This window comes from Synechococcus sp. CS-1326, assembly GCF_025128115.1.
In the GTDB taxonomy this organism is placed as follows: Bacteria; Cyanobacteriota; Cyanobacteriia; order PCC-6307; family Cyanobiaceae; genus Regnicoccus.
The window spans coordinates 1-54,240 of sequence record NZ_JAHLYV010000022.1; the positions used below are offsets into that span (position 1 = coordinate 1).

Sequence of the window (54,240 nt, forward strand, 5' to 3'; positions counted from 1 at the left end):
ACCTCACCCAATCTGAATGACCTTCCAGGGTGTGGGTGCAGCGGCCGCTGGTCGAATCCCACATCCGGATCGTCTTGTCCTCGCTGCCAGAAGCAAGCCAGCTTCCATCCGGCGACCAGGCAATCGAGCTCACCCCTCTTGAATGACCTTCCAGGATGTGGGTGCAGCGGCCGCTGGTCGAATCCCACATCCGGATCGTCTCGTCATCGCTGCCAGAAGCAAGCCAGCTTCCATCCGGCGACCAGGCAATCGAGCTCACCCCTCTTGAATGACCTTCCAGAATGTGGGTGCAGCGGCCGCTGGTCGAATCCCACATCCGGATCGTCTTGTCCTCGCTGCCAGAAGCAAGCCAGCTTCCATCCGGCGACCAGGCAATCGAGCTCACCCCTCTTGAATGGCCTTCCAGGGTGTGGGTGCAGCGGCCGCTGGTCGAATCCCACATCCGGATCGTCTCGTCATCGCTGCCAGAAGCAAGCCAGCTTTCATCCGGCGACCAGGCAATCGAGCTCACCCCTCTTGAATGACCTTCCAGGATGTGGTTGGAGCGATCAGGGAGCAGAAACGGTAAATTCTCTTTTATTTGCAACTCCTGCACCAGTTGCATCAGTTGCATCAGTTTTGGTTCAGACTCCTTGAAAGACACCTGTTGTGGGGTGTCAGCTGGGAGTGCTCGCAATAGACAAAGGCTATGCAGCGGAGGGGCTTGCAAGGCCCACTGCCACAACGCCTCGCTGTCTCCAGCGCGTTTAAGTAACGCCACCGTGGTATCCCAGTCTTCTTCTGTGAAGGTGTCAAGGGGTTTGGTATCCTGCATAGCGCGCAGCCACTCAGGCCTGCCAGCCCTCGCCGCTACTTCCGCCAAGCGTTTACGAAGCGGCGGACTTGCAGCAACGTGGGCCTGGGCTAGCAGTGTGCCATCCAGATCCAGTTCCTCGTAGCGCTGTAGTTGGCCGCTCAATATCCAAAACAAAGCTCGATCTGATGGATCAGAGGGTGCATGACTAGCGCTCAGCAGCAAATTGATCAGTTCGTCTCCATCAGCCCCAAACATCATCCAGTGATTGCAAAAAGAATCTATCCACGATGGTCTTTGGAGCAGAAACTGAAGGGTTCTGCATGCCATCTCACACGATGAGTGATCAGACCACGCATCGAGTAAGGCAGGCACAACCTCCGGTCCATCATCGACCAGCCGCTCCGGCGTGTTACAGGCCATAGCCACAGCAATCCGCAATTCTACTGGCAAACGAGAGTACAAGTCGGCTGCCATTAGAATGGAAAACAGTTGCTTAGATCCTGACTTTTGTTGGTACTTGACAGCTGTTTCAGCAATCATCCTCAGCTGCATAACCTCCCGAAAAGCACCTAACGAATCGATCAGGGCTTGGTATGCAATTCCATCACATAGGGACTCCTGAACTGCAGCAAAAGCCAAAGCCTTAACGGCTGCAGTTGAACCATCCGCTGCTAGCTTTCGGATGGCTCTCTGCTGCTGCCATCGTCTTGACAGGCCTGGCCATAAGCGAAATCCCAGCAAACGAGATCCATACTTCTGAATCTGTAGAGAGGAAAGGGCGGAAGTCATCAGTGCAACGGATTACACAAGCTTATGGACCTAAACCTAAATCGACTTAAATGTTGCACAGATACGAGACAAGAGCTAATTGCAATGGTACTTAAAGTTCCAAGAATAATGTGGTTCATATCAATGAACTTGCTCAGAAGAAGCTATAGAAATAGCTCGGATTGACCTGTGGACAGAATTGTAAATCATTTTGGCGCTTTTAGCGCTGCTGTGGTTTGTGGAAAATTCCTACCGCCAAAGGTTGTGAGGCAGGGCATCGATGGTGAATGGCTTGGCGGTTCTACTGGCTCTCCCACCACGACTGCGACCACAGAAACCAGCTTGAAGCGGGGGGCCTGCAGCTGCCATTGAGCCCAGATCCCTGAGCACCAAACCGGCATCGGTTCCTGACCCTGATCGCAGCAATCAACGCGGTCCCGGAAGCACTCCTGCTTCCAGCTTCGCCACTCATGGCCTGAGCCACGATGCACCCTGCCACCATGCATTCCAATGGCCTTTAAGGGGCCATCCCTTCAGGGATTCAACTTGGATTTTTGCTCGGCTCCTCTTGAACGAGAGACGGCCAGCTGCGGCGTGGGATTCGTATCCCCGCCTGGTATCTGCTGCTGGTGGCCGTGCTGGGCTCCTACTGCTTCGCAGAAGGCTGCGCCTAGAGCGGCTGCAAAAGCTTGAGGGATCTGGAACGGTTCGCGCGGCGACACCATGCAGTACTTGGTGAGCAGTTGGGGCTCGAACTGCGGCGGCCGCCATCGGATTCAGCGTTTCGCTACTTCTTCCTCCAGGTGGACGTGGTGGCCCTCTGCGCTGCTATCCGTGATTGGACGATCGCCCAGATCCCCGGTGGTGCAGCGGATCTCGACCAGCTGGTGTGTGACGGTAAGACCATGCGGGGTTCGATCGAGCCCACACCTGGCGGTGGCTCAGCGTTCATTGCTCATGTGACGCTCTACTCAGCCGCTTTGGGAGTGGAGAGGAGATCAGCCAGGCCTGCTACGCCACCGGTGAGAACCACGAGCGGGCGGTGCTGAAACGGCTGCTGGGCGAGCTTGACCTGGAGGGGGTGCTGATCCAGGCGGATGCCCTGCACACGCAGCACCCGTTTTTCGACAGCTCCAGGAGCAGGGAGCCGACTTCCTCCTGACCGTTAAGGGGAACCAAAAGACATTGCATCGCCAGATCCGATGCCAGTTCCAGGGAAAGTGCCACATCCCTGTTGAGGCAAGTGTTTTCGAGGATGGTGATGGTCGTGCCATCACCTGGACACTCCGCGCCAAACAGGCACCGAAGCACATCCGCCAGGCCTGGAGCGACACCAGCTGGATCGTGGAAGTGATCTCCGTCGGCACTCGCGATGCCAAGACCTTCAGGCAGACCCATTTCTTCCTCACCAGCTTGCGCTCCACCCCAGAAGCCCTGCTGCAACTGGTGCGGGATCGCTAGAGCATTGAGAGCTGGCACTGGATCCGTGACACCCAGCTCAATGAAGACGCCCACCGTTATCGGGGCAAAGGCGCCGGAGCAAGGGCGACGCTGCGCACTGCAGCCCTCACCCTTCTCCGACTGGCTGGATTTCAGTCGATCCGGGAAGGCATCCAGGCGGTGATGCATGACATCAAGTCACGGCTGTCGATGGCACTACGACAACCAAGCCCGGAACCGAATTGATACTTTGAATCTGCCCTGGCTCCGGCCCGGTGCCAAGGGCCGCCACTGCCAACGATGGGTCGACGAAATGACGCTTCGGGGGCTTTGCGCAGCCGCGCCCTGGAACGCAGATGTGGAGTCCAGGAGGTTTGATCCTCGATCACCATCAGCCGTTCCAGCGCCTGCAGGTAGTCGTCCACGGTGCGTTCATCGAGAGCGCCATCGGCACCCGCCGCATCGACCGCCAGGTTGACCATCCGCACCTCCGTGGCCGTATGGCGGCCGAGAGCGCGCAGCACAGCCCCGACCCGGGCCGGATCCCGGCGGCGATTGCCTACCCGGCTGATGTCCACCCGGCGCACCTGTTCGAGATAATCCCGCGCGGCCCGCGCCGCCTCCTTCACCGGCCTGCCCTGCTGCGCCGGCCAGACGCCGATGGTGATCAGCTCACTGAGGTCCTGCACCGTGAGCCCCGGATCAGCCGTTCGCAGCGCTTCTCCAGCGAACAATCGCCGCAACGACACCACGCCACTGGACGCCCCGGTTTCAAGGAGAGTCATCGGGCGCATTCGTAGAAACGAGCACCGACCGGCGCGGTATGGCGGCCCGCGTCGTCAGCCGGCACCGACGAGCCAGTGAGGAGGAACTGACCAGCCTGATCCGCCGCATCCACGGCCCGGCTGACCTGATTCCACAGCCCCGGTTCAACCTGCCATTCATCCAGAAGGCCTGGGCGGGCACCAGAGAGAACCAACGCCGGATCGACGGCCAGGGCCTGCCGGGCACCGACATCAATGTCGAGCAGCACCTTGGAAGCGGCCTGCTGACTGGCCGTCATCGTCTTGCCGCAGACTTTGGGGCCTTCGATCACCACCGCGTCAGCCGCCACGAGCTGATCCCGCAGCTCGCCATCCACAATGCGAGGACGGTAGGCGGGCATCTGCAGGCTCCAATGCGTTAAGTGCCGTGATTTTATTGCTGCTTTTGCCGTGACCTGAATGCTCTTTTTGCAGACTTCTCGATGGGGCGTAAGCCGATCTCTGCCCGGTTCAGCAACGCAGACACCCTGATGTCGAGTGCTTCGAGGAAGGCACCGATCGAGCCCTTGAGCAACCTCCAGCCGCCGAACCCGATGGGCTCGAGGCCGTGGGCGAACAGGCTGGCGTTACGCAGCGTGAGCTGAACCATCAGGTCGTAGCGCTGCTCTCGGGTAAACCTCGGCGATGAGTGTTCCATGCCCCATCCCGCCATCCCCCCTGCTGCCACTGATCGCCGAACAGCTCGATGAGCTGCGTGGCCTTTGCCGAACCTTCGGTGTGGTGCGGCTTGAGCTGTTTGGCTCAGCCTCCAAAGGCCGCTTCGATCCGGCCAGCAGCGATCTGGACTTCATCGTGCGCATGACGGAACAGGAGAAGCATGGCTATTCCAGGCGTTTCTACGACTTCGCGGAGGCCTTGGAGGGGCTTTACGGGCGTCCAGTGGATTTACTCACCGATGGCTGAAGCACAACTGGCTGGTGGATCGGCCAAGCCAGCTTCCAGGAGCTGCGGGCTTAAAATCGGTTATGCCGCCAGTCATCAAAGCCCCCATCACGCCGCCACCAGCCAACACGATGGGCCCGCAATCGGAGCTGGGGCGGAGAGCCAGGGCTGTTCTGGATGGGGCGCGCTATGGCCTGTCGTTCGCGATCGGTCGCTATCTGGCCAGCGCACCCGAGCCGCTCGATCCCGCCTTCACCTGGGGGTTTCTCACCGGCCGGCCGCCCGCCTGGCAGCGGATCCTGATCGAGGGCTATCCGTTCCGTTTTCAGCGCCGCTGGATCCTGGCGAAGGCCTTCGCCGGCAGCCACGCCGCCGGCATCGAGGAGCACTACGACGTCTCCAACGCCTTCTACAGGCTGTTCCTCGATCGCGAGCTGATGCTCTACACCTGCGCCGACTTCGAAAGCGACAGCGACACGCTCGAAACCGCCCAGCGCCGCAAGGCCGATGATCTGCTCGCTCTGATCCGGCCGGCCGCCGGGGAGAGGATCCTCGATCTCGGCTGCGGCTGGGGCGGTATGATGCGCCATCTCCACGCCGCCACCGGCGAGCAAGGCGGGCTGCGGGGCATGACCCTCTCCAGGGAACAGGCCCGCCATGTCGGCGAAACGCTCGGCTACGACGTCGTCCTGGACGACTTCATCACGGCGTCCTTCCAGCCGGATTCCTACGACAGGATCTATGGCATCGGTTCGATCGAGCATGTCCGGCCGGCGGAACTGCGGCCACTGCTGCAACGGCTGCACCGGGCCCTGGCCCCGGACGGCCGCCTGGTGCTGCAGTTCTTCGCCCTCAACAGCGACCCCCTGCCGACCAGCCAGATCACCGGCCAGCTGTTCTTCCCGGGCTCAGCCCTCTCTCTCTATTCCGAATTCCTGCTGGCGGCAGGCAACGCCGGCTTCGAGATCGTCCACGATTCCAGCCGCGACTACCGGCCCACCCTGCGGGCCTGGTTCGAGCGGCTGGTCGAGAATCGGGAGGAGGCCATCAGCCTGGCCGGCCTTGAAACCTACAACCGCTATCTGGTTTTCTTCGCGGTGTCCTGGGCCTTCTTCGACCAGAACCAGGCGACGCTGCACCGGCTGGCGCTGGAGAAAACGCCAGCCACCAGATCGATCAACGCCTGAACCGATTCAGCGGGAGGCCGCCGCTCCGGCTGCCACCTTCCCCACCCCCAGCGAACGCAGTTCCTGAATCAGGCCCTGCAGCACCTGCTTGGCATCACCGAACACCATCGAAGTCTGCGGCAGCTCGAACAGATCGTTGCGGATGCCGGCATAGCCCGAACCCAGGCTGCGCTTCACCACGAACACCGAGCGGGCCTGGTCCACCTCCAGCACGGGCATGCCGTAGAGGGGGCTGGCCGGATCGCTCTTGGCGCGCGGGTTCACCACGTCGTTCGCCCCCAGCACGATCACCACATCGGTGCGGGGAAAATCGGGATTGATCATCTCCATCTCGATCAGCTGGTCGTAGGGCACATCGGCCTCAGCCAGCAGCACGTTCATGTGACCTGGCATCCGCCCCGCCACCGGATGGATCGCGTAGCTCACCGCAATGCCGTGGGCTTCGAGCAACCGGGCCAGCTCCTTGAGGCTGTGCTGGGCCTGGGCCACCGCCAGTCCGTAGCCAGGCACGAACACCACCCGCTCGGCGGCCTCGAGGGTGAGGGCGCATTCCTCCGGGCTGCAGGAGGTGACGTTCTTGTAGCCCTCGTCCTTGGCGGCTTCTCCGCCCTCTGACGAGGCCCCGGCCCCGCCGAGGGCGCCGCCGAACAGCACCGAGGTGAGCGAACGGTTCATCGCCGTGCACATCACCTGGGTGAGGATCAGACCGGCTGCTCCCACCATCGCTCCCGCCACGATCAGCAGCTCACTGCCCACCACGAAGCCGGCCGCGGCCGCCGCCACCCCGGAATAGGAGTTGAGCAACGAAATCACCACCGGCATGTCGGCGCCGCCCACCGGCAGGGTGAGGCCCACACCCAGCAGCAACGACAGGATGGTGAGCGGAAGCAGGGCCAGGGCGAAGCCCTTGAGCACCAGCACACAGCAGGCCAGGCAGGCCAGCGCCGTGGCGATGTTGACCGCATGGCGCTGGGGCCGCAGCGTCCAGGCGGGGGTGCCGAGCCACTCCTGCAGTTTCCCCATCGCCACGATCGAGCCGCTAAAGGTGATCGCACCGACCACAACAGAAGCCAGCACCGAGATCTGGCCGATCAGGCTCAGGGGCGTAGGCAGCTGCACCGCACCGATCGCCACCAGCAGAGAAGACATGCCGCCGCAGCCGTTGAACAACGCCACGGTTTCCGGCATGGCGGTCATCGCCACCCGGTAGGCCAGCAGCGCCCCGACCCCACCGCCGGCAGCCAGGCCGAGCAGCATCCACGGCCAGCCGTCCAGGCCCTGCTGGAGCAGCAGCCCCGCCACCGCCAGCACCAGGGCCAGTGCGGCCAGGCCATTGGCGGTGCGGGCGGTGCGGATCTTGGCCAGGCCCTTGAGGCCGAGGGCCAGCAGCAGCACGGCCCCGAGATCGAGCGTCAGTTCACCCATCAGTTCGATTCCTTGCGTTTGAACATGGCCAGCATTCGATCGGTCACCAGAAAACCGCCCACCACGTTGAAGAGGGCGAAGCCGAGCGCCGCGGCCCCCAGCAGGCGCAGGCCCGGGCTCGGTGCCGCGCCGATCAGCGCCAGGGCGGCCAGCAGGGTGACCCCGCTGATCGCGTTGGCGCCGGACATCAGCGGTGTGTGCAGGGTGGGCGGCACCTTGCCGATCAGCTCAAGCCCCAGCAGGCTGCCGAGCAGCAGCACCCAGAGCGCCTCCGCGGCGCCGAGATCGGTGCTCATGCCAGCACCTCCTCGAGCGCTGGCCAGAGATCGGAGCGGCGGCAACAGCCTTGATGGGTGATCAGACAGGGGTCGAGCAAGGCATCCTCAGGGTCGAAACGAAGTTCTCCCGCCTCGATCAGCTGCTCCATCAGCGCGGCGAGATTGCGGGCATAGAGAGCGCTGGCGTGCTGGGGCACGGAAGCGGGCAGGTTGGAGGCTCCCAGGATGCGGACACCACCGACGTCAACGGTCTGATCGAGGCGGCTGCCGGCGACGTTGCCGCCCTGGGCCACCGCCAGATCCACCACCACGGCGCCAGGCCGCAGCTGGGCGAGCAACTCCTCGGTGATCAGCAGGGGGGCTGGCTTGCCGGGCACCTGGGCGGTGGTGATCACCACGTCGGCCTCCTGCAGATGCAGCGCCAACTGCTGGCGCTGGGCCTCCAGGAAGGCCACCCCGGCCTGGCGCGCATAGCCACCGGTTTCACCGGGGGCATCCAGGCTGGGCGGGTCGATGAAGCGGGCGCCCAGCGATTCCACCTGCTCCTTGGCGGCGGGGCGCACATCGCTCACCTTCACCACGGCACCGAGCCGCCGGGCGGTGGCGACCGCCTGCAGGCCGGCCACGCCGGCGCCGAGCACGAGAACCTTGGCGGGTTGCACGGTGCCGGCGGCGGTCATCAGCATCGGGAAGAAACGGTCGAGCTCGGCCGCCGCCAGCAGCACGGCTTTGTAGCCGGCGATGTTGGCCTGGGAGGAAAGGGCGTCCATGGTCTGGGCCCGGCTGATCCGCGGCAGCAGCTCCAGCGCCAGCGTCGACACCCCGGCGCTGTTGAGCCGATCGAACAGGGGGCGATTGGCGTAGGGGTCGAGCAGGCCGATCAGCAGGCTGCCCGAGCGCAACAGGCCATAGCCGCCAGCCTCGGCGGCGGTTTCCAGCGGCGGGGCCTGAACGGTGAGCACCACGTCGGCCTGCTGCCAGGGATCGGCGGCATCGAACGCGGTGATCTCCGCACCGGCCTCGGCGAACAGGCCATCGTCAAAGCCCGCCGAGCGGCCGGCACCGGCCTCAAGGCCGACCTGGCACCCCCAGCCGGTGAGTCGTCGCACGGTTTCGGGGGTGGCGGCCACCCGCTGCTCCCCGGCCCGACGTTCCCTGGGCACAAACACCCTGATCACAGGATTCCCCGCACAGCGGCACTCTCTATGGAGCTTTTCGGCGCACAACGCAAGCCGTTCCTGAGCGTTGTGTTCGTGCCCCCACAGAACCAGGGGAACCGCTGCGCCGCTGGAGAACCAACAAACCAAGACATTCTTGTGTGCTGATCGATACAAGCAAGCTGGCAAAGGGTTCCTAGATCGGCGCGGAAGAATTCAGACCAGCAATTCGTCATGGCCAGCTTCACCATCACGCTCAACGACGGCAAATCGTTCAGCTGCCCCGATGACCAGTACGTGCTCGATGCCGCCGAAGAGCAGGGCATCGACCTCCCGTACTCCTGCCGGGCGGGCGCCTGCAGCACCTGTGCCGGCAAGATCCTCTCCGGCAGCGTTGATCAGTCGGATCAGAGCTTCCTCGACGATGACCAGATCGCCCAGGGCTATGCCCTGCTCTGCGTCAGCTACCCGATGAGCGATTGCAGCGTTCAGACCGGGGTGGAAGACGACCTCTGAGCCGCTGCTGCCCCTGAGCCGCCCGATCAGACGGCCTCCACGGCGCCGTACACCGGTTCCCAGCTGGCCTGATCGAGGCGCTCGATCGCTTCGGCCGGGGTGGCCGCCAGACGGGCCAGCCCCTCGTTCACGGCAGCTTTGGCCACCGCTTCCGCCACCGCCCTGGCCACAGAACCCACCTCAGCCAGCGTCGGCATCAGCGGCGCGGTGGGGTCGGAGCTGCCGGGGATCCGCTCCGCCAGGGCCTCCAGAGCCGCGTCCACCATCGCTTCGCTCACCTCACGGGCTCCCACCGCCACGGCGGCAAAACCGAGCCCTGGATAGAGGAAGCAGTTGTTGCACTGGCCGATCCGCCGCTCCAGCCCATCCACCAGCACCGGAGCGAAGGGGCTGCCCGTCGCCACCAGCGCCCGTCCCCCCGTCCAGGCCAGCAGATCGGCCGGGGTGGCCTCCGCCAGCTGGGTGGGGTTCGAGAGGGGCAGGATGATCGGCTTCTCCACAGTCGCCGCCATCCTCTCCACCACGGCCCGGCTGAACGCCCCGGCCACCGTTGAGGTGCCGATCAGCACCGTGGGACGCACCTGGCTCACCACCTCCAGCAAGCCGATCCGGCCGTCGGCATCCCGCTCAAAACCGCTCACCTCCTCGGTCGATCGGGCGAATCGGGCCGCCAGGGGCGAAGCGATCGTCTGGCCCTCCAGCAACAGCCCCTCCCGGTCGATCAGCCACAACCGCCCGCGCGCATGCTGCTCGCTCAGTCCGCTGCGTTGCAGCAGGCGCACCAGGCCCTCGGCAATGCCGCAACCGGCGGTGCCGGCCCCGAACACCACGATGCGATGGTCTTCCACCGGGACGCCGGCGCCGCGGGAGGCGGCCAGTACAACGGCACAGGCCACCCCCCGGGTGCCCTGGATGTCGTCGTTGAAGCTGGGCAGCTGGTGGCGGTAGGTGGCGAGGTTGCGGTGGGCGTTGGCCACGCCGAAATCCTCCCAGTGCAGCAGGGCGCCCGGGAACACGGCCTGAACCGCCGCCACGAACGCGGCGATGAAGGCGTCGTAGGCAGACCCCTGCAGGCGCGGCTGACGGCAGCCGGGATAGAGGGGATCGTCGATCAGGCTCTGGCGGTTCGTGCCGACATCCAGCACCACCGGCAGCAGCCGCTGGGGATCGAAGCCGGCGCAGAGCGTGTAGACAGCGAGCTTGCCCAGGCAGATTTCGATGCCGCCGATCCCCTGGTCGCCGATGCCCAGGATGCCCTCGGCGTCCGTCACCAGGATCAGATCAACCGCCCCCCCGGCGGCCGCCTGGCGCAGCACCCCCTCCAGCCGCGGCTGATCGCCGCAGGCCAGATAAACCCCTCCGGAAGGGCTCTGGTGGTCGAGGCTGAAGCGCTGGATCGCCGCTCCCACCGTCGGCGTGTAGACGATCGGCAGCAGATCGTCGATGTGATCCGCCAGGAAGCGGTGGAAGAGGGTGGCATTGGTACGGCGCAGGGCCTGGGCGAAGCGGAACTTCTCCAGATCACTGCCCAGGCCGCCGAAGCAGGCCCACGCCCTGGCCACCTGGGTTTCCAGCGTTTCAACCGCTTCTGGCAGCAACCCCTCCAGGCCGAGTTCCCGGCGCTCCCGGGGGCTGAAGGCCGTGCCTTTGTTGAGCGCCGGGTCGGCGAGCAGCTGACGCCCCCGCAGCCGGGTCTGCCGGGTGGGCATCGAGACCTCGCCGATTCGGTGATTTCGAACCGGCAGCGTACGTGGCGGCAGGGTTCAGGCGTCGTTCAGGGCCTGACAGGCAAACACCTGCAGATCGCCGCGACGCAGCAGAAAGGTGGGCTCGGCGGGCTCGTTCAGACCCCACAGCCACTTGCCGTCGGTGTAGGTGGGCGGGCCGGCATCGTTGGTGCGCGGCAACTGCAGCGTGAGCTCCCGCCAGCGCAGCACGACAAAGGCGCCGGGGAAGGTTCCCGCCAGCACATTGCCCACCAGCGGATCATCGACGGCACCGTTGTCGTAGCGAGCGGCCAGCGGATCCCCATCACAGCGATAGGCGCGCTCCACCGGGCTGGCCATAGCCGGAGCCGCCAGCGCGGCCCAGAGGGCGAACCCCAGCAGCAGCGGCAGCAGGCTGCTCCAGAAACCCCTCCGGCGGATGCTCTGAACAGACACCATCGTGGCGGCGCGGCGTGGCGGCAGTGTGGGCATCCTCAGTGTGGCCCGGCGCTGGGCTTGGCCGGAGCCGGGCTGGCTGGAGCTCGCGGGCGGCCGGTTCAGCGATTGAGGCGCTGCATCTGCCAGGTGACCAGGGTGCCAAGCGGGCTCCAGAGCAGGAAGGGCACCAGCAGCAAGGCCGCCACCGGTGAGCGGGAGGCCACCAGGATGGTGAGCACCACCCCCCAGACCCAGCCGGCAAAGCCGATCGCCGTGCCGGCGGTGAGCGAACGGGTCCGGCAGATCAGCCAGGTGTAGCTCTGGACAAGCACGAGCAGCAGCAGGTAGCCCGCCATCGCCCCCCAGCCGCTGCCGGCCTGCCAGCTCAGCAGGGCCGAGGCGTAGAAACAGCCGTAGATCACCAGCCAGATCAGCGGAATCCAGCGCTCGAAGGTGAGCCAGGCGGGCCGGCGCAGCCGCAGAAACCACTGGAAATCAGCGCGGCTCGGGTTGAGCGCCAGACTGACTCCGACCTGGACGACCAACAGAACCAGCCAGGCGGGCATCAGCTCAGTCTCCAGGCTGCAGGTTCGATGCTCAGACCCTAGCGATCGGCTGGTCCGGCGCCTGAAGCCAGAGGGCCAGGCCACCGCCCCGGCCCCGCGCCGCCAGCCAGCGGCCAGGGGGCTCGGAACCGGGGCCTGAGCCGGATGCGTCTCCAGCCAGCGTTTCGGTGGCGATCAGGGCGAAGAACGGCAGGGCACCGTGGCGCTGGCCGGGCCCGGTGGAGGCCGGCGGCCCGGCCAGGGGGCGATCCAGCCAAAGCCAGTCACCCAGCCGCAGCTGCAGCTGCTCGAAGCGAAAGATCAGCAGGGGCCGGCGACCTTCAAGCCAGGCCTGGCCCTGGAAGCTCAGCTCCAGGGCGCCCAGCTGAACCCGGTTGGTGATGCGCAGGGGGGCCAGCGGCGCTGTGGCCGCAGCGAGGATCAGGCGAGCCCCCAGGACCCGCAGCAGCGCTGAGCTGAGGGCGGCGGGCTGGCCGGCCCGGCGGGGCCAGGTCTGGGCCAGCACCCAGGTTCCGAGCAGCTGCTCCGCCCTGAGGCCACTGCCATCGCGGCGGCTGGTCCGCTCACGGTCCAGCAGCAGCTCGGCATCGGGCAACGGGGATGGCATCGCAGTGGCCGTATCAGTGGATTCTGGGCCCTCGTCCGGTTCGCTCCGGCCTTGACCCCCGCCCCCAAAGATGGGAGGTTGATGGCAGCGACTGAAGCCCGGCCTTGACAAATCCACTCCAGGCCACTGCCTTGCTGGTTGCCGCCCTGGCCGTTCTGTTGCTGCCGATCCCGGGCTCTCAGGCCTGCGAAAAGCATCTCAACGGCCATCAGAACAGTTCCGAATCCCAGAGCGAAGGAAGCAACCGCTGAGGTCAGCCACCCGACATTGCGCTGTGTTCAGATCGCTGGCTTCCGTCCACTCGTTTGGGCATGGTTGAACACCTGGCATTTCCCCCATGACCTGGAGCGAACTCGAACGGTTCGTCCTGGAGGCAGAAGCCGACCCGGTGATGCGCCGATCGCTGAAGCACTGCCGCTCTGAAACGGAACTGCTGCTGGCGGCACGGCGTCTGGGCTACCGGCTCAGCCGCGGCGACCTGATCGAGGCCCGTGAGGAGCATCGCCGCGAGCAGAAGCAACAGGGTTGCCAGGCCGGGATGCCAGCCTGACCGCTGCCCACCAGGCCTGCGTCGGCTTGCTGCATCCCATGCCCAGTGGCTCAGCGCCCGACCGTGATCCAGGTGGGCTCCGCGATCCCCTGTTCATCAGGGAACTGATGCCCATCTGGGGGTGGCTGCACCGGCACTACTTCCGGGTTCACACGAGTGGCTGGGAGCATGTGCCAGGCCAGGGGCCGATGCTGCTGGTCGGCTCCCACAACGGCGGCCTGGCCACTCCGGACCTGCCGATGTTTCTCTACGACTGGTTCCGGCGTTTCGGCTACCAGCGCGAGGTCTATGGCCTCACCCACGCCAAGGTCTGGCAGACCCATGCCCCGATGGCCCGCCTGGCGGCCCGGGTGGGGGCGATTCCCTTCTACCCCCGCAACGCCCTCGCCGTTCTGGAGAAGGGACACAGCGTTCTCGTCTATCCCGGTGGCGGCAACGATGCGTTCCGCCCCCACCGGGCGCGGGGCCAGATCCATTTCGGCGGGCGCACCGGCTTCATCCGGCTTGCCCTCTGGCATTCCCTGCCGATCATTCCACTGATCTCCTGGGGCAGCCACGACACCCTGATCGTGCTGGAGGATTGCTATCGCCAGGTGGAGCGGTTGCACCGGCTGGGGATGCCCTGGCTGCTGGGAATCGATCCGGAAGTGTTTCCGATCTACCTCGGGCTTCCCTGGGGTCTGGCCCTCGGCCCCCTGCCGAACATTCCGCTGCCGGCCAGGATCCACACCCGCGTCTGCGCACCGATTCAGTTCGAGCGCACCGGTTACGCCGCCAGCCGCGACCGGGGGTATGTGCAGGCCTGCTATCAGCAGGTGGTCGTGGCGATGCAGGCCGAGCTCGACAACCTCGCTGACCAGGCTGCTTAACGGCGCCCCTTGAGCACCAGCACCGGGTTGAGCGGCGCCAGCCGGGTGCCATCGGCCAGGGCTGCGCCCCGCCAGGCCTGCAGCTGAACCACCCTCACCTCCAGGCCGGCGTGCTCCAGCTCCTGGCGCAATCCAGCCAGGGCCTCCACCGTGGCCAGGGGCATCACCACCACGCCCCCCGGACGCAGCCGGGCCAGCACGGCCTGCAGCAGCGCCAGCCGCTGCCGCCCACCACCACCGATCAGCACCCGGTCGGGGTCGGGCAGCGACAACTCCCGGCCGGCTGAGCCAGCCCCGATCAGATCGAGGGCCTCCGCTTCCAGCACCGCCGCCGGCTGCACCCCCAGCCGTGCGGCATTGGCGGCGATCAGGGCGGCCGAACCGCCGCGTCGCTCCACCGCCCAGAGCTCCAGCCCCGGCCGCAGCCGCAACGCCTCCAGCCCGACCGAGCCCACGCCGGCCCCCAGATCCCAGAGCACGCCGCGCTCCGGCAGCTCCAGATCAGCCAGCAGCTGGATCCGCACCTCCCGCTTGGTCATCAACCCGGGGCGATCGTCGTGCTGCACGAACAGGCCGTCCTCGAGGCCGAACAACGGCAGACCGGCCGGGGCCGTGGGCACCGGCGGCTCGGCGATCAGCAGCACCAGGTGGAGTGGATCGAGGTCGGGGGGCAACGGGGCGGCGGGGGCCAGCCGCTGCACCCGCTCGGCCGGATGGCCGAGCCGTTCACACAGCCAGAAGCCATAGGCCGGCTCCAGCCCCGAGGCCCGCAGAATCCGACGCACCGTCTCGGCGCCGCCGCGGCCGGGATCGGTGAGCACCGCCAGGGCAGCCGGCCGTTCCTGCAGGCGGCGGGCCAGCGGCTCAGGCTCGCGGCCGTGCAGGCTGATCCAGCTGGCGTCCTGCCAGGGGCGGCCGAGCCGGGCGAAGGCCAGCTGCAGGGAGCTGGGGGCAGGATGAAAGCGCAGCTGGTCGGCGGGCAGGTGCTGCAGCAGCAGCCGGCCGATGCCGAACCAGAGCGGATCGCCGCTGGCCAGGAGCACGGTGGCCCGGCCGGCGGCCAGCGCAGCCCGCAGCGCCGGCATCAGCTGCTCGGGCCTGTCACTGCTGAGCACCTGCACAGGCGGGCTGCCGGCTGATTGCTGCCGCTCCTGCCGCTCAGCCAACCAGGGCTCCAGTTCCACCAGCAGGCGGGAGGGTGCCGCCACCAGCCGCGCCCGCCGCAGCAGGGCCAGCGCCGCCGGCGGCAGGGCGCTGAGGCCGGCGGCATCGGTGCCGATCACATCGATCATCGCTTCCTCATCGCTTTCTCGCGGCAGCTGCCAGCGACAGCCTGGCCATGATGCACACCCGTCACCGACCGCCATGGCCGATTCCAGCCATTCCGCCGAGCGCCGCCGGCGCATCCATGACCTGGTGCTCGGCCTGCTGGCCCGCCAGGGCGAGCTCGAACTGCTCGCCGGGGACGGGGCCGGCATCGGCGGGGTGGATGGGGATCCGGCGCTGTGGCTGGAGCGCAACCGCCGCGTTGTGCAGCGCTATCAGGCGCTGGTGCGCTCGGCCATCACCCTCGATGCGCTGATCGACCAGGAAGTGGGTCGTCACCCGTGAGACCAGCCGCCCGTTCGCTGCTGAGCCAACGGCTCTGACAAGCTGGCCCCAGCTTTCGAGTCCAGATGGCGCCCTTCGGCCTCTCCGCTCTCCAGAATCTGCGGCGCGGCGGCCGGAAACGCTGGCAGGCGCCGCCAGCCAGCTGGCAGCGGCCATTCGGCCTCGGCTGGGAGGCGCCCTACACGGTGCGCTACGCCAGCAACCTCGATGACGGCCCGAACCACGGCCTGCCGCTGGGTGGTTTCGGCGCCGGCTGCCTCGGCCGCGCTCCGGATGGCAGCTTCAACCTCTGGCATCTCGATGGCGGCGAGCACTGGTTCGGCGCCGTGCCCGACTGCCAGTTCGCCCTGTTCGAGAACGACGGCAAGACCCAGCGGGCCTTTGCCCTGGCCACCGAACCGCAGCGGGATGACTCCCGCCCAGAAGCGGACACCCCCCCACTGGCCGCCTGGCAGTGGTATCCGGCCAGCACCACCGAGCGGGTCACCGGCACCTACGCCGCCCGCTACCCGCTCAGCTGGTTCCAGCACAGCGATGTGTTCCAGGCCGGGGTGAGCTGCGAGGCATTCAGCCCGATCCTGCCGGGCGACTACCAGCGCAGCAGCTATCCGGTCGCGGTGTTCCGCTGGCAGCTCAGCAACCCCACCGATGCTCCCCTCGATCTCTCGCTGCTGGTGAGCTGGCGCAACACGGTCGGCTGGTTCACAAACACCGATCCCAGCGCCGCCGTCAGCTTCCGCGACGATGGCAGCCCCGAGCACAACTACCGGCCGGCGATCGGTCGGGGGCGGGGCCAGCGCAACCGCTGGATCGATGCCCCCGGTCTGTGCGGCGTGCTGCTGGAGGGGGCAGCCAGCCAGCCGATCGCCGAGGGGGAGGGTCAGTGGTGCCTGGCGGTGCCCGACCAGCTCGATGGGGTGGAGGTGCTGCGCTGCAGCCGCTGGGATCCCAGCGGTGATGGCGGCGAGATCTGGGAGGCGTTCCGCCGCGACGGCTCGATCCCCAGCAGCAACAACGACCGCCGCAGCACCGGCAGCGAGCAGGCCAGCGCCGCGATCGCCCTGCGGCTGCGGCTGGAGCCGGGGGCGGCGATCGAGCTGCCGGTGGTGATCAGCTGGGACCTGCCCGTCACCGCCTTCGCCACCGGCAGCTCCGCCCGGCGCCGCTACACCGATTTCTTCGGCGACAGTGGCGGCAATGCCGCCGCCATCGCCGCTGAAGCCCTGCGCGACTGGCGCGACTGGCGCCAGGCGATCGACACCTGGCAGGCACCGGTGCTGGAGCGCAGCGACCTGCCGGAGCCCCTGCGCATGGCGCTGTTCAACGAGCTCTACGACCTGGTCAGCGGCGGCAGCCTCTGGACTGCCGCCACGTCCACCGACCCGGTCGGGCGGTTCGGGGTGCTCGAGTGCCTCGACTACGCCTGGTACGAAAGCCTCGACGTACGTCTCTACGGCTCCTTCGCCCTGCTGCAGCTCTGGCCCGAACTCGACAAGGCCGTGCTGCGCAGCTTCGCAAGGGCGATACCCAGCGCCGATCCCACGCCGCGGCCGATCGGCTGGTATTTCACCCAGGGCAAGGGCCGGGTGGAAGCGCCCCGCAAGGTCGCCGGTGCCACCCCCCACGACCTCGGCGCCCCCAACGAGCGCCCCTTTGATGCCACCAACTACACCGCCTACCAGGATTGCAACCTCTGGAAAGACCTGGCCTCCGACTTCGTGCTGCAGGTTTGGCGGAGTTTCAGGCTCGCCCCCACCGGCGAAGACCTGCGCTTTCTGGCCGACTGCTGGCCGGCGACGGTGGAAGCGCTGCGCCACCTCAAGCATTTTGATGTCAACGATGACGGCCTGCCGGACAACGGTGGCGCACCCGATCAGACCTTCGATGACTGGCCGCTGCAGGGAGTGAGCGCCTACTGCGGCGCCCTCTGGATCGCCGCCCTGGAGGCGGCCCTGGCCATGGGCCAGCGCCTGCAGCTCGAGCTGGGCCTCGACACCGCGGCGGTGCAGCGGGAATTCGGCGGCTGGCTGGAGCAGTCGCGCGCCCACTTCGATGCGTTGCTCTGGAACGGGGAGTACTACAACATCGATGCCGGCAGCGGCACACCGGTGGTGATGGCCGATCAGCTCTGCGGCGACTTCTACGCCCGGCTGCTGGGCTTACCGCCGGTGGTGGCCGACGAGCGGGCTCGCTCGGCGCTGGCGGCGATCCGGGACGCCTGCTTCGAGCGCTTCGAGGGCGGGCGTCTGGGCGTGGCCAACGGCCTGCGCCGCGACGGCACACCGCTGGATCCGAACGGCACCCATCCCCTGGAGGTGTGGACCGGCATCAACTTCGGCCTGGCGGCCTATTACCGCCTGATGGGAGAAACGGCCACGGCCCTGGCGATCACAGGCGCTGTGGTGGAGCAGGTGTACAGCGGCGGGCTGCAGTTCCGCACCCCCGAAGCGATCACGGCGGTGGGCACCTTCCGCGCCTGTCACTACCTGCGGGCGATGGCGATCTGGGCCCTCTGGGCCACCCACACCGGCTGGGCGCCGATCCCGGGGGCGGCGCGGGAAGCGTGAGCGCCCCTTTGCGGCCCGGCCCGTGGCGAACCCTGCTGGTGGCCCTGCTGCTGAGCGGCCTCAGCCTGCTGATCGCACCCGGCGGCGCCCTGGCGATCGGCCCGCTCGCCCAGCTGCACGGGCACCTGGATGCCAATGGCACCCCGGTGCTGCGCAGCCTCGAAAGCCTCCGCGACCTCGACGACCAGAGCTGGCAGCTGGTGGCCTACCGCGCAGGCGGGCCAGGCGGATCCCTGCGGCTGCGGATCGTGGGCTATCCGGGCAAGGTGCGGCTCGATCACCCCACCCCCCTGCAGGTGAGCTCCGGCCCCTTCCAGTGGAACCTGGAAGACATCACCCTGGCCAGTGAGGCCCTCGCCGGCGATGGCCGCTCCGCCGCCGCCGAGTTCGATCTCGCGCCCCTGCTCGCCGACCTGAGCCAGGATCGCCCTCTGCGCCTGCGGCTGAAGGGAGTGTTCAGTGAGCTGCCGGTGCCGCCCTATGTGGTGGGGGAATGGCGGCAGCTGGGAGAGGCGCCGGCGTGAATGAGCCCTGGCAGCGCTGGATGGACCGTGCCCTCCAGCTGGCGGCGCTCGGTGACGGCCGCACCAGCCCCAATCCGCTGGTGGGGGCGGTGGTGCTGGCTGCAGACGGGACGCTGGTGGGGGAGGGCTTTCACGCCCGCGCCGGTGGACCCCACGCCGAAGTGGGCGCCCTGGCCCAGGCTGGCCCGAGTGCCCGGGGCGGCACCCTGATCGTCACGCTTGAACCCTGCTGCCACTTCGGCCGCACGCCGCCCTGCAGCGAGGCCGTGATCGCCGCCGGTATCGCCCGGGTGGTGGTGGCGATGGCCGATCCCGACCCCCGCGTGGCCGGTGGCGGCATGGCCCGGCTGCGGGCGGCGGGGATCGAGGTGATCGATGGTGTGCGGGAAACAGAAGCGCTGCGGCTGAACGCCGCCTTCTGCCACCGGCTGCACACCGGCCGGCCGCTGGGCCTGCTCAAGTGGGCGATGAGCCTCGATGGCCGCACGGCGCTGCCGAATGGCCACAGCCAGTGGATCAGCGGCCCTGAAGCACGCCGCTGGGTGCACCGGCTCCGGGCCCGTTGCGATGCGGTGATCGTGGGCGGTGGCACCCTGCGCGCCGACGATCCACTGCTGACCAGCCGCGGCCAGCGCTCGCCCGAACCGTTGCGGGTGGTGCTGAGCCGAACTCTGCAGCTTCCCCGCCACGCCCAGCTCTGGGACCAGACCCAGGCAGCCACCCTGGTGGTCCACGGTCCGGGCGCCGACGCCGCCACCGCTCTGTTCCTTGATCAGGCGGGCATCGAGCGGCTGGAGCTGGCGGAATCCGAACCGGCGGCGCTGCTCCGGGCACTGGCGGAACGGGGCTGCAACCGGGTGCTGTGGGAATGCGGGCCAGCCCTGGCGGCGGCGGCGCTGCGTCAGGGCTGTGTGCAGCAGCTGGCCGCGGTGATCGCGCCGATCCTGCTGGGCGGCGAGCCGGCCCGCACACCGCTCGGTCAGCTCGGCCTCACCAGTGTCGAGGCGGCACCAGCCTGGCAAGGCGGCCGGCGCCGCTGGCTGGGCCCCGACCTGCTCTGGGAGCTGGAAGCGGGGCAGTCGCCATGACCACATTGCTCGCGGCGCTGGAGATCCCGCTGCTGGGAGTCCTGCTGGCGGCAGGGCTGTGGCTGGTCCTGGAACTGCTGGGCAGGCGGCTGGCGCCGGGCTCGCTCGGCCGTGCCCTGCTGCTGCGCAGCCGGATCAGCCTCTGCCTCACGGTGGTCGCCACCAGCCTCGCCTGGTGGCTGGCCGGCCGGCCCGGTCCGATTCCGTTTTCCCTGCCGCTCAGCCGCACCGACCTGCGCGATGGCGTGATCAGCCTCGGCCTGATCTGGACGCTGCTGCGCTGCAAGGCGGAGCTGCTGGGCAAGGCCGAGCGCTACTCCGAGCAGTTGTTCCCCTCCCTGCCGGTCCGGGATCGGCTCTTTCTGTTCGATGTGGCCGACAAGCTGATCGGCTCATCGGTGCTGATCCTGATCGCCCTGCTGATCCTGCGGCTGGTGGGGGCGCCCCTGGCGGTGCTGGCCACCACCGGCGGCTTCGGTGCGGCGGCCCTGGGTTTCGGCGCCAAGACGATCGTGGAGAACGCTCTGAGCGGGATCAGCCTCTACATCAACCGTCCCTTCGTGGTGGGCGACCTGATCCAGATCCCGGATGAGCAGCTCACCGGCACCGTCGAGCAGATCGGCTGGTATTACACCTGCCTGCGCGACCTGGAGCGACAGCCGATCTTCATCCCCAACGGCCTGTTCACGGTGAAGCCGGTGATCAACAGTGGCCGGATCGACAGTCGCCGGGTGTGGATCGAATTCAGCCTTCGCCACCAGGACCGCGAGGCCATCGAGCCGATCGTGACGGTGCTGCGCCAGGCCCTGGCGACCGACGCCGGCATCGACCAGAGCAAGCCGCAGGGGGTTCACTTCGTGGGATACGGCGATGCGGGGCTCGATCTGCGCCTGCTCTGCTTTTCGGCCAGCAGCGAACTGCCGCTCGCCTGGGATCTGAAGCAACGTCTGCTGCTCGCGATCGGCAAGGTGGTGGAGGACCACCAGGCCAGGATGCCGATCCAGCATTCCTCGCCCGGGGAGGTCTGAGCCATGGCCCACAGCTTCAGCGAACTCCAGTCCCAGCTGCAGCCCCAGTGGGGGGACTTCGATGACGACCGCAGCGGCGGTGATGACCTCAGCCACCGGTCCGAGGGTTGCGATCTGCTCGTGGTTCCCTCGCTGAGCCTGGACCAGGGCCAGATGGACCTGGTCGCCGGCGTGCACCACTACGAGGAGCGGCAGCTGTTTTCGCTGATCCGGCTGCGTCATCCGGGGGTGCGGGCCGTCTACGTCACCAGCAAGCTGCTGCCGGAGCTGGTGGTGGACGCGGTGCTCGAACTGCTGCCGGGGGTACCGGCCTCCCATGCCCGGCGCCGCCTTCACCTGTTCGACACCGACGATGCCTCGCCGCGCCCGCTGACCGAGAAACTGCTGGAGCGCCCGGCCCTGCTGGGGCGGATCCGGGAGCTGTTGCGGCCGGGGCGCAGCTTCATGACCTGCTTCAACGTCACCCCCCTGGAGAAGCGGCTGTCGGAGCGGCTGCAGATTCCCCTGCTCGGCACCGATCCCGCCCTGGGCTACTGGGGCAGCAAGGCGGGCAGCCGGGAGCTGTTCCGCCGCTGCGCCGTGCCCCATCCCCCCGGCAGCGGCCTGGTCCATACCCTCGACGCCCTCACCGAAGCCACCGCCACCCTCTGGGAAGACCAGCCGAGCCTGGAGCGGGTGGTGGTGAAGCTGAACGAAGGCTTCAGCGGCGAAGGCAATGCCCCCCTCGACCTGCGCCCCCTGGAGCTGGCGGGCACCGGTTCAGCCGAACGGCGCCGCCGCCTGCGCCAGGCCCTGGGCGCTCTGGCGATGCCGCCGCCCCCACTGGCTGGAGCTGCTGCGCGACCAGGGAGCCCTGGTGGAGGCCTGGCTGAGTGGCGGCGAGGCGCTCAGCTCCCCCAGCGTGCAGGGGAACATCCATCCCGGCGGCCGGGTGGAGGTGCTCTCCACCCATGAGCAGGTGCTGGGCGGAGTGAGCGGCCAGACCTACCTGGGTTGCCGCTTCCCCGCCGACGCGACCTACCGCGATGCGCTGATGCGCCATGGCCTGGCGGTGGGGGAGGCGCTGGCGGCGGAAGGGGCCCTAGAGCGGTTCGCGGTGGACTTCGTGGCCCGGCGCTACGGGGAGTACTGGGATCTGCAGGCGATCGAGGTGAATCTGCGCAAGGGCGGCACCACCCACCCCTACATGGCCCTGCGCTATGCCACCAACGGCCGGATCGACCCGATCAGCGGAGCGTTCCGCTCCCCCACCGGTCAGGCCCTCTTCTATACCGCCACCGACAACCTGTGTGATCAGCGGCTGCGGGGATTGCTGCCGATCGACCTGATCGACATCGTGGCGGCCGCCGGACTTCACTTCGATCCGGCCGAGCTGAGCGGCAGTGTCTTTCATCTGCTGGGTTGCCTCTCCCAGTTCGGCAAACTCGGCATGACCTGCATCGGCCACAGCGCCGCAGAAGCCGCCCACATCTACAACGCCACGACGGAGCGGCTGATCGCGGGTGCGGAAGCCCTGCGGCGCTGAATACCCTTCAGGGCTGCCTGAGCAGGTCGCTCAGCCGCAGGGCAACCACTCCGCAGGCGCTGTCCGCGGCACCGCAGTAGATCAGCACCGTTTCCCCCTGAAGAATGATCCCGGTCGGGAAGATCACATCCGGCACAAACCCCCGGCACTCGTAGTCCAGCTCGGGCACCAGGATCAGCTTACCGGCCCTGCGGATCAGCGCGGGTTGGTCCGGATCCAGCAGCAGCAGGCCGGCGCCGTAACGGCCGACGCCACTCTCCCCTTCCCCCTTGTTGTTGCCGTGATAGATCGCCAGCCAGCCCTCAGGGGTGCGGATCGGTGGTGTTCCCGCCCCGATCCGGCCCCGATCCCAGGCGGCGGTGGCGCCCAGAAGCGGCTGGTGCCGGCCCCAGTGCAACAGGTCGGGTGAGGAGGCCAGCCAGATCTCGGGTCGGCAGAAGGCGTGGGCTGTGGTCGGCCTGTGCAGCGCCTGATACTGGCCACCGATTCGCTCGGGGAACAGCACGACATCCTTGTTCTCCGGACAGAAGATCACTCCGTGGTGCTGAAAGGAATGGAAATCCCGGGTTGAGGAAAGGGTTGTTGCAGCCCCATGACAGGACACGGCTACGGAGGTGATGTAATACCGGTCGTCGATCGGCGTGATGCGAGCATCTTCGATCCCATAGGCCTCGCAAGCCTGGCTGGGTCTGAGGATCTGCGACTCAGCCGCCGCCAGCTGCAGACCATCCGGGCTGCGAACAACCCTCAGATGGGAGGTGGATGTGAGACGAAGCAGGCCGGTCTGCCGGATCTGCACCACCCGTGCATCCAGCACGATCACCTCATGCTGCGGAAGCCAGTCGGTGATCACACAACCGGCTTCCGGATCCCAGCGCGGCAGCCCCACCCATCCCGGCCGAGCCTGCCTTGGGGCTTCAGCCACCCGGATCAGCAGGACAACGCCATCCGCCGTGGCCACAGCCCCCGGGTTGAGAACACCGACCACCCGCAGATCCTCCTGCGAAGGAGCCAGATCATCGGCTCGGAGCAGGCAGCGGCTGAACAGACGCGGAATCATGGGCTGGAATCAGCCAGCTCGGTGGCCGCGCAGGCCATGGCCAGCGATTGAAGGCCGTTCGCCTCGGTGATCAGCCGCGGATGGGAGCGATCGGCCAACCAGGCGAGCTGGTCAGCGAACAGGGCTCGCAGCAGCTCACAATAACGACGCATCTTTTCGGCATGCAGGCCTGCTCTGAGATCGATTTTCTGATACACATCAAAATCCTTGTGCCGCCCCAGAGCCAGCCGATCCGGGCCGGAATAGCTGTTGAGAACATCGAGCTGCGCATCAGGAAAAATCTCCATCAACGTGCGCGTCTGCGCCTCATCCACCACCGCCTTGAGCCGAACCCGGATGGGGACCCATTCATCAAGGGTCAGCTCACCGCGCTCAAACAACAGGCGGAATTCCTGGCGTTCCAGCCGTGCCGGCTGGGTGAACCCATGATAGAAGGTGACCAGGGCACCATTGCCATAGCGCACCACACACTGCACCTGCTCCTCCACGCCTGAGCCCGGACGCAGGATGCGCTGGGCGGCCACCACCTCCCCCTGGCCCAACCAGCCTTCAAACAGATCGAAGAAGTGCACGCCGTGTTCAATGAAAATGCCGCCACTTCTGGCACGATCCCAGAACCAGTGCTCCGGTGAGAGCCCTTCATCACCGGCGGCATTATCAAACCAGCCGTGCAGGAACTCGCCGAGCACCCGCGATTCGATCAGTCGGTGCACGGCCTCATACAGCGGGTTGTAGCGCTGCATCAGGTTGGCGATGCACAACTGATCACCGGCTCGGGCGAGCTGAAGGAGATCATCCGCCTGCTCCACCGTGAGAGCCAGCGGCTTTTCACAGATCACATGTTTCCCTGCTTCCAGGGCGGCACGCACCTGGGAATAGTGGAGGAACGGTGGCGTTGCGATGTAGACGAGATCCACCTCCTCCATTTGGAGCAGCGTCTCCACATCCAGCGGTTCAGTGACACCGAAGCGACGGGCCATGGCGATGGCCGCCTCACGATGGGTGCCGGCGATGGCAACAAGCTCCGCCCCCTCGACCTGAAGGAATTGCTGGAGGGCAAACAGGCCAAAACCGCCTGCTCCGATGGCGCCGATGCGGGTTCTGGTCATCGTTTTTGGTGGGGATGGCGAGCGTGTTCAAGAAGTCGCATCTCCTGGAGTGCCAGCAGAAAGGCGAGGGTCGATTCGGCACCCTGGTTCTGATTGACACTGTCGTCCTGAAGACCATCGAAGCAGCCCCCCGTGAGCGCGTTATAGAGGGGTAGGTGGAGATCGTTTCCACCGAGAAACCAGGCGAAAGCCCGCCACGCTTCATCCAGCCAGAAGTCATCGCCTGTGGCCGACCAGGCTTCGACGCAGGCGGAAACCGAAGCGCAGGCCTCCAGGGGTTGCTGGTCGAAGCTGGCCCGGAACTGACCTCGCCTCCAGAAACCGTTCGAGCCGATCGGCCTGAAGTGACCGGCCTCGGCGGTCTGCACAGCCATCAGCCAGCGCAGACTGCGCAGACCCACCTCGAGAGCGTCACTGCGTTGCGACCAGCGCCCGCTGAGAATCAGGGCATGCGGAAGCGAGGCGTTGTCATAACTGAGAACATTCTCGAACCATGGCCATTCATCCCCACAGGTGGCCTGGAAGGCGTCGAGCAACTGGTCGGTCAGCTGGTCGCGCATCAGATTGACGGTGCGATCACCACTCAGTTTTCGCAGGTATTCATGGATGGCCTTGAGCCCAAGGGCCCAGGCCCGTGGACTTGTTGTCTGCGTCACCGACGGCAACGCCAACCGAAAAAGATCCGCTGCCCAGTGACGCAGGTCGTCGCGTTGTGATCGCCCCACACAAGCACCCAGCGCCAGCAACGTGCGACCCAGGCAATCGTCGGAACCATCCTCATCGAGCCAGCTGCGCTCGAAACTCATGAAATTATGAAACCGACAGGTTTCGGGGATGAAGGCATGGTTGATGAACGACCCGTAACAGGTGGCAAGCGATTGCACGAGCGGGGTGACGTCACCCGATTCTTCAAGCATCACCAGCAACTGCAGGGCCCGGACATTGTCATCCGTGCAATAGCCTTCCTTGAAGTTGGGCAGCGTGTATTTAGCGTGCTGATAGATACCCGTTGAATCCGAAATTCGCTGGAGGTGCACCAGGCGCATCACCGGCAATTCGCGCGGTTCCTGCCCCAGGGGCGTAAGGAGAGCGTGGAGGGCAGAACCATTTCCACGCTCAAGCCGGGCACGCTCAAAGGAGGCGTAATACAGCGTGGCTGTATGGCTCCAGATCATGCCGCGGCCAAGCAGATAGGCCTGTTTACGCATGGCATGACGGCGGACATCATCCAGCAGCAGACCGATCAGCGCCTTGGCGATGGCGTCACTGTCGCGAAAGGGGACCAGAACCCCTCGCCCATCAGCGAGGAGCTCCTCGGCATGCCAGTAGGGGGTGGAGATCACCGCCTTGCCGCAACCAAAGGCATAAGACAGCGTGCCGGAGGTGATCTGGTCGGGATTCAGGTAGGGGGTGATGTAGATGTCTGCGACACCGAGAAAATCCTTCAACTCCTCAAAACCAACAAATCGGTTGTAGAAGATCACCTGCTTTCTCACCCCCAGCTCGATGGCCAGCCGTTCCAGGCTCAACCGGTAGGTCTCGCCCTGCTCACGCAAAAGATGGGGGTGGGTTGCGCCCAGAACGATGTACACCATCTCAGGGAACTCCTTGACCACCTCGGGCAAAGCACGGATCACGGTTTCGATTCCCTTGGCAGGTGAGATCAGCCCGAAGGTGAGCAGCACCTGTTTACCCTCAACGCCGAACTGATCCTTGTAATAGTTCGGATCCACAAACGGCATGTCTGGGACGCCGTGGGGAATCACATCCAGATGATCGGAGGGCACCTCATAGATTTCTTCGAGAATCCGCTTACCGCGATCGCTCATCACAATGATCCGGGTCGAAAGAGCGGCAACCTCCTTCATCACAAGGCGCTGCTCGGCGGTCGGCTCCTCCAGGATCGTATGGAGTTGGGTGACAACAGGGAGATGAACATTACGAAGCAGCGTCAGGATATGGCTGCCGGCTGGTCCACCATAGATGCCGAACTCGTGCTGTACACAGACAACATCGGCGTCGGTCAGATTCAGAAAGTCTGCCGCACGGCGATAGCTGTGGAGCTCCTGCTCGGCAATTTCAAAGCGAACTTCAGGAGGATAGGCATAGCCCTCCGGCACATCATTGACCGCAACAATGAAACAATCGTTACCGACTGCATCGTCTGTCAGCGAGCGATAGACGGAATGGGTGAAGGTGGCGATTCCGCACTTGCGCGGCAGATAGTCGCCAACAATGGCAATCTTGCGTGTGGATCTTGGTTTCAAGGATTGTCCTCCATTCGAGTGGCTTTAAAGGCGCCCAACAACTCCTCAACCGATAGGGTGGCAAAACTGGTGGACTGATCACTCATGGCATACGGTAAAATCAGTTTACCGGCATGGATCAGCGATCCGCAGCTATACACCACATTGGGTACATATCCTTCACGTTCCTCCTGGGTTGGCTCCAGCAGCGGCTCCGTCAGGCGCCCGATCACCCGGCCGGGGTCTTCGAGGTCGAGCAGGATCGCTCCGATCGTGTAGCGGCGCATCGGCCCCACACCATGGGTCAGCACCAGCCAGCCGGCCTCGGTTTCAATCGGCGAACCACAGTTGCCGATCTGTACGAATTCCCAGGGATAGGTGGGTCGCATCAGGATGCTTTTCTCATACCAGAAGTTCAGCTGATCGGAATACATCAAGTAGATATTTTCACCATCCTGCCTGGAGAGCATGGCGTAATGGCCCCTCACTTTTCGCGGGAAAAGAGCCATGCCTTTGTTCTCCACCTCGGGCCCATTCAAGGTGCTGATTTTGAAATGGCTGAAATCCTTGGTTTCGAGAAGTTGAGGGAAAACCAGTTGCCCATCATAGGCACTATAGGTTGCATAATAAGTTGTCTGGCCATCATCATCACAGAAGGCAACAAAACGAGCATCCTCAATTCCTCGCCTTTCGGTGGGAGAGGTGGGAAAGATCACCCGCTCCGAGCAGTCATCACCCGTGTCAAAACTGATCTCGTAATTGGCCCGCGCCAGGGACAGAACACTCTCCGCCACCTGCAGGCTGTCTCCAGTTCCGAATCGATCCCGACGCAGCGCCTGGTTGGTCAGCACGGTGAGCTGCTCAAAGCTGAAATGATCCTGCAGCTGATCCATCAACCGTTGGGCAAACGGTGAAAGCAGCCCCAACTCAAGCAGCTTGCGCTCGAACAGATATTTGTCATAACTTGGGTTGGGATGGACATCCGCAGCGGCCACAAAAGGGCTCGGCACATCAAGCACAATGTCCAGCTGACGATTGATCACCCCGGTGCGGAAGACAATCGAGGAAATATGGCCCTCACCGGTGGCACGCAGGCTCAGCAGAAAGCGCAGGCTGCCCTCTTCCAGGCCCGACTGATCGGGGTGTGGCACGATCGACGGGTTGAATAGAGCCGCCGCTTCGAGCGAGTATTCCAGTGTGAAGTAGGCGCCGATCAGCAGCCGCTCACAATGATTCAGGGGCTGGTCGGAGATCAGATACTCGCGCGCATGATCAAAGCGGCTGAGCAGAAATGTCTGCAGCTTTTCATGGCGGCCTTCGAATCGCTCCAGCATGAGGGCTGCTTCATGCTCCGCATCAGAGCGACTCAGGGATGTGACCCGAGCGACGATGCGTTGAACCCGCTCCCTGTTGCTCCATTCAAAGGGTCTGAAAAAGACACGGGAAGGATCGGGCCGAATCTGAATTGACGTTCTATTGACTTGGACAGTCATGGTTGATGATCTCTTCCGATCCGTGAAAAATGGCTAGAGTGATGACTTGATCGCTGATGCGTTCACTCTGCCGTTTCTCAACCCCTTGCCTCCATTCAGGCTAGGTTGCCGCCGGCCCCGGGTAACAGGCAGGATCCAGGCAGGCTTGAGAAATTGGCCTGGATCGCTCTTCCCTCTCCTGTGGCCGGCCGAGCACCGATCCGCCCTGGCTCCTCGCTGGCCACAACTGGCTCAGGGCCATGTTGATCATGGCAAGTTGGTTGGTTAGGCAAGCAGGCCAGAATTGGGGCCAGAAAGCCTCGCTGAATGGCTGCTGAACTGCGGATCATCGATTGATCTTCAGCCCAGAAGCAGCGATTGATCGGCGATCCATCTCCAGGATCCGCATCCTTATCCTTCAATCATCCATGCCCGCTCCCGCCGAACGAGCCACCAAGGTCTGTCCGGTCTGCGGAAGGCCCTTTCAATGGCGCCGGAAATGGAAAGAGGTCTGGGAGCAGGTGCGCTACTGCTCGGAGCGCTGCCGTCGCCGCAGGTCGATGGCGTCCAGCCCGAAGTGAGCGGCGGGGCCGGGGGCTTGAACGCCCTGAAACGCAGCCGCACGTAGTCGGCCACCCAGAGGCCATCAGCTTGTTGCAGGGCCAAGCGAAGGCTGGCCACCACCTCCTCGATCAGGGCGGGACGCTGCTCGGGGGAAACCGCACCGGTGTAGGTGTGGCAGAAGGTTTCGATCCAGGCCCCCACCGACCCCGGCAGCGGCGTGGGGCGCGGGATCAGCTCGATCCGCTCCACCTCGAAACCGGCCGCCTCCAGCAGGCTGCGGTAGGCGGCCGGTCCGGGGAAGAACGTGTCGGGTTCCACCGCCAGCCCGCGCCTGGCCAGGGCAGCGACCAGGGCGCGGTGGATGGCCGCCACATTGCCCTGACCACCAGACTCGGCCACGAAGCGTCCGCCCGGCCGCAGGGCCCGGAAGACCCCCTCGATCACCGGCTCCGGCGGCAGCATCCAGTGCAGGGCGGCGTTGGAGAACACCGCCTCGAACATGTCGCTGAACGGCAGCGACTGGCCGTGAAGCTGGCGTGCATCGAGGCCGAGCTCCCGGGCCGCCGCCACCATCGCCGCGCTGGCATCGACACCGATCACGACGCAGCCGTGCTCGACCAACCGCCGGGTGAGGGCCCCATCGCCGCAGCCCAGGTCGAGGATCCGCTCGCCGGGCTGGGGATCGAGCCACTCCAGCACCGCACCGGCCAGATCGGACACGAAGCGGGCGTTGGCCGCGTAGCGCTCGGCGTTCCAGCTCTGGCTGCTGGCTGCAGCGTTCATGGCGAAGGGAGGCCGAGGTGGGCCTGGCCCCGCTGGCGGGCCAGACCGATCTGGCGCTGACGCTCGGCGAAGCGGCCGCGATCGGCATCGCTGAAGCGTGCGATGCAGTGATGGCAGCTCACCCCTGCCTCGAAACCGGCCTGCTGACGGTCCGCCGGGGAAAGCGGCAATCCGCAGGCATGGCAGAGGCTATGGCTGCCCGGCTGCAGCCGGTGGTCGAGCGCCACCCGATGATCGAAGACGAAGCACTCGCCGCTCCAGCGGCTCTCGGCCTCGGGAATCTCCTCCAGATAGCGCAGGATGCCCCCCTGCAACTGATGCACCCCCTCAAACCCCTGCTGGAGGAGGTAGGCCGTGGCCTTCTCGCAGCGGATGCCACCGGTGCAGAACAGGGCCAGCCGGCGGGGTTGCTGCGCGGCCACCCGGGGCCTGAGCTCCCGCTCCACCCAGGCGGGGAACGCACCGAAGCGCTCGATGCCCGGATCGAGCGCCCCTGCAAACGTGCCGACCGCCACTTCGTAGCCATTGCGGGCGTCGATCACCAGGGTGTCTGGATCGTCGACCAGGGCGTTCCATTGCTGCGGCGGCACCCTGCTGCCCGCGCCATCGAGCGGCCGCACCGTCGGGCAACCCAGGGTGACGATCTCCCGCTTCCGCCGCACCTTGAGGCGGTGAAAGCCCGGCTCGGCGCTCCAGCTGGTCTTCACCTCCAGATCAGCCAGGCCCGGTTGCGCCTGCAGCCAGGCCAGCAGATCAGCCACACCAGCGGCAGGTCCACAGACCGTGCCGTTCAGCCCCTCCTCAGCCAGCAGCACCGTGCCGCTCAGCTGGCCCGCTGCCCCCCGCTCCCGGATGCCGCGCTGGAGGACCTCAAGCCCGTCGCTGTCCAGGGGCACGAAGCGGTAGAAGGACGCCACCTGGAAGGCCGCCGGCTCAGCGCCCATCCACCGGCTCCACCTGCACACCGGCCGCCGCCAGCAGCTCCCGGTCCGCCGCCACGTCGGGATTCCCGGTGGTGAGCAGGGTATCGCCGTAGAAAATCGAATCGGCCCCCGCCTGCAGACAGAGGATCTGGGCCTCACGGTTGAGCTGCTGCCGGCCGGCACTGAGGCGCACCCGGCTGCTGGGCATCAGGATCCGGGCCGTGGCCACCATCCGCACCAGCTCCAGGGGATCGAGCGGCGCCTGCTCCTCCAGGGGCGTGCCCTCCACCGCCACCAGCACGTTGATCGGCACGCTCTCGGGGTGGGGCTCCAGGTTGGCGAGCACCTGCAGCAGGCCGGCCCGATCGCGCAGGCTTTCACCCAGGCCGATGATGCCGCCGCTGCAGACGGTGATGCCGGCCCGACGCACCCGCGCCAGGGTGTCCAGCCGCTCCTGGTAAGTGCGGGTGGTGATGATCTGGCCGTAGTGCTCGGGGCTGGTGTCGAGGTTGTGGTTGTAGGCGGTCAGCCCCGCCGCCGCCAGGCGCTCGGCCTGGCCATCGGTGAGCATGCCGGCGGTGACGCAGGCCTCCAGTCCCAGCTGCCTCACCCCCCTCACCATCGCCAGCATCGCTTCGAAGGGGGCTCCATCGCGGATGTCACGCCAGGCCCAGCCCATGCAGAAGCGGTGGGCGCCGGCCTGCCTGGCCGCCCGTGCCTGCTCCAGCACGGGTTCCACTGCCAACGCCGGCCGGCCGGCCACGTCGGCGCTGTTGTGCATCGACTGGGGGCAGTAGGCGCAATCTTCCTCGCAGCCGCCGGTCTTGACGCTCAGCAGGGAGGCCAGCTGGACCCGGTAGCCAGGGTTGGCGGCGCGGTGCACCTGCTGGGCCCGCCAGAGCAACTCCAGCAGGGGCAGCTCCAGCAAGGCCTGGATCTCCTCACGGCTCCAGTCATGGCGGAGGGGGATGGGGCACTCCGGAGCGCGGTGGGGTGGGGCGGTGGGGGAGATCAAGGCAATCTTCTGGGACAGGGATGGTGGGGCTTCCCGGCTCACGGCGCGACCGGCTCGACGCCGCCGAAGCGCCGCTGGCGGTTCTGATAATCGAGCAGCGCCCGCACCAGAGCCGCCTGATCAAAATCCGGCCAGAGCACATCGGTGATGTGGATCTCGGCGTAGGCCAGCTGCCAGAGCAGGAAATTGCTGATCCGGTATTCACCGCTGGTGCGGATCAGCAGGTCGGGATCCACCTCACCGGCCGTCTCGAGCTGGGCGGCGAAGGCCGCCTCATCGATCGCCGCCGGGTCGAGCGCTCCCCTGGACACCTCCATAGCCAGCTGACGGGCCGCCTGGACCAGTTCACGCCGGCCACCGTAATTGGTGCAGACATTGAAGTGGATGCCGGTGTTGGCGGCGGTGCGCTCCGTGGCCGCCTCGATCAGCCGCTGCAGCCCGGCCGGAAGCTGGCCGAGATCACCGAGAAAGCGGATCCGCACCTGTTCGCGCTCCAGCCCCTCCAGTTCCCTGGCCAGAACGCGCTCGAACAGGGTCATCAGGAAACTCACCTCCTCGCCGGGTCGGTTCCAGTTCTCGGTGGAGAAGGCGTAGGTGGTGAGGGCGCCGATGCCCCAGTCGCTGCAGAGGCGCAGGGTGCGCTTCAAGGCCTCGACACCCTCGCGGTGACCCATCACCCGCGGCAGGTTGCGCTGCTTTGCCCAGCGGCCGTTGCCGTCCATGATCACCGCCACATGGGCGGGCAGACGGGCAGGATCCAGCAGGTCCGGCAGGGGAGCCAGCGGTTGCCGGGACGCCAGGATCGGGTCGGTGGTCGCCAGGGAGCGACTCATGCGCGGGATTCAGGCGTGTCCTGCGTCACGCTACGCCCAGTGGGAAGGGACAGCACCGATCCAGGGCCAGGGCCGGGCTTGGCGGGTGGCTTCTGGGCGGGCTGGGCCACCGCCGCGCTCAGCAGCTCCCGCAACCGACTGCTGGTGATCGGTCGCTCCAGGCGCCCCTGGCGGGCCAGCGAGAGGGTGCCGGTCTCCTCGGAGACGACGATGCAGAGGCAACGGTCGAACCGTTCGGTGATCCCCATCGCGGCCAGGTGGCGGGTGCCGTAGCGGGCGATGCCCTGCCGCGACAACGGCAGAATCACCCCGGCCGAAAGGATGCGGTTGCCCTTCACCAGCAGGGCACCGTCATGGAGAGGGGTGTCGGCGGCAAAGAGATTGAGCAGCAGGTCGACGGAAAGCAGGGCGTCCAGCTCGATGCCGGGGTTGAGGAAATCCTCCGGGCGCAGATCACTGCCGAGGTCGAGCAGGATCAGGGCTCCCCGGCGGCTCTGGGAGAGGCGCCCGGCCGCTTCGGTGAGCTGCGCCACCGAGCCGGACAACGCCTGATCCTCCTTCTGGCTCCCCAGCAGCACGTCCAGTCGTCCGGTGCCGAGCAGCTCCATCAAGCGCCGCAATTCGCCCTGCCAGAGGATGGCCAGAGCGAGGCTGCAGCCCAGCACCACCGCTTCGAGCAGGCGGGTGGTGAGCGGCAGGTCGGCGAACCGCTGGACCACCCAGACCAGGGCCACCAGAAACAGCCAGCCCCGCAGCAACCAGAGGGTGCGGGGCTCCCGGACCCTGGCCAGCAGCAGCACACCGAGAGCCGAAGCGAACAGCAGGTCCAGCACCACACGGATGTCCAGAAACCCCAGCCAGATCACAACGACGAACCATCAAGGCTGGCCTCAGGGTACCGGCGAGAACCGTTCGGGTAATCGGTCGTAGCGCAGCAATTCCTCCGGCCGCTCGCGCCGCTGCACCAGTTCGGCCTCACCCCCCTGCACCAGAACCGTCGCCGGCCTGGGGATGCGGTTGTAATTGGAAGCCATCGAGGCGTTGTAGGCGCCGGTGGCGAAGACGGTGATCACATCGCCACAGCGGCTGGCCGGCAGGGGGAGGTCATGGAGCAGCACATCCCCGGATTCACAGTGCTTGCCGGCCAGGGTCACCGTTTCGGAGGGCGGCGCAGTGGGCTGGTCGGCCAGCACCGCCGTGTAGGCCGACTGATAGGTGATCGGACGAGGGTTGTCGCTCATGCCGCCATCGACGGAGAGATAGGTGCGCAGACCCGGGATCTGCTTGCGGCTGCCGATCGCGTAGAGGGTGAGGCCCGCCGTGGCCACCAGGGAGCGACCCGGTTCGCACAACAGACGGGGCAGGGCCAGGCCGCGCTCGCTGCAGGCGGCCACCACCGCTTCGGCCACACCCTTCACCCAGGCCTGAATCGAGGGGGGATCATCACTGGCCACATAACGGATGCCGAGCCCACCGCCGACGTTGAGATCACCGCAGGGGTGTCCGAGCGAGCGGGCCAGGGCGAGGGCATCGGCCATCACCCCGGCCAGATCGTGGTGGGGCTGGAGCTCAAAGATCTGGGAGCCGATGTGGGCATGGAGGCCATCGAGCCGGGCCCAGCTGCAGCCCGCCAGCTGCCGCAGCACCGGCTCGAGCTGATCGGGATCGAAACCGAACTTGCTGTCGAGGTGACCGGTGCGGATGTACTCGTGGGTGTGGCACTCGATGCCGGGTGTGAAGCGGAGCATCAATCGCACCGGCGCCTTGCCGGCCGGGGCCAGCTCGGCCAGCAGGGCGAGATCGAGTGCGTTGTCGACCACCACGGTCACCCCCTGGTCCAGCGCCAGGGCGAGCTCCTCCTTCGACTTGTTGTTGCCGTGCAGCACGATCCGCTCGGCGGGCATGCCGCCCTGCAGTGCCGTGAGCAGTTCACCGGTTGAAACGGCATCGAGGCCCAGGCCCTCGGAGGCCACCAGGGCGCTCAGCATCAGGCTGCTGTTGGCCTTGGAGGCATAGAGGGCGAGGGCGGGGCCGGGGTAGTGGGCGGCGAGGGCCTCCCGGTAGGCCCGGCAACTGGCCCTGAGGGTGTCTTCGTCGAGCACGTACAACGGCGTTCCGTAGGTGCGGGCCAGCTCACTGAGCCCACAGCCCCCCACCTCCAGACGCCCGAGGGAATCGAGCCTGGTGGTGAGCGGGGTCAGGTTGCGGTTAGGGCTGAGCCGATCCTGGCTCGGCTCCAGAAACGGAGCATGGCCGGCTGCGGAGATGGATCCGTCGATTCCGCTCGGCACGAGGAAGGTGGTCATTGTGATCAACGCTGGCCCTGGTGATCCAATCGTAAGGATGGGAACGAATTCCACCGGGGCCGCGGCGGCTCGACCCGGAGAGCGGGATCGATCGCCGCGCCGGCTTTCGATCGACGACCTGACGGCCTGTTGCGCCCTCGACCAGCTGGCTCTCGACGGCCTGTGGACCCCGATCCAGTGGCGGCAGGAGCTCGATGACCCCGATCGGCTCTGCCTGGGCCTCGGCCCCGCCACCGAGCTCGCCGCCATGGGCATCGCTGCGGTCGTCCTCGATGAGCTGCATGTGTCCCTGGTGGCGGTGCACCCGGAGCGGCGGCGGCGGGGCCTCGGGCGCCTGCTGCTGCAGACCCTGCTCCGGGAGGGCGGCGCCAGGGGCTGCCGGCGGGCCACTCTGGAGGTGTCTGAGGCGAACGGGGCTGGGATCGCCCTGTACGCCGCCCTTGGTTTCCGCGCGGCCGGCCGACGTCGCAGTTACTACCGCAATGGAGACGATGCTCTGATCCAATGGGCTGAGCTCAAATCGCAGGAGTGAGACCTGTTGATTGCAAAGGTTCGGATTGCCGCCCATTCTTGATGCGGAAGGCCGAAGAGTTCGCTGCTGTGATGTATCAAAAAGGCACTGTCCAGCCCAGTCTTTCCAAAGGACTTGGCTGATGTGCTCCTGGAGGCTCCGCCACCCGCTCAGCCCTGATAAGTTGGATGCACTTGCACAGGTCCGCCCATGTTCGAGCGGTTTACTGAGAAGGCCATCAAGGTCATCATGCTGGCCCAGGAAGAGGCCCGCCGTCTCGGCCACAATTTTGTCGGCACGGAGCAGATTCTGCTCGGCTTGATCGGAGAAGGCACCGGCGTGGCCGCCAAGGTGCTCAAGTCGATGGGCGTCAACCTCAAGGATGCCCGCGTCGAGGTGGAGAAGATCATCGGCCGGGGCTCCGGCTTCGTGGCCGTGGAGATCCCCTTCACCCCGCGAGCCAAGCGGGTTCTGGAACTGTCCCTTGAGGAGGCCCGTCAGCTCGGCCACAACTACATCGGTACCGAACACCTGCTGCTCGGCCTGATCCGGGAAGGCGAGGGCGTGGCCGCCAGGGTTCTTGAAAATCTCGGTGTCGACCTGGCCAAGGTGCGCACCCAGGTGATCCGCATGCTCGGTGAAACGGCCGAAGTGGCCGCCGGCAGCGGCAGCAAGGGATCCACCAAGACCCCCACCCTCGATGAATTCGGCAGCAACCTCACCCAGCTCGCCGCCGAGGGCAAGCTCGACCCCGTCGTCGGTCGTCACAACGAAATCGACCGGGTGGTTCAGATCCTCGGTCGGCGCACCAAGAACAATCCCGTGCTGATCGGTGAACCCGGCGTCGGCAAAACCGCCATCGCCGAAGGGCTCGCCCAGAGGATCACCCAGGGCGAAATCCCCGACATTCTCGAGGACAAGCGCGTTCTCACCCTCGACATCGGCCTGCTGGTGGCCGGCACCAAATACCGGGGCGAATTCGAGGAACGGCTCAAGAAGATCATGGAGGAGATCCGCAGTGCCGGGAACGTGATCCTGGTGATCGACGAGGTCCACACCCTGATCGGTGCCGGCGCCGCCGAAGGCGCCATCGATGCCGCCAACATCCTCAAGCCCGCCCTGGCCAGGGGCGAACTTCAGTGCATCGGCGCCACCACCCTCGACGAATACCGAAAGCACATCGAGAGGGATGCTGCCCTGGAGCGGCGCTTCCAGCCGGTGATGGTGGGCGAGCCCACCGTGCTCGACACGATCGAGATCCTGCGCGGGCTGCGCGAGCGCTACGAACAGCACCATCGCCTGCGGATCAGCGACGAAGCCCTGGTGGCCGCCGCCACCCTCGGCGACCGCTACATCAGCGATCGGTTCCTCCCCGACAAGGCCATCGACCTGGTCGACGAGGCCGGCAGCCGGGTGAGGCTGCTGAACTCCAAGCTGCCGCCTGCCGCCAAGGAACTCGACAAGCAACTGCGCGGCGTTCAGAAGCAGAAGGAGGACTCCGTGCGCCAGCAGGATTTCGGCAAGGCCGGCGAGTTGCGCGACAAGGAAGTGGAACTGCGGGAGCAGATCCGCCTGATTCTCCAGAACCGCCGCGAGGAGGAACCTGCCGCCTCCGCCGACGAGGCAGCCGCCGGAGCGGAAGCCACAATCGGTCTTGAGATGCCCCTGGCCGGCGCCGGTGGCGACCGCAGCCCCGTGGTCACCGAGGAAGACATCGCCCAGATCGTCGCCTCCTGGACCGGAGTCCCGGTGCAGAAGCTCACCGAGAGCGAGTCGGTGAAGCTGCTCAACATGGAGGAAACCCTCCACCAGCGCCTGATCGGCCAGGACGAAGCGGTCAAGGCCGTGTCCAAGGCGATCCGCCGCGCCCGGGTGGGTCTGCAGAACCCCAACCGACCGATCGCCAGCTTCATCTTCTCCGGCCCCACCGGCGTCGGTAAAACCGAGCTCACCAAGTCACTCGCTGCCTACTTCTTCGGCAGCGAAGACGCCATGATCCGGTTGGACATGTCGGAATTCATGGAGCGCCACACGGTCAGCAAGCTGATCGGCTCTCCTCCGGGCTATGTGGGCTTCAACGAAGGTGGCCAGCTCACCGAAGCCGTTCGTCGCCGCCCCTACACGGTGGTGCTGTTCGATGAGATTGAAAAGGCACACCCGGATGTGTTCAACCTGCTGCTGCAGTTGCTCGAAGATGGTCGCCTCACAGACTCGAAAGGCCGCACCGTCGATTTCAAGAACACCTTGATCATCATGACCTCGAACATCGGTTCGAAGGTGATCGAGAAGGGTGGCGGGGGCCTCGGTTTCGAATTCTCCGGTGCAGCCGCCGAAGAAACCCAGTACAACCGGATTCGTTCGCTTGTGAACGAGGAGCTGAAGCAATACTTCCGCCCTGAGTTCCTCAATCGTCTTGATGAAATCATCGTCTTCCGGCAACTCAGCCGCGACGAAGTGAAGCAGATCGCTGAGATCATGCTGCGGGAGGTGTTTGGCCGCATCCGCGAGAAAGGCATCGAGCTCTCGGTCACCGAGGCCTTCAAGGAACGGCTGGTCGAAGAGGGTTACAACCCCAGCTACGGGGCAAGGCCGCTCCGCCGAGCCGTCATGCGCCTGCTCGAAGACAGCCTGGCTGAGGAGTTCCTCTCCGGCCGGATCAAGGATGGCGACGCGGCCATCGTCGATATCGACGACGACAAGCAGGTGGTGATCCGCTCCAGCAGCGCATCGATCACGCCTGAACCGGCCCTGGCCGGAGCCAGCGCCTGAGCGTGACCAAACCCTCCAGCCCCGCCGCGCCAGGCGGAGGTTGGAGGGACGTGGGTGTCACACCGCCAGGACACCTGCAACACGCTCTCAACGGGCTGGGTCCTTACTCTTGACCCATGAAAGACATCGATCCGATCGAAACACCATCGGCTTCCGAGCAAGCCGGCCAATCCGATCCAGCCAGCCCTTCGAAGCCCCCCATCGATGAATCCTGGGCCTCCGGTCAGCGCAAGCGTTATCTCGCCTCGCTGCCACACCAAGACCCCTAACTGATATGGCGCGGTGAGCACCCCCCGGCTGATTGAAGGGATCGTCTCCATCCCGGTGGCTGGCCACAGCCTGACCGCCTACCGGGCCATGCCCAGGGCAGACCAACCCCTGCCGGTGCTGCTGGTGGTCCAGGAAATCTTCGGGCTGCACCCCCACATCCAGGCCGTCTGCCGGCGGCTGGCCAGCCTGGGCTACCTGGCTGTTGCCCCCAGCCTTCAGGAGCGCCAGGGGGACGTGGCCAGCCAGCCCGATCTGGCCGGGATCTACGCCATCGTGGCCCGGGTGCCCGATCACCAGGTCCTGGCAGATCTCGATGCCTGCGTGGCCTGGGCAGGCAGCGAATGCAACGGTGAGATCTCCCGGCTCGGTATCACCGGTTTCTGCTGGGGCGGGCGGATCACCTGGCTGTATGCGGCCCACAACCCCCAGCTCAGGGCGGGTGTGGCCTGGTACGGCCGTCTTGACAGCCCGCCCACGGCCCTCCAGCCGATGGTGCCGACAGCCCTGGCCTCCAAGCTCCAGGCACCGGTGCTCGGCCTCTATGGCGGCCAGGACGAGATCATTCCCCTGGCATCGATCGAGCGGATGCAGCAGGCACTCGAGCAAGCCGGCAGCCCCAGCCGCATCGTCGTCTACCCCGACGCCCCCCATGGCTTCCACGCCGACTACCGCGACACCTACCGCCCGGCAGCGGCAGCCGACGGCTGGGGCCGAATGCGGGACTGGTTCACGGCCCACGGCGTCTGAAGCGGGGAAGCGGCGCTGCGCAATGGCAGGGCGGAATCTAGGCTGAGCCAGTGATTGCAAGCGATTCGATTGGTTGCCGGAATGGCTGCTCCCGACCGTCCGGAGCGCACCCTCTTCAAGAGGGCCAGATGGCAGCGTCAGCTGCTGGCCCTGCTGCTGGGAATCTGGATCGTTTCGGCGGGAGCGCCATCGCCGGCGAAGGACCCAGCCAGCCCTCCCGCCGGTTCGGGCTGCGCTGAAGAGCCGGCCTGGATCACCCTTGATGGGCGACGCATCGCCGAGGTGCGCGGCGGGGCAGGCGTCCAGAGCGCCAGGACCGTGGCGAAACTGGCAACGGAGCGGCTGACGGGCCTTGCCAACGATTACAGCTTCAATCCGGCCGACTTCGTGCTGCGCGAAGACCCTCCCTACACGATCCTCGGCATCGAGCGGGATGGGCAGTTCAGCAAGAAGATGGCTTTCGATGATCGGATCGCCACCTGCTTCGGCCTAAGCAGGCAGGCCCTGGCCGCCGATTACCGCGACAGCTTTCAGCAGGGCATCCTGCGCTACCGGCAGGACAACTCCCTGGTCTCCTGGCTGCGGGGCACGGGTCTGGCCCTGCTGGTGCTCGGCATCTACATCCTCTGGTTGCGATTTCAGCTGGGGCTGAATCGAACGATCAGGGGCTGGCTGACCAACAGCAACAACCAGCAACGGCTCTGCCTCCGCATCGCCGGTAATCAGGTGCTGGATTCCAGCCAGGTGAGACCACTCCTCCTGCTGGTCTGGCAAGCAAGCCAATGGGCTCTGCTGCTGCTGGTCAGCTACCTGCTGATCCCCCTGCTGCTGGGCTTCTTCCCCCCCACCCAGGCCGTCGCCGCGGGCCTGAGGGGCCAGGTGCTCGGGGTGGTCGGCCGGTTGATCCAGGCGATGGTCGCCGCCATTCCAGGGCTGTTGTCGATCGCGCTGATCCTGGCGATCACCGTGCTGGTGATCCGGGCCAGCAACGCCTGGTTCAAGGCCCTGGAGCACGGCACCCTGCGCATTCCCGGCTTCTACACCGAGTGGGCGAGCCCCACCGCCAGGCTCGCCTCCGTCTTCATCGCCCTGATCGGCCTGGCTGTCGCCTTTCCCTATCTGCCGGGCTCCGGGAGCAAGGCCTTTCAGGGAGCAGGCCTGCTGCTGGGCCTGCTGGCCGCCCTTGGCTCCAGCGCCGTGGCCACCAACATCATCAGCGGCCTGATGCTGATCTACACCCGCGCCTACAAGGAAGGCGACCGGGTCGAGATCAACGGCGTGGTGGGTGTGGTGCAGGACCGGGCCCTGCTGGTGACCCGGTTGCAGACCCCCCGCAACGAACTGGTGAGCATTCCGAATGCAACGGTGATCGGCGCCTCGGTGGTGAACTACAGCTTCTCCCGACGGGAGATCCAGCAGCCGGTGGCCCTCGCCACCACGATCACGATCGGCTACGACGTGCCCTGGCGCCAGGTGCACGCCCTGATGCTGGCGGCAGCAGGCAGTGTCGAGGGGATCAGCAGCGAAATCAATCCCTTCGTGCTGCAGACATCGCTGAATGATTTCCACATCAGCTACGAACTGACGGCCTTCATCCAAGACCCGGACAGCTATCGCCAGAGCCTCTCCGCCCTGCTGGGTGCCCTGCAGGACCAGTTCGCCGCCGCCAATGTGGAAATCCTCTCTCCCGGCTATCACGCGATTCGCAACGGCAACCGCAGCACCGTGCCGATCAGTCCGACCCAGCCGTCCTGAGAGCAGCCATTCAGCCGGCCGGCCGCAGATAGAGCTCCAGCACACCAGCGCGGCCGAAGCCCATGGCGGCATAGAGCGACTCCGCACCCGCCGAAGCCTGCAGCAGGGTGAGACGGGCCCCGCGGGCGGCGCCGGCCGCAATCGCCGCCGCGGTCACCGCCCGACCCAGCCCCATGCTCCGCCAGGCCGGCAGCGTTCCCACCCAGAGGATGGAGCCGGTTCCGTCCAGCACCAGGGAGGTGGCCACAGCCAGCAGCTCCGAGCCCAGTACAACGCCGTAGGTGAGCGGCGACTCCGCCGAACCATCCCCCAGCAGGGTCTCGGCCGCCAGCTGGCCCATGGCGGCGGGGGCAGCGAAGCTGAGCGCGGCACAGCGTCCATAGGCCTGGGCGAAGGCCGGCCCCAGCGGCAGCAGTTCAGCCCCCGGCACCGCCATCGCCACCCGTTGCCCCGGATTGGCGGTGGCCGCCAGCAGGGGCGCCGTGGCTGAGTTCATCAACGCCGCCGGGCTGAGCCGCTGATAGCCGAGCTCAAGCAACTGCCTCCCCTGCTCTGCGGGGCGTTGATCGGGCCAGCAGAGCCAGATGCAGGGCCTGCCACCTCGCCGGAAGAAGGCATCGAGCCGCGCCAGGCTGGCAGCCGTCCAGGCGGTGCCGGCGCTGATCACACAGTTGGCGAAGGGGTGGGGGATCGGCGCTGCGAACCAGCCGGCGTCCCCCTCGGTGTGCCAGCTGCCACCCCGCCGGCCCAGCTGGGCAAAGCCATGGGCCATCAGCCGCCTGGAGATCGCGGGTTCCGTCATCGTTGCCCGGCGCGGCGGGATCAGAACGGAATCCTCACAGACACGTCTGGGTCGGTTGCCGTCCCTGGGCGAGGATGGCGAACTCCGGCTGAAAGCATGGCGCGATTGATGGTGGTCCTGAAGCCCAGTGGCGTCGCTTCGGGGGAAGATCTGATCCCAAGGCTGCTGCCCACCCTCGCCCGGCTCGATACCGAAATCGATCATCAGGGCAAGCTTCACCTCAGCGGGCTGCTGCGGATTCCGCCCCAGGGACTGGTGGTCCAGCTGTTTGCGGATGTTCAACCCCAGGCCGATGGTCCGGAACTCGACGTGGTGCTGATGAGCGCCGAGGCGATGACCAAGGGAGCCCCCCAGACCCACCAGGCCCTGACCAACCTGATTGCGCTGCTTCCGGAGCATGCCATCGGCCTGGAGCTCACCTTCCGCTCCGACCGGGACGGCCCCCTGCCGCTGCGGGAGCGGACCCCCCTGCCGGCCAGGAGCTGAGAACAGGGCCTTGGCACAGCGCAATGAACTGGTGATTGCCAGCGGCAACCCGCACAAGGTGAAGGAGATCACCACGATGCTCGACGCCGTGGAGCTCACGGTGCTCGGCCAGCCCGATGGGCTGGACATCGAGGAGACGGGCCACAGCTACGCCGAAAATGCACGGCTGAAGGCCGAAATCGTGGCGCGGCTCACCGGCCGCTGGACCCTGGCCGACGACTCCGGGCTGGCCGTGGATGCCCTGGGCGGCGCCCCTGGCCTTTTCTCGGCCCGCTACGCCGCCAGTGACCGGGAGCGGATCGCCAGGCTGCTGAAGGAACTCGGTGACAGCCCCTACCGCACCGCCGCGTTCCATTCGGCCCTGGCCCTGGCGGATCCCGGCGGCCACACGGTGCTGGAGGCCGAGGGGACCAGCCAGGGAGAAATCCTGCTGCAACCGGTGGAGGTGGCCGGAAGCCACGGCTACAACTCGGTCTTCCATGTGCGCGGGGCTGGCTGCACCCTCGCGGAGATGAGCGACCACCAGTTGCTGAGGTTCAGCAGCCGCGCCAGGGCCGCCAGGGCGATGGCACCGAAGCTGCTCGCATTGCTGGGGATCGGCGCTCGCTAGCGACGGTTGATGATCTCGATGGCCCGCATCGCCGCCGCCGCCGCCTCGTCAATGTCTCCTTCGCGGCCCGCCAGGGTGAGCCGCCCATAGGCGCCCACGGCCTTCACATCCACCACGGTGATGTTCGACGACTTCTCGGCCTCGTTGGCGGCGATCAGCACGTAGCCGGCCGGTTCGGTTTCGAGAATGAACATGCTCATGCCGGCCTGGATCATCGAACCGCGCCGGTTCTGGCGGTTGATCAGCACCGCATGGTCGGGTGTGATCGCCCGGATGATCTCCGACCAGGTGACCTCGCACTGGCCACGCTGCTCCACCGTGGTGCCCATCGCCTCGACCACGGCCTGGCCGGAGAGCAGCACGCTGCTCTGGTCGCGGTGGTAGAGGGCCAGCGACCCGAAGGCGCGCTCCACCACCTTCTGGCCGAGGCGCACGGTGCTGGCCTTCAGGGCGATGTCGGTGAGGCGGTGCACGGCCATGCCCGGGGCCACCTCCAGCCAGAGGCAGGCATCGCTTGGAATCGGCAGAAAGCCCTGGGACACCGTGCCCATGTAGGCGGCCAGCTGGGGCTGCAGCGAATCGAGGAACACGTAGGCCCGCAGCTCGATCTCGGCGCCCAGCTGGATCGAAGGGCTGTGGCTGCCGGTCAGAGGGGTGAGCCTGGAACGTGGATTGGGGTTCTGCGGACGGGGATCATTCGGAAATCGAGGATCAAACCGTGGCGAACGGGGCATCGTGCCAGACCTGCGGGACCGGGGTGCGTCTTGGCCTGCGTAGGGCAGGACGGTTCCCCAGGGACTGGGATTTCGAGGAATTGAGCGGATCCTACCGTTCAGCTCAGACCGGCCCCCGGCGAAGCCACGGCAGCCCTTGCGAACCCCGGCGGAGCCGATACCTTGCGAATCAGGAACCCAGCCGTCGCAGCCGTGGTGTCGAAACGAAGCAGCCCCTCCAGCTCCGCCCAGGCGGTTCCCGCCACGATCGGAGAACAATCCTTTGCCGACTGGATCGCCGGCGCCATTGATCAGGGTGTCAAACCGGAGCAGGCCCTTGCCGTGGTCGGTCTGGGATTGATGCGGGGCATGGGCGATCCCGGCTACGGCCTGCCGCTCTTTGACTCCGAATCGACGTCCCAGGATGGTCCGTTGCTGATGCAATCGATCAAAACGCGGCTGGAATCGGTTGCCATGGCGATCGAAACCGGCGCACCGCTGAGCACCCAGGAAGTCACCCTGCTGATCGGCGCCCGCCCCGGCAGCGCCAAGGTGAGGCGAGCCGGGCTGGTGGCCGAGCGGATCGGCCGCAATGTCTGGCAGTTGCGCCGTGCCCGCAGCGAAGAGCGTGAAGCGGCCACCCCAACCTTCAGCGAAGGCTTCCGCCGCCGCCTCTGAGCGGCTTGAGGCGGCCTGGCACTGAAACGAAACGAATGTTGCGTTTGTCCGGCAGTCGCTGTCCCGCTTGCTGGTCAGCGCTATCACTGAGTGACCGACGCACCCTTCACCCCGTCGGCCCAGAGCAGAGGCAGGCGGCATCGACCCCCGCCGCTCCGCTCCGGAAAAGCCCCCGTCAGCTGCACGGGGGCTTTTCTGTATCCAGGCCACCCCCACTGGCACCGCCCCAACTGGCACCGCCCCTACTAGCACCGCCCTAACTGGCACCGCCCCACTGCCAGCACCGAACTGCCAGCACCGAACAGCCAGCACCGAACAGTCACCACCGAACAGCGACCATGGCGTCCGCCGCCCTGTTTCACCTCTCCTTTCCCGTCAACGATCTGGACGCCACCGAACGCTGGTACGTCGATGGGCTCGGCTGCAGGCGAGGACGACGCAGCCCCGAAGCCCTGGTGCTCGGCCTCGGTGGCCATCAGCTGGTGGCCCATCTCGCCGCCGGAGCGCAGCCGGCCCAACGCGGCATCTATCCGCGCCATTTCGGCCTGGTGTTCGCCGAGCCTGCGGCCTACACGGCGATCGAGCAGCGGGCCCGGCGGCAGGAGCTCCAGTTCGGCGTGGCGCCCCGGCTGCGCTACCCGGATTCACCGCTGGAGCACCGCAGCTTCTTCCTGGTCGATCCCTCGGCGAACTGGCTGGAGTTCAAGCATTACCACCACCCCGAGGCGATCCTCGGGCTGGGCGAGCTGCCGCTGGTGGGGGAGCACAGTGATTCGTCCGCCGATCCTGCCCCCGCCAGATGACCCAGGACCTGATCGAGCGGCTCCAGCTCGCGCCCCATCCGGAGGGTGGCTTCTACCGGGAACGGCATCGCTCGGCGCTGATCGTGCGACGCGCCGATGGCCTGGAGCGATCGGCCTTCACGGTGATCGACTTCCTGCTCCCGGCCGGCGTGACCAGTCGCTGGCACCGGCTCAGCGGCGCGGAGGAAAGCTGGCACCACGCCGGCGGCGCTCCCCTGCGGCTCTGGCGGCGTCCTCCCGGCGCCGCAGCAGAGGCGATGCGGCTGGGTCCCCTGGATCCGGCCTTCCCGGACCAGTACCCCGTGCAGGTGATCCCGCCGGACTGGTGGCAGGCCGCCACCAGCCTGGGTGCCTGGACCCTGGTGAACTGCTGTGTGGCACCCGGTTTCGATTTCGCCGACTTCTGCTGCGAGGACGAGCGGGGCTAGGCTCAGAACAGGGTGTTGCTGTAGATCGAGAGCCGGGCGAAACCGACCGGTGCCACGACCGGATTGGGCCCGTGCGGATACGCCCGTACGGCGAACAGCGTGATCCCTGCCTGGGCTGGGTTGTTGAACGGTTTGAGCGCCACCGTCATGGTCTGACCTGGGCCCGGCGGGGTCAGGAACCGGATGGAGAACAGCCGCCGCTGCTGATCAAAGCTGGTTTCAATCGGCAGGCTGGCCCCCTCCCGACGGGGTTCGCCCAGAAAGGCACGGGTCTGAGCCACATCGAAGGGGAAGGTCCAGTCAACCCCGGTGGTCTGCTGGATCTCCAGTCGCCCCAGCCCGGCCCCGGCCTGCTCGGGCATGGCAATCGTGAAGTAGTACTCCGCACCGTTGTCCATCACGGTGGTGTAGTAGTTGCGGAAGGTGAGCTTCCAGGGCGGCGTCTGAAAAAAGGTGCTGCCGCGCAGTTCCAGCGCCATCAGCGGCTGAGGCGGCAGCAGAAGGGCTCCGGCTCCAGCCAGCAAGCAGGGCCCAGCCACCAGCAGGGCGGAGATCAGGTGCCCAGCGCCGGGGCGCCTGCCATGGATGGGGGGCCGGCTCATCGGAAGGTGCCAGCAGGTGGGCGCGTCGCCCCGATCGAGCCGGCAAAGGGGCGTGGATCCTGATCGCGGCGATGGTGGGTTGGCAAGGGGGGTGGCCCGCCAGGCGCCTGATCGGCGCTGGGCTGATCGCAGCTGAGGGAAGCCTGGGCGACCGCGCTGAGCGCCCGGCGCAGAGCCCGGGCCGCCAGCAGCGACATGTCGCGGGGAACGCTGATGCGGTCTTTCAGGTAGAGCAGGCCAACGGCGGCGCCGACGGGCGCCGGGCAGGGGCGCCCCAGGATCAACTGGGTCAGTCCGCAGCGCAGGGCCCGATCGAAGCGCTCCGGTGGCACGGGATTCACCGCCAGGATGGCGTGACGATGCCGGAGCACCCGGCGCAGCGCCTCGGCCGCCTCATCGCCCCGGGGGGTGTGGGAGGTTTCCGGATCCAGCGGTTCAGCCAGGGGCCAGGGACCCTGATCAACCCGCCGGCATGCGGCCTGCTGACGGGCGGAGCCGCTGGCGTAGCAGCCCCCCATCTGGGGCGGGAGATCGTGGGCATGGGTGAGAAAATCGCCCTGGGTGCCGAGGTAGGTGGAGCGGCCCTCCATGGCCGTGAACCAGGCGGCGATAGCGGGATGGCGCTCCTTGAGGCCATAGCCTTTGTAGTAATAGAGGCTGGCATTCATCCGCTCGATGTAAGGGGTGAAGACCAGATCAGCCGTGCTGAATTCCGCCAGGAAGAACGGACCAGGATGGATGTTCAGGGCCGAATCAACTTTCGACGCCACCTGGTCGAACGACCGCTCGGCGGAGGCCTCTTGCCGCTCTGAGCTCGAGGGCACACAGAGCCACTGGCACCAGGCCCGGAACAAGCTGCGCTCCAGTTGACGCAGAGGCAACACCTCGGGGGCGTTCATGGCCGCACCGAGCGGCCCGAAGGCTGCTTCGAGGGCCTGCAGGATCAGATCGCTCTCGGTGATCAGCCGACCATCGAGTTCGAGGGCCGGCAGCATCCCACTGGGCACCAGGCGCTTGAACCAGGCCTCCTTCTCGCCGTAGCAGAACATCGTGACCTTGCGGATCCGATAGGGAATCCGCTTCTCCTCCAGCCACAACCACACCTTCTGGCAGTAGGGGCACCAGGCATGGTGATCGCGGAACAGGGTGACCCGTAGCTCCGATTCGCTCTGGCCGAACAGGCGCAGGGTGGCCTGGGCATTGGTTGGCCCATCAATCCGATCGGGCTCAGGTGGGGACACGGCTTCGAGCTCCTGCCAGCTGAGCGGATCGATGGGGGCTTGGATCACGGAAAGGGGGAAAGCCTGGGGCCTGTCAGTGGAGATTCTGGCAAGGCCGGATCCAGCCAGGCATCAACTCTGTTGAAGTGAAAGCAGCTCAGCTCCGTACTGGGCACTGAAGCTGGCCTGAAGCTGCCAGAGCTCCAGCAAAGACTTGGAGATGCGCCGCAGATCCTCGATCTCGGTGCAGCTATCGATCGCCCTGGCATGGGCCTCAACGGCGAACTGCCGCGAAAGAGAGAGGGAATCCATGGCAAATAAGCGGCTTCTTCAAAGATAGCAACAATTCTTGACAATTGCTGATTCGAGGCCTTCTGTGCCTGGCCAAGTGGCCGAAACGGGGGCCATCTGACAGAGGACAAGGCAGATGCAGGCTGGATTCCCGCCCTAGGCCGGCTCGAGAACCACCTGGCTCAACTGGTTCATCGGCACGGCGAAGGGGGGGGAACCCTGCTTGGAGAGGGGCCAGCGGCGGACCCAGCAGCGGTCGCCGTCATCATCGATGCTGAGAATCTGATAGGTGGTGTCGCCTTTGCTGGTCAGTTGTACGAAGGCGCCTTGCTGAAGCGTCATGTTGATGCTCCTCAGGAAAAAGGGACAGGTGAGAAGGTCCGAAGCACGAACCCCAACGCTTGCCAACGTAACGGAGTATTTCGGCGAATTGACAGCCAGTCATGGATCGGTCACCAGCTTGTGGAGATGCTGACCTGGCTCCAGACAGGCGGACGCTCGGCCTGCTGCACCTGATTCCTGGTGAACGAAAGCTCTGGATGCTCGACAACCCGCCAGCTTTGCTGGCGAGGTGCCTGCCAATGGTGATGCCCAGCTGCAACCCAGAAGCCCATTGGGGATCCGGGGGCTGAGCTGGGCGAAGCTGAAACCAATCAGCCGAATGAATCAAGCCAGCCCTGCCAATGGAGAGCAGGCAGAGCTGAAGCGCTGATGGAGGCTGGATTCCACTGACAGATCCAGCCTGGCCGACTCAATCCTCGGTGTCGTCGGAGCCACCGACGGGAACCAGACGGATCTGCTTCTTGCCGAGCTTGATTTCGAACTCATCGCCAGGCTGCAGACCGAGCAGAGCGGTGTAGGCCTTGCCGATCAGCAGGTTTCCATTGAACTGCACCTTGGTGACATAGCTGAGCTTGCGGCCACCCTGACCGACCCCATTGCCACTGCCAAGGCCAAGGCTGACTCCCTTGGCTTCGAGGAGTGCCTCATAAAAGGCCGTGAAGTTGAGCCGCTCGCTGCCGTCTTTTTTGGTGCTCACATAGCCGGCTGCCTTGACCAGCTCGGATTTGCCGACATCACCCAACTCCTTGACTTTGGCCAGCAGGTCAGAACCGGTGAGCATGGAATCGAATTGTCACTACACATCTAACATAGCAATACGACCTCCGAACTGACTAGCCCTCTCCCAGCCAATTTCCCCGTTGAACGGGCTGCAGATCGCCAGCGCCGAAGCCATCCCCGCAGCGATCCAGCGCTATCACGGTGTGCAGCGAGATCCACTGGCGGTTCTCAGTCCAGTTCACGGCCGATTCCCCCAGCTCAACGGCCGCAGACGGTAGGCAGATCGCGGCTGAATCGACACCGTCTGAGCATGGCCTGAAACCCATCTTGCTGGCCCGGTGGCTCAGCCCCCGAGCCTCCCAGCAAAGACGCCAGAATGATCGAACCTCATCTGCTCAGCTTGTGCAACTCGTCTATGACGGCGGTTGTCCGTTCTGTCGCCACTTCGCGGCCACCAGTGCCTTGCGTGGCGGACTGACCGACCTTGAGATCATTGACGGTCGCGCCGACAGTGTGCTGCGCCAGCAACTGGCGGAGCGGGGCTTTGATCTGGCTGACGGGGCGATCCTGATCGAGGGGGAACGCTGCTGGCATGGCGCCGATGCGGTTAACCAGCTGTGCCGGCAGCTGCGTCCCACCGACGGATTGCTGCGGCTGTTGATCAGCGTGTTCAACGACCGAAGCCGCAGTCGCCTGCTCTATCCCGGGCTGCTGGCCGCGAGGCGTCTGGCACTGATGATCAGGGGCCTGCCCCTCAATCCCGCGCTGGAGCCGACGACGCGTTGAACGGAGACGGGTCGGCAGGCGACCGGGGGGAACTGGTCTTCGTCTACGGGACGCTCAAGCGGGGCGAGCCCAACCATGGCTGGCTGCGGGGTGCCCGCTTTCTGGGGAGGCGTCGATTGCCGGGAGTTCGGATGCATGATCTGGGCCCTTATCCGATGGCCGTGCCCGCTGCCGGTGAGGAGCAGAAGGGGAAACCGGGCCGTTTGCCGCTGATCCACGGTGAACTCTTCCGCGTGGATGCCGCCGGCCTGGCCGGGCTGGATCGGCTGGAAGATGTACCGAACGACTACAGACGGCTGCGGCTGGTTCTCAGCGACGGCATGCCCGCCTGGGTGTATCTGGGCCGCGCTGAGCAGGTGATCGGGGCCGCCCCGGTTCCACTCGGCGACTGGGGCACGAAGCCGGTGTTCAGCTACGGCTCCAACCTCTGTCCTGACCAGCTGGCGGCCCGCTGCAAGGGCTGGGACGGCAGCGGCCAGGTGGCCCGCCTGGAGGGCTGGCGCTGGGGAATCAGCAAGGTCCGCTCGCCTGGCCGCGGCTCCGGCCAGCCAGGCGAAGGAGCTGCCGGCATCCAGTCTGACCCGGGCGCCCACTGCTGGGGGGTGGTGCACCATCTCGGCCCGGCCGATCAGCACGCCCTTGATCGCCATGAAGGGGTGGCGGCGGGCCACTACCGAACCCAGACGCTGACGGTGACAACGCTGCAGGGGGAGTGTTTCCCGGTTTCAACCTATGTGCCCACACCGGAGTGGAGCGCCGACGGACTCAGACCCAGTCCGGACTACGCCGACCGCATCCGACGGGGATCGGCCCACTGGCCCTTGCCCGAGCTGTGGCGGCGGACCCTGGAGGCTGCCCTGGATGGCGAGCTGGGGAGTGAACTGGGCGGCACCGGGTCGCCTGCCTGGCCTTGCTCACATCCGACACCAGCAAGGCCACCGCTGGCCAGACTCGACTCCCCACCATCCGGCCCCAGCCACTCCCGTGCGGCCATGAACATCCAGGTCGGTTGCAGGCTCACGGCAACCTTCTTTCAACCCACCCCGCTGGTGCTGTTGCTCCAGCCGCACCGCTCCCGTCAGGCGGATCTGATCGCGCCCGATCCGATCGACGTGCAGCCGGCCGTGCCGCTCGAGCAAGGCACCGATGGCTTCGGCAACCGCTTCTGCCGGCTGGTGGCACCGCCCGGAGAGAGCCGGTTCAGCCTTCGGACCGTCGTCAGCGATAGCGGCAGCCCCGATCCGGTCGTGCCCACGGCGCGGCGGCTGCCGGTGCAGGAGCTGCCGCCCGAGGTTCTGGCTGATCTCAATGCCAGCCGCTACTGCGAAACCGACCGTCTTGGCGAGATCGCCTGGAACCTGTTCGGGAACTGCCCGCCCGGCTGGCCGCTGGTACAGGCGATCTGCGACCACGTGCACAACCACATCCGCTTCAGCGGCGACCATGCCAGCTCCACCAAAAGCGCCTTCGATGCCTTTATGGAAGGGCGCGGCGTCTGCCGCGATTTCGCCCACCTGGCAATCACCTTCTGCCGCTGTCTCAACATTCCCGCCCGCTATTGCACCGGCTATCTGGGCCATACCGGCATCAGCTTCGATCCGGAGCCGATTGATTTCTCGGCCTGGTTCGAGGCCTACCTGGATGGCCGGTGGTACACCTTCGATGCCCGCTTCAACACGCCCCGGATCGGCCGGGTCCTGATCGCCCGCGGCCGCGATGCCGCCGATGTGCCCTTCCTCCGCTCGTTCGGCGAGCACCAGCTCACCGGCTTCGAGGTGATCACCGAAGCCCTTGAGCCGGGCTGAAGTGTCCCCCCTGCCGATAGAACCACCCCTTGGCCAGCTCGGCACTCCAGATATAAGCGGCGAGAATCAACGCCAGCAGGAGCAGAAATTCGGCCGGCAAGGGCACAAAGCCGAACAGATGGCCGAGCGGCGTCCAGGGGAGGATCAGGGTGAGGCCGATCACCACTAGGGTGGCGGCCACCAGCCAGCGGGACGGCCGGCTGCGAAACAGGGGGCCTCTGGTGCGGATCACCAGCACGATCGAGGCAGCCGAAATCACCGATTCCATGAACCAGCCGGTACGGAACTGCGCCGCATCGGCGTGGAGCACCCAGAGCAGCACCGCAAAGGTGAGGTAGTCGTACACCGAACTCACCAGCCCGAAGGTGAGCATGAACCGCTTGATGAAGGGAATGCTCCAGCGGCGCGGTCGATCGATCCAGTCGGAATCGACGCGGTCGGTGGCGATCGTCATCTCGGGCAGATCCGTGAGCAGATTGGTGAGCAGGATCTGCTTTGGCAGCAACGGCAGGAAAGGCAACAGAAGAGAAGCCCCGGCCATGCTGAACATATTGCCGAAATTGGCGCTGGTGGCCATGAACACGTATTTCAGCGTGTTGGCGAAGGTGCGCCGCCCCTCACGGATGCCTGCTTCCAGCACGGCCAGATCGGCCTCCAGCAGCACGATGTCGGCGGCCTCCCTGGCCACGTCGACTGCCCCCTGCACTGACAGACTCACATCAGCGGCATGCAGGGCGGGAGCGTCGTTGATGCCATCACCGATGTAGCCCACCACATGACCGGCCTGGCGGAGGGCGCGGATCAGGCGCTCCTTCTGGCTGGGCTCGATCTCCGCGAACACATCCACCTGCTGGGCCCGCACTGGAAGTGCCGCGTCGCTGAGTGCCACGAGCTGTTTGCCGGTGAGCACCTCGGGGTTGCGCAGGCCCACGTCCCTGGCGATCCGTACGGCCACAAGGGCGTTGTCGCCGGTGATCATCTTGAGGCGAACCCCAATCCGGTCGAGATCGGCAACGGTCTGGCGGATGCCCGGCTTGAGCGGATCGCTTAGCGCCACCATGCCCAGGAAGATCATGGCCGTTTCGGCGTCGCGGCCCACGGCCAGCGGCACCGCTGACCCCAAAGGCTCCCAGCGACGGATCGCCACCCCCAGCAACCGGTCACCCTCGCCGCTCCAGTCAGCATGGATGCGCTGGATCTCCGCTGCCACCGTCTCCAACGGCACGAGGCGGCCATCGGAGCACTCGGCGCGGTCACACACCTCGAGCACCTTCTGCAGGGCCCCCTTGGTGATCAGCACCGGCGCTCCATCCCGTTCGGCGGGATCCACCGATCGAGCCAGGATGCTCTGGCGCTTGCGCGCGAAATCGAAGGGGATCTCATCGAGCTTGCGCCAGCCGGAAAGATCGAAGCCCCCCTCGGTGCGCAGTCCAGCGTCGATCGGATTGGGAAAGCCGGTTTCAAAGCTGGCGTTGATCACGGCATAAAGCAGCGCCCGCTCGCTGGGAAGGCCGTCGATGCCGCAGTGGCGCCGCAGCCGGGCGCTGCCTTCGGTGAGGGTACCGGTTTTGTCGGAACAGAGAATCGACATGCTGCCGAAGTTCTCGATCGCCGCAAGCCGCTTGACGATCACTCGCCTGGCCGCCATCCGCTGGGCACCCTGGGCCAGATTCACGCTGATGATCGCCGGCAGCAGCTGGGGCGTCAGCCCCACCCCCAGAGCCAGGGAGAACAGAAAGGAATCGACGATGGGGCGCTGCAGGTAGACATTGAGGGCGAAGATGGCGAACACCATCGTCAGCGTCAGCTCAAGCAGCAGGGTGCCGAACTGGCGCACTCCCCGCTCGAACTCCGTTTCCGGACTGCGCAAACGCAGACGGGCGGCGATCGACCCGTAGGCGGTGTCGGCCCCGGTGAGCACCACCACCGCCGTGCCCGTGCCACTCACCACGTGGGTGCCGAAGAACAGCACGTTGCCTCGCTCCGCCAGGGATGCCGCCGCCGCCACCACGCCCGGATGCTTGCTGACCGGGAAGCTTTCGCCGGTCAGGCTGGCCTCATCGAGGCTGAGATCGCGTTCCTCGATCAGGCGGCAGTCAGCGGGGATTCCCGCCCCAGCCGAGAGCACCAGCAGGTCCCCGGGCACCAGGTCAGCCGCCGGGATGCGCTGCAGAGCCCCGTCGCGGCGCACACAGGTGGTGCTCTCCACGGTCTGAAGCAGTTGCCGCACCGCCTGGGCGGCCCCCCGCTCCTGCCAGAACCCGAGCAGGCCACTGATCAGCACGATCCCGAGGATGATCAGGCCATCGGTGGGGGAATCCAGCAGGAAAGAGAGCAGCGCCGCCGCTGTGAGGATCAGGATGATCGGGCTGACGAACTGACGCAGCAGCAGCACCGCGCCGCCACCACGAGCCGCCGGAGCCAGCCGGTTCGGTCCGCGGAGGCTGAGGCGATCGGCCGCCTCCCGGGCAGAGAGACCTTCAGGCCCCGCCTCCAGGTCGGCCAGCAGCACGCCCAGCGGCAGGCTCCAGAAAGGTGGGATGGGTTTTCCAGGATTCATTGCGCTGGACCGCTTCCACCTGAGCAAGATCCTGCTGCAGACCACTCACCAGGTGCGCGACTCCAGGCGAAGGGAGGGGGGTCATCCACACCGGCCGGATGGGTGATCGAGCGAGGCGAAACCCGCAAAAAATTGTTATGGTTGATACCGAAGACCTTCCTTATCGCTCCTCTCGCCATGGCCACCGTTCACACCAATTCCGCTGCCCGCCAGGCTTCGCTGATCGAATCGCTGCGGATGCGCTACGCCGCTGCCGTGGCCGCCGATGACGCCGAAGCAAAGCTGGCTCTGTTCCGGGAAGCCGCCTATCTCGACATCAGGCCGGAACTGCTGGAGCAGTCCGCGGCGGCAGCGGCCTGAACCGGGCCTGATCGTGCCAGGGCCTCCCGGTAGAGCGCCTGATGGTGGAGGATCCGGCGTTCCAGCTGATGGGCCGGGCCGGGGCTGAACCCGCCGCTGCCGTAGGCCAGCTGGGCTGATTCCACCAAGGCGCGATCCTCTTCAAGAAAAGCCGTCATCTCCTCCAGCTGGGCTTCGGCCCCGGCTGCTCGCTGCGCCGGGCCGGCCAGGGTCAGCTCCAACCGGCAGCGATCAAGCGCCTCAGGATGGAAGCCGATCAGGGCCGTGGTGCCATCGGGCCAGAGCAGTACATGGTTCCAGGGGGGCACTGAGAAGGTCA

Annotated in this window: 58 protein-coding genes and 1 pseudogene (1 of these 59 only partly in view); 27 read left to right on the top strand and 32 right to left on the bottom strand. The window is 66.2% G+C overall.

What is annotated here, in order from left to right:
• Nucleotides 1–1,585: WD40 repeat domain-containing protein (locus KQ307_RS08310; RefSeq protein ID WP_259727653.1), on the bottom strand; the 1,585-nt coding region annotated here is incomplete at its 3' end.
• Nucleotides 1,586–2,531: 946 nt separating this feature from the next.
• Entirely contained in the window at nucleotides 2,532–2,681 is a 150-nt protein-coding gene (locus tag KQ307_RS08315; protein ID WP_259727654.1) for a hypothetical protein, read from the bottom strand.
• 68 nt (nucleotides 2,682–2,749) lie between these two features.
• Between KQ307_RS08315 and KQ307_RS08320 the strand changes: the two genes are divergently transcribed.
• Nucleotides 2,750–3,025, top strand: a complete 276-nt coding sequence (locus KQ307_RS08320) for a hypothetical protein (protein ID WP_259727655.1) — start codon at nucleotides 2,750–2,752, stop codon at nucleotides 3,023–3,025.
• A 131-nt stretch (nucleotides 3,026–3,156) separates the two neighbouring features.
• On the opposite strand, the gene KQ307_RS08325 is transcribed toward KQ307_RS08320, so the two are convergent.
• Genes KQ307_RS08325 through KQ307_RS08335 form a run of 3 tightly spaced genes read right to left on the bottom strand, consistent with a single transcriptional unit; the run spans nucleotide 3,157 to nucleotide 4,417 of the window.
• Nucleotides 3,157–3,789, bottom strand: coding sequence for a DUF4143 domain-containing protein (locus tag KQ307_RS08325; protein ID WP_259727656.1), 633 nt, complete (start codon nucleotides 3,787–3,789; stop codon nucleotides 3,157–3,159).
• Nucleotides 3,786–4,169 (bottom strand): AAA family ATPase, encoded by a 384-nt coding sequence (locus tag KQ307_RS08330; protein WP_259727657.1) that lies wholly within the window; start codon nucleotides 4,167–4,169, stop codon nucleotides 3,786–3,788. Before KQ307_RS08330 ends, KQ307_RS08325 begins: the two co-directional genes overlap by 4 nt.
• A gap of 32 nt (nucleotides 4,170–4,201) precedes the next feature.
• On the bottom strand, nucleotides 4,202–4,417 hold the full coding sequence (locus KQ307_RS08335; RefSeq protein ID WP_259727658.1) for a hypothetical protein: 216 nt from the start codon (nucleotides 4,415–4,417) through the stop codon (nucleotides 4,202–4,204).
• A gap of 35 nt (nucleotides 4,418–4,452) precedes the next feature.
• On the opposite strand from KQ307_RS08335, the gene KQ307_RS08340 reads away from it, so the two are divergent.
• Entirely contained in the window at nucleotides 4,453–4,731 is a 279-nt protein-coding gene (locus tag KQ307_RS08340) for a nucleotidyltransferase family protein (protein ID WP_259727659.1), read from the top strand.
• Between the two features lie 110 nt (nucleotides 4,732–4,841).
• Nucleotides 4,842–5,897: a class I SAM-dependent methyltransferase gene (locus KQ307_RS08345; RefSeq protein ID WP_259727660.1), complete on the top strand. Its 1,056-nt coding sequence runs from the start codon at nucleotides 4,842–4,844 to the stop codon at nucleotides 5,895–5,897.
• 6 nt (nucleotides 5,898–5,903) lie between these two features.
• Here the strand turns inward: KQ307_RS08345 and KQ307_RS08350 are convergent, their stop codons facing one another.
• The 3 genes from KQ307_RS08350 to KQ307_RS08360 are packed head-to-tail and all read right to left on the bottom strand — an operon-like array spanning nucleotide 5,904 to nucleotide 8,763.
• Nucleotides 5,904–7,322 (bottom strand): NAD(P)(+) transhydrogenase (Re/Si-specific) subunit beta, encoded by a 1,419-nt coding sequence (locus KQ307_RS08350; RefSeq protein ID WP_259701060.1) that lies wholly within the window; start codon nucleotides 7,320–7,322, stop codon nucleotides 5,904–5,906.
• Complete coding sequence (locus KQ307_RS08355) at nucleotides 7,322–7,618, bottom strand: NAD(P) transhydrogenase subunit alpha (protein WP_259701061.1); 297 nt, start codon at nucleotides 7,616–7,618, stop codon at nucleotides 7,322–7,324. The genes KQ307_RS08350 and KQ307_RS08355 overlap by 1 nt, the downstream gene beginning before the upstream one ends.
• Entirely contained in the window at nucleotides 7,615–8,763 is a 1,149-nt protein-coding gene (locus tag KQ307_RS08360) for an NAD(P) transhydrogenase subunit alpha (protein ID WP_259701062.1), read from the bottom strand. Before KQ307_RS08360 ends, KQ307_RS08355 begins: the two co-directional genes overlap by 4 nt.
• Before the next feature lie 228 nt (nucleotides 8,764–8,991).
• On the opposite strand from KQ307_RS08360, the gene KQ307_RS08365 reads away from it, so the two are divergent.
• On the top strand, nucleotides 8,992–9,273 hold the full coding sequence (locus tag KQ307_RS08365; RefSeq protein ID WP_259701063.1) for a 2Fe-2S iron-sulfur cluster-binding protein: 282 nt from the start codon (nucleotides 8,992–8,994) through the stop codon (nucleotides 9,271–9,273).
• A gap of 26 nt (nucleotides 9,274–9,299) precedes the next feature.
• Here KQ307_RS08365 and maeA read toward each other — a convergent pair whose 3' ends face one another.
• From maeA to KQ307_RS08385, 4 genes are all read right to left on the bottom strand, one after another.
• Nucleotides 9,300–10,982, bottom strand: a complete 1,683-nt coding sequence (gene maeA, locus KQ307_RS08370) for an oxaloacetate-decarboxylating malate dehydrogenase (RefSeq protein ID WP_259727661.1) — start codon at nucleotides 10,980–10,982, stop codon at nucleotides 9,300–9,302.
• Between the two features lie 54 nt (nucleotides 10,983–11,036).
• On the bottom strand, nucleotides 11,037–11,471 hold the full coding sequence (locus tag KQ307_RS08375) for a hypothetical protein (RefSeq protein WP_259727662.1): 435 nt from the start codon (nucleotides 11,469–11,471) through the stop codon (nucleotides 11,037–11,039).
• A 65-nt stretch (nucleotides 11,472–11,536) separates the two neighbouring features.
• Entirely contained in the window at nucleotides 11,537–11,983 is a 447-nt protein-coding gene (locus KQ307_RS08380; RefSeq protein ID WP_259701066.1) for a TspO/MBR family protein, read from the bottom strand.
• A 31-nt stretch (nucleotides 11,984–12,014) separates the two neighbouring features.
• Nucleotides 12,015–12,590: a hypothetical protein gene (locus KQ307_RS08385; RefSeq protein WP_259727663.1), complete on the bottom strand. Its 576-nt coding sequence runs from the start codon at nucleotides 12,588–12,590 to the stop codon at nucleotides 12,015–12,017.
• 104 nt (nucleotides 12,591–12,694) lie between these two features.
• Here KQ307_RS08385 and KQ307_RS08390 point away from each other — a divergent pair, with 104 nt between their 5' ends.
• The 3 genes from KQ307_RS08390 to KQ307_RS08400 all read left to right on the top strand — a co-directional run bounded on the left by KQ307_RS08390 (nucleotide 12,695) and on the right by KQ307_RS08400 (nucleotide 14,009).
• Nucleotides 12,695–12,841, top strand: coding sequence for a hypothetical protein (locus KQ307_RS08390; RefSeq protein WP_259701068.1), 147 nt, complete (start codon nucleotides 12,695–12,697; stop codon nucleotides 12,839–12,841).
• Between the two features lie 86 nt (nucleotides 12,842–12,927).
• Nucleotides 12,928–13,140 carry a Nif11-like leader peptide family natural product precursor gene (locus KQ307_RS08395; RefSeq protein ID WP_259701069.1) on the top strand — a complete coding sequence of 71 codons (213 nt, stop codon included), beginning with the start codon at nucleotides 12,928–12,930 and terminating at the stop codon, nucleotides 13,138–13,140.
• Nucleotides 13,116–14,009 carry a lysophospholipid acyltransferase family protein gene (locus tag KQ307_RS08400; RefSeq protein ID WP_259727664.1) on the top strand — a complete coding sequence of 298 codons (894 nt, stop codon included), beginning with the start codon at nucleotides 13,116–13,118 and terminating at the stop codon, nucleotides 14,007–14,009. The genes KQ307_RS08395 and KQ307_RS08400 overlap by 25 nt, the downstream gene beginning before the upstream one ends.
• Here KQ307_RS08400 and cbiE read toward each other — a convergent pair.
• On the bottom strand, nucleotides 14,006–15,301 hold the full coding sequence (gene cbiE, locus KQ307_RS08405; protein ID WP_259727665.1) for a precorrin-6y C5,15-methyltransferase (decarboxylating) subunit CbiE: 1,296 nt from the start codon (nucleotides 15,299–15,301) through the stop codon (nucleotides 14,006–14,008). The genes KQ307_RS08400 and cbiE overlap by 4 nt on opposite strands.
• Before the next feature lie 73 nt (nucleotides 15,302–15,374).
• Here cbiE and KQ307_RS08410 point away from each other — a divergent pair, with 73 nt between their 5' ends.
• The 7 genes from KQ307_RS08410 (at nucleotide 15,375) to KQ307_RS14805 (ending at nucleotide 22,352) form a co-directional block, all read left to right on the top strand.
• The gene (locus KQ307_RS08410; RefSeq protein WP_259701072.1) at nucleotides 15,375–15,620 is read left to right on the top strand and encodes a hypothetical protein; all 246 of its coding nucleotides are present in this window, start codon (nucleotides 15,375–15,377) and stop codon (nucleotides 15,618–15,620) included.
• Between the two features lie 65 nt (nucleotides 15,621–15,685).
• On the top strand, nucleotides 15,686–18,187 hold the full coding sequence (locus tag KQ307_RS08415; RefSeq protein ID WP_259727666.1) for a GH116 family glycosyl hydrolase: 2,502 nt from the start codon (nucleotides 15,686–15,688) through the stop codon (nucleotides 18,185–18,187).
• Entirely contained in the window at nucleotides 18,184–18,711 is a 528-nt protein-coding gene (locus KQ307_RS08420; RefSeq protein WP_259727667.1) for a DUF3122 domain-containing protein, read from the top strand. Before KQ307_RS08415 ends, KQ307_RS08420 begins: the two co-directional genes overlap by 4 nt.
• A gap of 20 nt (nucleotides 18,712–18,731) precedes the next feature.
• The gene (gene ribD, locus KQ307_RS08425) at nucleotides 18,732–19,799 is read left to right on the top strand and encodes a bifunctional diaminohydroxyphosphoribosylaminopyrimidine deaminase/5-amino-6-(5-phosphoribosylamino)uracil reductase RibD (protein WP_259727699.1); all 1,068 of its coding nucleotides are present in this window, start codon (nucleotides 18,732–18,734) and stop codon (nucleotides 19,797–19,799) included.
• The gene (locus KQ307_RS08430; protein WP_259727668.1) at nucleotides 19,796–20,827 is read left to right on the top strand and encodes a mechanosensitive ion channel family protein; all 1,032 of its coding nucleotides are present in this window, start codon (nucleotides 19,796–19,798) and stop codon (nucleotides 20,825–20,827) included. Before ribD ends, KQ307_RS08430 begins: the two co-directional genes overlap by 4 nt.
• 3 nt (nucleotides 20,828–20,830) lie before the next feature.
• The gene (locus KQ307_RS14800; protein WP_311133776.1) at nucleotides 20,831–21,781 is read left to right on the top strand and encodes a hypothetical protein; all 951 of its coding nucleotides are present in this window, start codon (nucleotides 20,831–20,833) and stop codon (nucleotides 21,779–21,781) included.
• On the top strand, nucleotides 21,765–22,352 hold the full coding sequence (locus tag KQ307_RS14805) for a peptide ligase PGM1-related protein (RefSeq protein WP_311133777.1): 588 nt from the start codon (nucleotides 21,765–21,767) through the stop codon (nucleotides 22,350–22,352). The genes KQ307_RS14800 and KQ307_RS14805 overlap by 17 nt, the downstream gene beginning before the upstream one ends.
• A gap of 7 nt (nucleotides 22,353–22,359) precedes the next feature.
• On the opposite strand, the gene KQ307_RS08440 is transcribed toward KQ307_RS14805, so the two are convergent.
• Genes KQ307_RS08440 through KQ307_RS08455 form a run of 4 tightly spaced genes read right to left on the bottom strand, consistent with a single transcriptional unit; the run spans nucleotide 22,360 to nucleotide 28,101 of the window.
• Nucleotides 22,360–23,412 (bottom strand): glycoside hydrolase family 130 protein, encoded by a 1,053-nt coding sequence (locus KQ307_RS08440; RefSeq protein ID WP_259727669.1) that lies wholly within the window; start codon nucleotides 23,410–23,412, stop codon nucleotides 22,360–22,362.
• On the bottom strand, nucleotides 23,409–24,521 hold the full coding sequence (locus KQ307_RS08445) for a Gfo/Idh/MocA family protein (protein ID WP_259727670.1): 1,113 nt from the start codon (nucleotides 24,519–24,521) through the stop codon (nucleotides 23,409–23,411). Before KQ307_RS08445 ends, KQ307_RS08440 begins: the two co-directional genes overlap by 4 nt.
• Nucleotides 24,518–26,788: a glycosyltransferase family 4 protein gene (locus tag KQ307_RS08450; protein ID WP_259727671.1), complete on the bottom strand. Its 2,271-nt coding sequence runs from the start codon at nucleotides 26,786–26,788 to the stop codon at nucleotides 24,518–24,520. The genes KQ307_RS08445 and KQ307_RS08450 overlap by 4 nt, the downstream gene beginning before the upstream one ends.
• The gene (locus KQ307_RS08455) at nucleotides 26,785–28,101 is read right to left on the bottom strand and encodes a glycoside hydrolase family 130 protein (protein ID WP_259727672.1); all 1,317 of its coding nucleotides are present in this window, start codon (nucleotides 28,099–28,101) and stop codon (nucleotides 26,785–26,787) included. The genes KQ307_RS08450 and KQ307_RS08455 overlap by 4 nt, the downstream gene beginning before the upstream one ends.
• Nucleotides 28,102–28,667: 566 nt before the next feature.
• Between KQ307_RS08455 and KQ307_RS08460 the strand changes: the two genes are divergently transcribed.
• Complete coding sequence (locus KQ307_RS08460) at nucleotides 28,668–28,820, top strand: DUF2256 domain-containing protein (protein WP_259701121.1); 153 nt, start codon at nucleotides 28,668–28,670, stop codon at nucleotides 28,818–28,820.
• Nucleotides 28,821–29,058: 238 nt separating this feature from the next.
• Here KQ307_RS08460 and KQ307_RS08465 read toward each other — a convergent pair.
• The 6 genes and pseudogenes from KQ307_RS08465 to lysA form a co-directional block, all read right to left on the bottom strand.
• A pseudogene (locus KQ307_RS08465) lies at nucleotides 29,059–29,586 on the bottom strand (class I SAM-dependent methyltransferase); the annotation flags it as partial.
• Nucleotides 29,583–30,530: a rhodanese-related sulfurtransferase gene (locus tag KQ307_RS08470; protein ID WP_259727673.1), complete on the bottom strand. Its 948-nt coding sequence runs from the start codon at nucleotides 30,528–30,530 to the stop codon at nucleotides 29,583–29,585. The pseudogene KQ307_RS08465 and the gene KQ307_RS08470, both read right to left, overlap by 4 nt.
• On the bottom strand, nucleotides 30,520–31,521 hold the full coding sequence (bioB, locus tag KQ307_RS08475; RefSeq protein ID WP_399254032.1) for a biotin synthase BioB: 1,002 nt from the start codon (nucleotides 31,519–31,521) through the stop codon (nucleotides 30,520–30,522). Before bioB ends, KQ307_RS08470 begins: the two co-directional genes overlap by 11 nt.
• 41 nt (nucleotides 31,522–31,562) lie before the next feature.
• Complete coding sequence (locus tag KQ307_RS08480; RefSeq protein WP_259727675.1) at nucleotides 31,563–32,357, bottom strand: isoprenyl transferase; 795 nt, start codon at nucleotides 32,355–32,357, stop codon at nucleotides 31,563–31,565.
• Nucleotides 32,354–33,223, bottom strand: a complete 870-nt coding sequence (cdaA, locus tag KQ307_RS08485; RefSeq protein ID WP_259701082.1) for a diadenylate cyclase CdaA — start codon at nucleotides 33,221–33,223, stop codon at nucleotides 32,354–32,356. Before cdaA ends, KQ307_RS08480 begins: the two co-directional genes overlap by 4 nt.
• A gap of 24 nt (nucleotides 33,224–33,247) precedes the next feature.
• Nucleotides 33,248–34,663 (bottom strand): diaminopimelate decarboxylase, encoded by a 1,416-nt coding sequence (gene lysA, locus KQ307_RS08490; RefSeq protein ID WP_259727676.1) that lies wholly within the window; start codon nucleotides 34,661–34,663, stop codon nucleotides 33,248–33,250.
• 37 nt (nucleotides 34,664–34,700) lie between these two features.
• On the opposite strand from lysA, the gene KQ307_RS08495 reads away from it, so the two are divergent.
• From KQ307_RS08495 to KQ307_RS08510, 4 genes are all read left to right on the top strand, one after another.
• The gene (locus KQ307_RS08495; RefSeq protein WP_259727677.1) at nucleotides 34,701–35,195 is read left to right on the top strand and encodes a GNAT family N-acetyltransferase; all 495 of its coding nucleotides are present in this window, start codon (nucleotides 34,701–34,703) and stop codon (nucleotides 35,193–35,195) included.
• Between the two features lie 189 nt (nucleotides 35,196–35,384).
• Nucleotides 35,385–37,943 (top strand): ATP-dependent Clp protease ATP-binding subunit, encoded by a 2,559-nt coding sequence (locus KQ307_RS08500; RefSeq protein WP_259727678.1) that lies wholly within the window; start codon nucleotides 35,385–35,387, stop codon nucleotides 37,941–37,943.
• Between the two features lie 282 nt (nucleotides 37,944–38,225).
• A complete protein-coding gene (locus KQ307_RS08505; RefSeq protein ID WP_259727679.1) occupies nucleotides 38,226–38,960 on the top strand; it encodes a dienelactone hydrolase family protein in 735 nt (244 codons plus the stop codon).
• Between the two features lie 81 nt (nucleotides 38,961–39,041).
• Nucleotides 39,042–40,715 carry a mechanosensitive ion channel family protein gene (locus KQ307_RS08510; protein ID WP_259701086.1) on the top strand — a complete coding sequence of 558 codons (1,674 nt, stop codon included), beginning with the start codon at nucleotides 39,042–39,044 and terminating at the stop codon, nucleotides 40,713–40,715.
• A gap of 10 nt (nucleotides 40,716–40,725) precedes the next feature.
• Here KQ307_RS08510 and KQ307_RS08515 read toward each other — a convergent pair whose 3' ends face one another.
• A complete protein-coding gene (locus tag KQ307_RS08515; protein ID WP_259727680.1) occupies nucleotides 40,726–41,517 on the bottom strand; it encodes a GNAT family N-acetyltransferase in 792 nt (263 codons plus the stop codon).
• A gap of 96 nt (nucleotides 41,518–41,613) precedes the next feature.
• On the opposite strand from KQ307_RS08515, the gene KQ307_RS08520 reads away from it, so the two are divergent.
• Both KQ307_RS08520 and KQ307_RS08525 read left to right on the top strand, forming a co-directional pair.
• Nucleotides 41,614–42,003: a hypothetical protein gene (locus tag KQ307_RS08520; protein ID WP_259727681.1), complete on the top strand. Its 390-nt coding sequence runs from the start codon at nucleotides 41,614–41,616 to the stop codon at nucleotides 42,001–42,003.
• Nucleotides 42,004–42,013: 10 nt separating this feature from the next.
• The gene (locus tag KQ307_RS08525) at nucleotides 42,014–42,613 is read left to right on the top strand and encodes a non-canonical purine NTP pyrophosphatase (RefSeq protein WP_259727682.1); all 600 of its coding nucleotides are present in this window, start codon (nucleotides 42,014–42,016) and stop codon (nucleotides 42,611–42,613) included.
• On the opposite strand, the gene KQ307_RS08530 is transcribed toward KQ307_RS08525, so the two are convergent.
• The gene (locus tag KQ307_RS08530) at nucleotides 42,610–43,347 is read right to left on the bottom strand and encodes a BMC domain-containing protein (protein WP_259701090.1); all 738 of its coding nucleotides are present in this window, start codon (nucleotides 43,345–43,347) and stop codon (nucleotides 42,610–42,612) included. The genes KQ307_RS08525 and KQ307_RS08530 overlap by 4 nt on opposite strands.
• A 195-nt stretch (nucleotides 43,348–43,542) precedes the next feature.
• Between KQ307_RS08530 and KQ307_RS08535 the strand changes: the two genes are divergently transcribed.
• The 3 genes from KQ307_RS08535 to KQ307_RS08545 all read left to right on the top strand — a co-directional run bounded on the left by KQ307_RS08535 (nucleotide 43,543) and on the right by KQ307_RS08545 (nucleotide 45,235).
• Nucleotides 43,543–44,004 (top strand): hypothetical protein, encoded by a 462-nt coding sequence (locus tag KQ307_RS08535; RefSeq protein ID WP_259727683.1) that lies wholly within the window; start codon nucleotides 43,543–43,545, stop codon nucleotides 44,002–44,004.
• Nucleotides 44,005–44,342: 338 nt separating this feature from the next.
• Nucleotides 44,343–44,807 (top strand): VOC family protein, encoded by a 465-nt coding sequence (locus KQ307_RS08540; RefSeq protein WP_259727684.1) that lies wholly within the window; start codon nucleotides 44,343–44,345, stop codon nucleotides 44,805–44,807.
• A complete protein-coding gene (locus KQ307_RS08545; protein ID WP_259727685.1) occupies nucleotides 44,804–45,235 on the top strand; it encodes a cupin domain-containing protein in 432 nt (143 codons plus the stop codon). The genes KQ307_RS08540 and KQ307_RS08545 overlap by 4 nt, the downstream gene beginning before the upstream one ends.
• 2 nt (nucleotides 45,236–45,237) lie before the next feature.
• Here the strand turns inward: KQ307_RS08545 and KQ307_RS08550 are convergent, their stop codons facing one another.
• The 5 genes from KQ307_RS08550 to KQ307_RS08570 all read right to left on the bottom strand — a co-directional run bounded on the left by KQ307_RS08550 (nucleotide 45,238) and on the right by KQ307_RS08570 (nucleotide 48,471).
• Nucleotides 45,238–45,837, bottom strand: coding sequence for a DUF2808 domain-containing protein (locus KQ307_RS08550; protein WP_259727686.1), 600 nt, complete (start codon nucleotides 45,835–45,837; stop codon nucleotides 45,238–45,240).
• Entirely contained in the window at nucleotides 45,834–47,126 is a 1,293-nt protein-coding gene (locus KQ307_RS08555) for a glutathione S-transferase family protein (RefSeq protein WP_399242550.1), read from the bottom strand. Before KQ307_RS08555 ends, KQ307_RS08550 begins: the two co-directional genes overlap by 4 nt.
• A 63-nt stretch (nucleotides 47,127–47,189) precedes the next feature.
• Complete coding sequence (locus KQ307_RS08560; protein WP_259727687.1) at nucleotides 47,190–47,369, bottom strand: hypothetical protein; 180 nt, start codon at nucleotides 47,367–47,369, stop codon at nucleotides 47,190–47,192.
• Nucleotides 47,370–47,504: 135 nt separating this feature from the next.
• Nucleotides 47,505–47,690 carry a hypothetical protein gene (locus tag KQ307_RS08565; protein ID WP_259701096.1) on the bottom strand — a complete coding sequence of 62 codons (186 nt, stop codon included), beginning with the start codon at nucleotides 47,688–47,690 and terminating at the stop codon, nucleotides 47,505–47,507.
• Nucleotides 47,691–48,099: 409 nt separating this feature from the next.
• Nucleotides 48,100–48,471, bottom strand: coding sequence for an AbrB family transcriptional regulator (locus KQ307_RS08570; protein WP_259727688.1), 372 nt, complete (start codon nucleotides 48,469–48,471; stop codon nucleotides 48,100–48,102).
• A gap of 341 nt (nucleotides 48,472–48,812) precedes the next feature.
• Here KQ307_RS08570 and KQ307_RS08575 point away from each other — a divergent pair, with 341 nt between their 5' ends.
• On the top strand, nucleotides 48,813–49,196 hold the full coding sequence (locus KQ307_RS08575; protein ID WP_259701099.1) for a DUF393 domain-containing protein: 384 nt from the start codon (nucleotides 48,813–48,815) through the stop codon (nucleotides 49,194–49,196).
• The gene (locus KQ307_RS08580) at nucleotides 49,193–51,001 is read left to right on the top strand and encodes a gamma-glutamylcyclotransferase (protein WP_259727689.1); all 1,809 of its coding nucleotides are present in this window, start codon (nucleotides 49,193–49,195) and stop codon (nucleotides 50,999–51,001) included. Before KQ307_RS08575 ends, KQ307_RS08580 begins: the two co-directional genes overlap by 4 nt.
• Here the strand turns inward: KQ307_RS08580 and mgtA are convergent.
• Nucleotides 50,976–53,561: a magnesium-translocating P-type ATPase gene (gene mgtA, locus KQ307_RS08585; protein WP_259727690.1), complete on the bottom strand. Its 2,586-nt coding sequence runs from the start codon at nucleotides 53,559–53,561 to the stop codon at nucleotides 50,976–50,978. The two genes, KQ307_RS08580 and mgtA, sit on opposite strands and share 26 nt — an antisense overlap.
• A gap of 177 nt (nucleotides 53,562–53,738) precedes the next feature.
• Here mgtA and KQ307_RS08590 point away from each other — a divergent pair, with 177 nt between their 5' ends.
• Nucleotides 53,739–53,921: a hypothetical protein gene (locus KQ307_RS08590; protein WP_259727691.1), complete on the top strand. Its 183-nt coding sequence runs from the start codon at nucleotides 53,739–53,741 to the stop codon at nucleotides 53,919–53,921.
• On the opposite strand, the gene KQ307_RS08595 is transcribed toward KQ307_RS08590, so the two are convergent.
• On the bottom strand, nucleotides 53,867–54,240 hold the 3' portion of the coding sequence (locus KQ307_RS08595) for an aromatic ring-hydroxylating dioxygenase subunit alpha (protein ID WP_259727692.1). 805 nt of this gene lie beyond the right edge of the window; 374 of the gene's 1,179 nt are visible here — the last part of the coding sequence; its start codon lies off the right edge, out of view — the gene reads right to left on this strand; the stop codon is at nucleotides 53,867–53,869. The two genes, KQ307_RS08590 and KQ307_RS08595, sit on opposite strands and share 55 nt — an antisense overlap.

Bases quoted from the DNA above. Each gene is read 5' to 3' on its own strand.
- KQ307_RS08375 (WP_259727662.1), bottom strand. From the start codon at position 11,471: ATGCCCACACTGCCGCCACGCCGCGCCGCCACGATGGTGTCTGTTCAG.
- KQ307_RS14800 (WP_311133776.1), top strand. From the start codon at position 20,831: ATGGCCCACAGCTTCAGCGAACTCCAGTCCCAGCTGCAGCCCCAGTGG.
- KQ307_RS08500 (WP_259727678.1), top strand. From the start codon at position 35,385: ATGTTCGAGCGGTTTACTGAGAAGGCCATCAAGGTCATCATGCTGGCC.
- KQ307_RS08415 (WP_259727666.1), top strand. From the start codon at position 15,686: ATGGCGCCCTTCGGCCTCTCCGCTCTCCAGAATCTGCGGCGCGGCGGC.
- cbiE (WP_259727665.1), bottom strand. From the start codon at position 15,301: ATGATCGATGTGATCGGCACCGATGCCGCCGGCCTCAGCGCCCTGCCG.
- KQ307_RS08410 (WP_259701072.1), top strand. From the start codon at position 15,375: ATGGCCGATTCCAGCCATTCCGCCGAGCGCCGCCGGCGCATCCATGAC.
- KQ307_RS08330 (WP_259727657.1), bottom strand. From the start codon at position 4,169: ATGCCCGCCTACCGTCCTCGCATTGTGGATGGCGAGCTGCGGGATCAG.
- KQ307_RS08335 (WP_259727658.1), bottom strand. From the start codon at position 4,417: ATGGTTCAGCTCACGCTGCGTAACGCCAGCCTGTTCGCCCACGGCCTC.
- KQ307_RS08560 (WP_259727687.1), bottom strand. From the start codon at position 47,369: ATGGATTCCCTCTCTCTTTCGCGGCAGTTCGCCGTTGAGGCCCATGCC.
- KQ307_RS08385 (WP_259727663.1), bottom strand. From the start codon at position 12,590: ATGCCATCCCCGTTGCCCGATGCCGAGCTGCTGCTGGACCGTGAGCGG.
- KQ307_RS08550 (WP_259727686.1), bottom strand. From the start codon at position 45,837: ATGAGCCGGCCCCCCATCCATGGCAGGCGCCCCGGCGCTGGGCACCTG.
- KQ307_RS08530 (WP_259701090.1), bottom strand. From the start codon at position 43,347: ATGCCCCGTTCGCCACGGTTTGATCCTCGATTTCCGAATGATCCCCGT.
- KQ307_RS08515 (WP_259727680.1), bottom strand. From the start codon at position 41,517: ATGACGGAACCCGCGATCTCCAGGCGGCTGATGGCCCATGGCTTTGCC.
- KQ307_RS08520 (WP_259727681.1), top strand. From the start codon at position 41,614: ATGGCGCGATTGATGGTGGTCCTGAAGCCCAGTGGCGTCGCTTCGGGG.
- KQ307_RS08430 (WP_259727668.1), top strand. From the start codon at position 19,796: ATGACCACATTGCTCGCGGCGCTGGAGATCCCGCTGCTGGGAGTCCTG.
- KQ307_RS08510 (WP_259701086.1), top strand. From the start codon at position 39,042: ATGGCTGCTCCCGACCGTCCGGAGCGCACCCTCTTCAAGAGGGCCAGA.
- KQ307_RS08355 (WP_259701061.1), bottom strand. From the start codon at position 7,618: ATGAGCACCGATCTCGGCGCCGCGGAGGCGCTCTGGGTGCTGCTGCTC.
- KQ307_RS08495 (WP_259727677.1), top strand. From the start codon at position 34,701: ATGGGAACGAATTCCACCGGGGCCGCGGCGGCTCGACCCGGAGAGCGG.
- KQ307_RS08345 (WP_259727660.1), top strand. From the start codon at position 4,842: ATGGGCCCGCAATCGGAGCTGGGGCGGAGAGCCAGGGCTGTTCTGGAT.
- KQ307_RS08590 (WP_259727691.1), top strand. From the start codon at position 53,739: ATGGCCACCGTTCACACCAATTCCGCTGCCCGCCAGGCTTCGCTGATC.
- KQ307_RS08460 (WP_259701121.1), top strand. From the start codon at position 28,668: ATGCCCGCTCCCGCCGAACGAGCCACCAAGGTCTGTCCGGTCTGCGGA.
- KQ307_RS08445 (WP_259727670.1), bottom strand. From the start codon at position 24,521: ATGACCAGAACCCGCATCGGCGCCATCGGAGCAGGCGGTTTTGGCCTG.
- KQ307_RS08365 (WP_259701063.1), top strand. From the start codon at position 8,992: ATGGCCAGCTTCACCATCACGCTCAACGACGGCAAATCGTTCAGCTGC.
- KQ307_RS08470 (WP_259727673.1), bottom strand. From the start codon at position 30,530: ATGGGCGCTGAGCCGGCGGCCTTCCAGGTGGCGTCCTTCTACCGCTTC.
- KQ307_RS08565 (WP_259701096.1), bottom strand. From the start codon at position 47,690: ATGACGCTTCAGCAAGGCGCCTTCGTACAACTGACCAGCAAAGGCGAC.
- ribD (WP_259727699.1), top strand. From the start codon at position 18,732: ATGGACCGTGCCCTCCAGCTGGCGGCGCTCGGTGACGGCCGCACCAGC.
- KQ307_RS08570 (WP_259727688.1), bottom strand. From the start codon at position 48,471: ATGCTCACCGGTTCTGACCTGCTGGCCAAAGTCAAGGAGTTGGGTGAT.
- KQ307_RS08395 (WP_259701069.1), top strand. From the start codon at position 12,928: ATGACCTGGAGCGAACTCGAACGGTTCGTCCTGGAGGCAGAAGCCGAC.
- KQ307_RS08480 (WP_259727675.1), bottom strand. From the start codon at position 32,357: ATGAGTCGCTCCCTGGCGACCACCGACCCGATCCTGGCGTCCCGGCAA.
- KQ307_RS08440 (WP_259727669.1), bottom strand. From the start codon at position 23,412: ATGATTCCGCGTCTGTTCAGCCGCTGCCTGCTCCGAGCCGATGATCTG.
- KQ307_RS08540 (WP_259727684.1), top strand. From the start codon at position 44,343: ATGGCGTCCGCCGCCCTGTTTCACCTCTCCTTTCCCGTCAACGATCTG.
- lysA (WP_259727676.1), bottom strand. From the start codon at position 34,663: ATGACCACCTTCCTCGTGCCGAGCGGAATCGACGGATCCATCTCCGCA.
- KQ307_RS08350 (WP_259701060.1), bottom strand. From the start codon at position 7,322: ATGGGTGAACTGACGCTCGATCTCGGGGCCGTGCTGCTGCTGGCCCTC.
- KQ307_RS08455 (WP_259727672.1), bottom strand. From the start codon at position 28,101: ATGCTGGAGCGATTCGAAGGCCGCCATGAAAAGCTGCAGACATTTCTG.
- maeA (WP_259727661.1), bottom strand. From the start codon at position 10,982: ATGCCCACCCGGCAGACCCGGCTGCGGGGGCGTCAGCTGCTCGCCGAC.
- KQ307_RS08340 (WP_259727659.1), top strand. From the start codon at position 4,453: ATGAGTGTTCCATGCCCCATCCCGCCATCCCCCCTGCTGCCACTGATC.
- KQ307_RS08545 (WP_259727685.1), top strand. From the start codon at position 44,804: ATGACCCAGGACCTGATCGAGCGGCTCCAGCTCGCGCCCCATCCGGAG.
- mgtA (WP_259727690.1), bottom strand. From the start codon at position 53,561: ATGAATCCTGGAAAACCCATCCCACCTTTCTGGAGCCTGCCGCTGGGC.
- KQ307_RS08325 (WP_259727656.1), bottom strand. From the start codon at position 3,789: ATGACTCTCCTTGAAACCGGGGCGTCCAGTGGCGTGGTGTCGTTGCGG.
- KQ307_RS08380 (WP_259701066.1), bottom strand. From the start codon at position 11,983: ATGCCCGCCTGGCTGGTTCTGTTGGTCGTCCAGGTCGGAGTCAGTCTG.